This window comes from Hymenobacter convexus (assembly GCF_030580955.1).
Taxonomy (GTDB): Bacteria; Bacteroidota; Bacteroidia; order Cytophagales; family Hymenobacteraceae; genus Hymenobacter.
The window spans coordinates 1-57,671 of the sequence record NZ_JAUQON010000015.1 but is presented as its reverse complement, the minus strand read 5'-3'; the positions used below and the strand labels follow the sequence as shown (position 1 = coordinate 57,671).

Annotated in this window: 46 protein-coding genes, 1 tRNA gene and 1 rRNA gene (1 of these 48 running past the window's edge); 16 read left to right on the top strand and 32 right to left on the bottom strand. The window is 59.9% G+C overall.

From position 1 onward, the window contains the following. On the top strand, window positions 1–823 hold the final stretch of the coding sequence (locus Q4S41_RS22825) for a B12-binding domain-containing radical SAM protein (RefSeq protein WP_305033455.1). It extends 1,505 nt beyond the left edge of the window; the window shows 823 of its 2,328 coding nt (coding positions 1,506–2,328); its start codon lies off the left edge, out of view; it ends in the stop codon at window positions 821–823. A 172-nt stretch (window positions 824–995) separates the two neighbouring features. Here the strand turns inward: Q4S41_RS22825 and Q4S41_RS22820 are convergent, their stop codons facing one another. Genes Q4S41_RS22820 through Q4S41_RS22810 form a run of 3 tightly spaced genes read right to left on the bottom strand, consistent with a single transcriptional unit; the run spans window position 996 to window position 2,904 of the window. Then, window positions 996–2,039, bottom strand: coding sequence for a hypothetical protein (locus tag Q4S41_RS22820; RefSeq protein WP_305033454.1), 1,044 nt, complete (start codon window positions 2,037–2,039; stop codon window positions 996–998). A gap of 23 nt (window positions 2,040–2,062) precedes the next feature. Then, window positions 2,063–2,608 (bottom strand): GNAT family N-acetyltransferase, encoded by a 546-nt coding sequence (locus tag Q4S41_RS22815; RefSeq protein WP_305033453.1) that lies wholly within the window; start codon window positions 2,606–2,608, stop codon window positions 2,063–2,065. A 29-nt stretch (window positions 2,609–2,637) separates the two neighbouring features. Beyond that, on the bottom strand, window positions 2,638–2,904 hold the full coding sequence (locus Q4S41_RS22810) for a hypothetical protein (protein WP_305033452.1): 267 nt from the start codon (window positions 2,902–2,904) through the stop codon (window positions 2,638–2,640). Window positions 2,905–2,995: 91 nt separating this feature from the next. Here Q4S41_RS22810 and Q4S41_RS22805 point away from each other — a divergent pair. The 7 genes from Q4S41_RS22805 (at window position 2,996) to Q4S41_RS22780 (ending at window position 10,347) form a co-directional block, all read left to right on the top strand. Beyond that, a tRNA-Gly gene (locus Q4S41_RS22805) sits at window positions 2,996–3,068 on the top strand. Between the two features lie 245 nt (window positions 3,069–3,313). Beyond that, window positions 3,314–4,000, top strand: coding sequence for a hypothetical protein (locus tag Q4S41_RS22800; RefSeq protein ID WP_305033451.1), 687 nt, complete (start codon window positions 3,314–3,316; stop codon window positions 3,998–4,000). A 299-nt stretch (window positions 4,001–4,299) separates the two neighbouring features. Continuing rightward, window positions 4,300–5,199: an ABC-three component system protein gene (locus Q4S41_RS22795; protein ID WP_305033450.1), complete on the top strand. Its 900-nt coding sequence runs from the start codon at window positions 4,300–4,302 to the stop codon at window positions 5,197–5,199. Beyond that, window positions 5,196–5,435 carry an ABC-three component system middle component 6 gene (locus tag Q4S41_RS24620; protein ID WP_369811347.1) on the top strand — a complete coding sequence of 80 codons (240 nt, stop codon included), beginning with the start codon at window positions 5,196–5,198 and terminating at the stop codon, window positions 5,433–5,435. The genes Q4S41_RS22795 and Q4S41_RS24620 overlap by 4 nt, the downstream gene beginning before the upstream one ends. Beyond that, window positions 5,432–7,174: an ABC-three component system protein gene (locus Q4S41_RS22790; protein WP_305033449.1), complete on the top strand. Its 1,743-nt coding sequence runs from the start codon at window positions 5,432–5,434 to the stop codon at window positions 7,172–7,174. The genes Q4S41_RS24620 and Q4S41_RS22790 overlap by 4 nt, the downstream gene beginning before the upstream one ends. A 57-nt stretch (window positions 7,175–7,231) precedes the next feature. Then, complete coding sequence (locus Q4S41_RS22785; RefSeq protein ID WP_305033448.1) at window positions 7,232–9,760, top strand: DEAD/DEAH box helicase; 2,529 nt, start codon at window positions 7,232–7,234, stop codon at window positions 9,758–9,760. A 56-nt stretch (window positions 9,761–9,816) separates the two neighbouring features. Beyond that, window positions 9,817–10,347, top strand: coding sequence for a hypothetical protein (locus tag Q4S41_RS22780; RefSeq protein WP_305033447.1), 531 nt, complete (start codon window positions 9,817–9,819; stop codon window positions 10,345–10,347). Between the two features lie 93 nt (window positions 10,348–10,440). On the opposite strand, the gene Q4S41_RS22775 is transcribed toward Q4S41_RS22780, so the two are convergent. Beyond that, window positions 10,441–10,815 carry a hypothetical protein gene (locus Q4S41_RS22775; RefSeq protein ID WP_305033446.1) on the bottom strand — a complete coding sequence of 125 codons (375 nt, stop codon included), beginning with the start codon at window positions 10,813–10,815 and terminating at the stop codon, window positions 10,441–10,443. A gap of 76 nt (window positions 10,816–10,891) precedes the next feature. Between Q4S41_RS22775 and Q4S41_RS22770 the strand changes: the two genes are divergently transcribed. The 3 genes from Q4S41_RS22770 to Q4S41_RS22760 all read left to right on the top strand — a co-directional run bounded on the left by Q4S41_RS22770 (window position 10,892) and on the right by Q4S41_RS22760 (window position 15,408). Further along, complete coding sequence (locus Q4S41_RS22770; RefSeq protein WP_305033445.1) at window positions 10,892–11,722, top strand: hypothetical protein; 831 nt, start codon at window positions 10,892–10,894, stop codon at window positions 11,720–11,722. 537 nt (window positions 11,723–12,259) lie between these two features. Next, window positions 12,260–14,098 (top strand): SIR2 family NAD-dependent protein deacylase, encoded by a 1,839-nt coding sequence (locus Q4S41_RS22765; RefSeq protein ID WP_305033444.1) that lies wholly within the window; start codon window positions 12,260–12,262, stop codon window positions 14,096–14,098. A 74-nt stretch (window positions 14,099–14,172) separates the two neighbouring features. Next, window positions 14,173–15,408 carry an AlbA family DNA-binding domain-containing protein gene (locus Q4S41_RS22760; RefSeq protein ID WP_305033443.1) on the top strand — a complete coding sequence of 412 codons (1,236 nt, stop codon included), beginning with the start codon at window positions 14,173–14,175 and terminating at the stop codon, window positions 15,406–15,408. A 94-nt stretch (window positions 15,409–15,502) separates the two neighbouring features. On the opposite strand, the gene mobV is transcribed toward Q4S41_RS22760, so the two are convergent. From mobV to Q4S41_RS22745, 3 genes are all read right to left on the bottom strand, one after another. Beyond that, the gene (gene mobV, locus Q4S41_RS22755) at window positions 15,503–16,849 is read right to left on the bottom strand and encodes a MobV family relaxase (protein WP_305033442.1); all 1,347 of its coding nucleotides are present in this window, start codon (window positions 16,847–16,849) and stop codon (window positions 15,503–15,505) included. 958 nt (window positions 16,850–17,807) lie between these two features. Further along, complete coding sequence (locus Q4S41_RS22750; RefSeq protein WP_305033441.1) at window positions 17,808–18,209, bottom strand: type II toxin-antitoxin system RelE/ParE family toxin; 402 nt, start codon at window positions 18,207–18,209, stop codon at window positions 17,808–17,810. A gap of 26 nt (window positions 18,210–18,235) precedes the next feature. Next, the gene (locus tag Q4S41_RS22745) at window positions 18,236–18,412 is read right to left on the bottom strand and encodes a hypothetical protein (protein ID WP_305033440.1); all 177 of its coding nucleotides are present in this window, start codon (window positions 18,410–18,412) and stop codon (window positions 18,236–18,238) included. Window positions 18,413–18,548: 136 nt separating this feature from the next. Here Q4S41_RS22745 and Q4S41_RS22740 point away from each other — a divergent pair, with 136 nt between their 5' ends. Next, entirely contained in the window at window positions 18,549–19,109 is a 561-nt protein-coding gene (locus Q4S41_RS22740) for a hypothetical protein (protein ID WP_305033439.1), read from the top strand. 13 nt (window positions 19,110–19,122) lie between these two features. Next, window positions 19,123–19,611 (top strand): S24/S26 family peptidase, encoded by a 489-nt coding sequence (locus tag Q4S41_RS22735; protein WP_305033438.1) that lies wholly within the window; start codon window positions 19,123–19,125, stop codon window positions 19,609–19,611. A 155-nt stretch (window positions 19,612–19,766) separates the two neighbouring features. Here Q4S41_RS22735 and Q4S41_RS22730 read toward each other — a convergent pair whose 3' ends face one another. Beyond that, window positions 19,767–20,129 (bottom strand): hypothetical protein, encoded by a 363-nt coding sequence (locus tag Q4S41_RS22730; protein ID WP_305033437.1) that lies wholly within the window; start codon window positions 20,127–20,129, stop codon window positions 19,767–19,769. A 171-nt stretch (window positions 20,130–20,300) separates the two neighbouring features. On the opposite strand from Q4S41_RS22730, the gene Q4S41_RS22725 reads away from it, so the two are divergent. Together Q4S41_RS22725 and Q4S41_RS22720 are read left to right on the top strand one after the other, a co-directional pair. Further along, window positions 20,301–20,954, top strand: coding sequence for a hypothetical protein (locus tag Q4S41_RS22725; RefSeq protein ID WP_305033436.1), 654 nt, complete (start codon window positions 20,301–20,303; stop codon window positions 20,952–20,954). After that, window positions 20,951–21,238: a hypothetical protein gene (locus Q4S41_RS22720; RefSeq protein ID WP_305033435.1), complete on the top strand. Its 288-nt coding sequence runs from the start codon at window positions 20,951–20,953 to the stop codon at window positions 21,236–21,238. The genes Q4S41_RS22725 and Q4S41_RS22720 overlap by 4 nt, the downstream gene beginning before the upstream one ends. A gap of 328 nt (window positions 21,239–21,566) precedes the next feature. Here Q4S41_RS22720 and Q4S41_RS22715 read toward each other — a convergent pair whose 3' ends face one another. The 24 genes from Q4S41_RS22715 to Q4S41_RS22605 all read right to left on the bottom strand — a co-directional run bounded on the left by Q4S41_RS22715 (window position 21,567) and on the right by Q4S41_RS22605 (window position 57,517). Further along, window positions 21,567–28,205: a hypothetical protein gene (locus Q4S41_RS22715; RefSeq protein ID WP_305033434.1), complete on the bottom strand. Its 6,639-nt coding sequence runs from the start codon at window positions 28,203–28,205 to the stop codon at window positions 21,567–21,569. 20 nt (window positions 28,206–28,225) lie between these two features. After that, on the bottom strand, window positions 28,226–30,073 hold the full coding sequence (locus Q4S41_RS22710) for a hypothetical protein (RefSeq protein WP_305033433.1): 1,848 nt from the start codon (window positions 30,071–30,073) through the stop codon (window positions 28,226–28,228). Window positions 30,074–30,150: 77 nt separating this feature from the next. After that, complete coding sequence (locus tag Q4S41_RS22705) at window positions 30,151–30,783, bottom strand: hypothetical protein (protein ID WP_305033432.1); 633 nt, start codon at window positions 30,781–30,783, stop codon at window positions 30,151–30,153. A gap of 103 nt (window positions 30,784–30,886) precedes the next feature. Beyond that, complete coding sequence (locus Q4S41_RS22700) at window positions 30,887–31,747, bottom strand: hypothetical protein (RefSeq protein WP_305033431.1); 861 nt, start codon at window positions 31,745–31,747, stop codon at window positions 30,887–30,889. A 502-nt stretch (window positions 31,748–32,249) separates the two neighbouring features. Beyond that, the gene (locus Q4S41_RS22695; RefSeq protein WP_305033430.1) at window positions 32,250–33,293 is read right to left on the bottom strand and encodes a DUF6371 domain-containing protein; all 1,044 of its coding nucleotides are present in this window, start codon (window positions 33,291–33,293) and stop codon (window positions 32,250–32,252) included. Window positions 33,294–33,371: 78 nt separating this feature from the next. Next, entirely contained in the window at window positions 33,372–34,766 is a 1,395-nt protein-coding gene (locus tag Q4S41_RS22690; RefSeq protein WP_305033429.1) for a YfjI family protein, read from the bottom strand. A gap of 436 nt (window positions 34,767–35,202) precedes the next feature. Then, the gene (locus tag Q4S41_RS24615; RefSeq protein ID WP_369811346.1) at window positions 35,203–35,490 is read right to left on the bottom strand and encodes a helix-turn-helix domain-containing protein; all 288 of its coding nucleotides are present in this window, start codon (window positions 35,488–35,490) and stop codon (window positions 35,203–35,205) included. Window positions 35,491–35,562: 72 nt separating this feature from the next. Continuing rightward, window positions 35,563–36,564: a hypothetical protein gene (locus Q4S41_RS22685; protein ID WP_305033428.1), complete on the bottom strand. Its 1,002-nt coding sequence runs from the start codon at window positions 36,562–36,564 to the stop codon at window positions 35,563–35,565. After that, window positions 36,565–37,887, bottom strand: a complete 1,323-nt coding sequence (locus tag Q4S41_RS22680; protein ID WP_305033427.1) for a site-specific integrase — start codon at window positions 37,885–37,887, stop codon at window positions 36,565–36,567. 637 nt (window positions 37,888–38,524) lie between these two features. Beyond that, window positions 38,525–39,403, bottom strand: coding sequence for a helix-turn-helix domain-containing protein (locus Q4S41_RS22675; RefSeq protein ID WP_305033426.1), 879 nt, complete (start codon window positions 39,401–39,403; stop codon window positions 38,525–38,527). Window positions 39,404–39,490: 87 nt separating this feature from the next. Continuing rightward, window positions 39,491–41,125 (bottom strand): Na+/H+ antiporter, encoded by a 1,635-nt coding sequence (locus Q4S41_RS22670; protein ID WP_369811345.1) that lies wholly within the window; start codon window positions 41,123–41,125, stop codon window positions 39,491–39,493. A 125-nt stretch (window positions 41,126–41,250) separates the two neighbouring features. Next, window positions 41,251–41,823 carry an NAD(P)H-binding protein gene (locus tag Q4S41_RS22665; protein ID WP_305033425.1) on the bottom strand — a complete coding sequence of 191 codons (573 nt, stop codon included), beginning with the start codon at window positions 41,821–41,823 and terminating at the stop codon, window positions 41,251–41,253. Window positions 41,824–41,888: 65 nt separating this feature from the next. After that, window positions 41,889–42,878: an aldo/keto reductase gene (locus Q4S41_RS22660; protein ID WP_305033424.1), complete on the bottom strand. Its 990-nt coding sequence runs from the start codon at window positions 42,876–42,878 to the stop codon at window positions 41,889–41,891. Window positions 42,879–42,910: 32 nt separating this feature from the next. Then, entirely contained in the window at window positions 42,911–43,294 is a 384-nt protein-coding gene (locus Q4S41_RS22655; RefSeq protein WP_305033423.1) for a nuclear transport factor 2 family protein, read from the bottom strand. A 65-nt stretch (window positions 43,295–43,359) separates the two neighbouring features. After that, a complete protein-coding gene (locus Q4S41_RS22650; RefSeq protein WP_305033422.1) occupies window positions 43,360–44,349 on the bottom strand; it encodes an aldo/keto reductase in 990 nt (329 codons plus the stop codon). Window positions 44,350–44,622: 273 nt separating this feature from the next. Then, window positions 44,623–45,495, bottom strand: a complete 873-nt coding sequence (locus tag Q4S41_RS22645; protein WP_305033421.1) for an NAD(P)H-binding protein — start codon at window positions 45,493–45,495, stop codon at window positions 44,623–44,625. Window positions 45,496–45,546: 51 nt separating this feature from the next. Beyond that, window positions 45,547–45,795 carry a hypothetical protein gene (locus Q4S41_RS22640; protein WP_305033420.1) on the bottom strand — a complete coding sequence of 83 codons (249 nt, stop codon included), beginning with the start codon at window positions 45,793–45,795 and terminating at the stop codon, window positions 45,547–45,549. A 21-nt stretch (window positions 45,796–45,816) separates the two neighbouring features. Then, window positions 45,817–46,614, bottom strand: coding sequence for a ZIP family metal transporter (locus Q4S41_RS22635; RefSeq protein WP_305033419.1), 798 nt, complete (start codon window positions 46,612–46,614; stop codon window positions 45,817–45,819). 4 nt (window positions 46,615–46,618) lie between these two features. Further along, complete coding sequence (locus tag Q4S41_RS22630; protein ID WP_305033418.1) at window positions 46,619–47,287, bottom strand: DUF305 domain-containing protein; 669 nt, start codon at window positions 47,285–47,287, stop codon at window positions 46,619–46,621. Continuing rightward, on the bottom strand, window positions 47,284–49,368 hold the full coding sequence (locus Q4S41_RS22625; protein ID WP_305033417.1) for a heavy metal translocating P-type ATPase: 2,085 nt from the start codon (window positions 49,366–49,368) through the stop codon (window positions 47,284–47,286). Before Q4S41_RS22625 ends, Q4S41_RS22630 begins: the two co-directional genes overlap by 4 nt. A 12-nt stretch (window positions 49,369–49,380) precedes the next feature. Next, complete coding sequence (locus Q4S41_RS22620; RefSeq protein WP_305033416.1) at window positions 49,381–50,538, bottom strand: efflux RND transporter periplasmic adaptor subunit; 1,158 nt, start codon at window positions 50,536–50,538, stop codon at window positions 49,381–49,383. A 50-nt stretch (window positions 50,539–50,588) separates the two neighbouring features. Beyond that, window positions 50,589–55,022: a CusA/CzcA family heavy metal efflux RND transporter gene (locus tag Q4S41_RS22615; RefSeq protein ID WP_305033415.1), complete on the bottom strand. Its 4,434-nt coding sequence runs from the start codon at window positions 55,020–55,022 to the stop codon at window positions 50,589–50,591. A gap of 177 nt (window positions 55,023–55,199) precedes the next feature. After that, window positions 55,200–55,529, bottom strand: a complete 330-nt coding sequence (locus Q4S41_RS22610; RefSeq protein WP_305033414.1) for a DUF6660 family protein — start codon at window positions 55,527–55,529, stop codon at window positions 55,200–55,202. Window positions 55,530–57,214: 1,685 nt separating this feature from the next. Beyond that, window positions 57,215–57,517 carry a hypothetical protein gene (locus Q4S41_RS22605; RefSeq protein ID WP_305033413.1) on the bottom strand — a complete coding sequence of 101 codons (303 nt, stop codon included), beginning with the start codon at window positions 57,515–57,517 and terminating at the stop codon, window positions 57,215–57,217. 92 nt (window positions 57,518–57,609) lie between these two features. On the opposite strand from Q4S41_RS22605, the gene Q4S41_RS22600 reads away from it, so the two are divergent. Next, a 16S ribosomal RNA gene (locus Q4S41_RS22600) occupies window positions 57,610–57,671 on the top strand; the annotation flags it as partial.

The window sequence follows — 57,671 nt, the reverse complement described above, 5'->3', positions numbered from 1 at the left end:
CGGGCTGGAGGTGGCCTCCGATAGGTTATTGGCATTGATGGAGAAGGGCGTCACCATTGCCCAGGTGGCCCGCGTCACCGAGGGTTTCACCCAGGCCGGCATCATGGTGCACGCGTATTTGATGTACGGCTTCCCCACCCAAACCGCCCAGGAAACCATCGACAGCCTCGAAGTGGTGCGCCAGCTTTTCGCGGCCGGCGTGGTGCAGAGTGGCTATTGGCACCGCTTCTCGATGACGGCCCACTCGCCCGTGGGCAAGAACCCGGCGAAGTACCAGGTGCAGGCCACCGGCCCCGAGCCCGCCGGCTTTGCCTGGAACGACCTGTGGCACGACGACCCCCTCGGCACCGACCACGAAGCCTTCGGCCCCGGCCTGGCCAAGAGCCTCTATAACTACCTGCACGGCGTAGCCTTGGATGAGCCCCTGGCCCGTTGGTTTGATTTTAAAACCCCCAAATCGACTACCCCGCGCCACCTCGTGCAGCAGGCCCTGCAAGCCCCCGAAAAGCCCGATTTCGCTCGCCAGAACCAGCGCCTGTTCTGGCTCGGCAACGCTCCCGAGCTCCGCCTCGAACCCGGCAAAAAAGCTCCCCAGGCCGTGCTCACCTGCTACGAGCAGGCCGAGGACTTTGAGGTGAAAACCACCGAAGCCGCCGGCCGCTGGCTGCACCAGCTGCTCACCCGGCTCAGCCAGGATTACGACAGTAAAGTGCCGCTACGCGAGGCGGCGGCCACTTTTCCGGCGGGAGGGGGCACGTTCGAATACTTCCTGCAAAGCCCTGCCTGGCAGCAGCTGCGCGAAAAGGGCCTGCTGCTGATTTAGAAGGTACTGGAAGCCGATTCGGGCCAGTGCCGGTCATCCTGAGCGCAGCGAAGGACCTTTTCACCGTTGAATAAATGGCCGTAACCCGCTAGGCACGAGCGTAATAAGTTTCCTCGCTGCGCTCAGGATGACAGATGCGAGCTCAATTCAACCGGTCAGCTACCACCCTTATTTACCGCCCCCGCAGCCACTCCACCACCCCCGCCGGCAGGCCCGGTCCCAGGCGCCGACTCAGCCCGCCCGGTACCAACAAATCGGCCCCGCTGGTGCGGTAAGTGAGCACCGCCGTGCCCCGGCGGCCCCCCAGCGCATTGCGTAGCGCGGCGGCCTGCGCGGCGGCGCCCGGTCCGCCATACAGGCCCAGCACGGGCAGCTTGCGGTTTTTCAGCTCCCGGAAAGCCGCCCGGTTTTCCGGGCTCACGGGCACATTTTGGGCAATTAGGTAGGCTACCCGCGGCCCGCCGGGCGCCACGGCTTGCGCCAGCGCGCCGGCCCGCGGCCCGGCGGCCCAGGCGCCCACGTTGGCGGTGTCGGCGCCGGGCGTGTTGCGGAGCAGGCGCAGGGCGGCCTGCAGACGCGGTGTTTCGGTGGCGGGTGTGGCCGCGCCGGCCACCGGCATTATCAGCACGATGATGCCCTCCCGGGCCAGGGCATCGGCCCACAGCGGCGCGGCGCCGGCCGTGGCCGAGTCGGGGAGCAGGGCCAGGGCGGGGCCCAGGGTGCCTGCGTCGGCCGGGGCAAAAAGCCAGGCCGGGCCGTTGGCCTGCGGCATTTCTTCGACGTGGTAGGTATTGGGTGTGGCGTTGCCGCGCTTGAGCAGCACGGTGGTGGCCCTGGCCGAGTCGACCGCCAGGGTGCCCCGCCAAAAGTCGCCTTCCGACTTGAGTACCAGGCTTTGGCCGGACCGGGCCGGCCGCGTGAGGCGCAGTTGGTTATTGCTGAAAAAAACGGTATCGGCCACAAAGCTGAGGCCCGGCGCCGTGGGTGCGCTCATCTCGGCCTCGTAGTGGCCCGGGCTGGGGTGGCGAATGTCGAGCGCGATGCGTAGTTCGGGCTGGCCCGCCTGCACCAGGCTGCCTTCGTAATGGCCCACGGGTGGGGGCGCCGCCGCGGTGGCCGCGTCGGACTGCGGCTGGCAGCCCCCCGTGGCCAGGAGGGCCAGCGCGAGGGCGGCGCCGGCGGCACGGTGCTTCAACAAGCGCAACAGGGCGGGCATAGGCATTCCCAAAAGTAGCCGGTTTAGCGGCCCGCCATGCCCTTGCGTAAAATCAGGTCGGTTTGCACGTCCTGGCCCAGCCGGAACTCGTGCTGGCCCACCTCCCGGAAGCCGAAGCGCTGGTAGAAGGCCCGGGCCCGGTCGTTCTTTTCCCACACGCCCAGCACCACAGCCGTGCAGTGCAGTTGCTCGGCTAGCGCCAGAATGCCGCGCATCAAGGCGGCGCCCAGGCCGGTGCCCTTCCAGTCGTCGCGCACGTAGAGGCGCTCAATTTCGAGGCGGCCGGCGGCATCCTGGCCTTCGGGTAGGCCCAGCGCGGAGTTGTCGCGCAGCTTGGCGTAGCCCACCAGCTCGTTTTGCATATGGGCCAGCAGGAAGGTGTTTTCGCGGTCCTGCAGCTCGGCGAGCTGAATTTCAGGGCCAAAGTTTTCGGCCAGGTAGGCGGCCATGTCCGCGGCCGTGTTGGTGGCGGCGAAGGTATCCTGAAAGGTTTGGCGGCCCAGGTCGGCCAGTTGGGCGGCGGTGGCGGGGTTGGCTTTGGCCAGCGAGATGCGCAGAGGAGATGACATGGGGCAAAGGTCGGGCCGCGGCGGCCGATTTACAGTATCTCGTCGGTGTCGGGGTCGCGCTTCGACAGGTCGTCGCCGCGGCGCATCCGCAGGCCCATGCGCATCAGCAGCCCACTGGCCAGCAGCCCCACCAGATAAACCGACAGCATGGCGTAGGAATCCTGGTAACCCGAGTTCCAACTGACCACCGCCACGTATACTTTCAACAGCATGCCCAAGCCCAGCAATGCCCCGCTCATCATGAGCAAAAGGCCAACCAGGCGGCGCGTAACGGGGGGAAGGGGAGGAGTGGCCATCGTGCTCCGTCATACGCGGCCGCGAAAGGACAGGTTGGCTCCGGTTGCGAATCCGGTTCTTTGGCGTAATTTCGGGCCACCAAACCATCGCGCGAGAGTAGCTCAGTTGGTAGAGCATCAGCTTCCCAAGCTGAGGGTCGCGAGTTCGAACCTCGTTTCTCGCTCATTGTAAATCAGCCACTTAGATGTAAATCTGGGTGGCTGATTTGCTTCTGGATTATACGTTGGGTTATACAAGCATGCGCCTGCATTCTGCACTGTTGTGAGAAAATCCTTAGCTGACTTAAAAACAATAGCAGACCAGGAGGAGGCCCGATTGGTTGCCTCTGCAAACGAGGGGCGGCGGCTACGGACCTTTCGGGGGGAATGTCCAATGTACTACTCCACATTCAGGCAATATTTTACTTGGATGATTGGTAACATCCCCTTCATCCAACGTGATGACATGCTCGTTCTACACATAAATATTTTCGGCCACTCACTGAAGCTCCATTTAGTAGTGGACTTCTTGGAGGGGTTGACGGGCGAGAAGTTTGAAGCCCTTTTCGGTTTTAAGGCTGGTAGGGCACAGTACCAATATTTAGATGACCTAATAGTGGAATCGTTGCACCTGCAGGGGATACAGGACCTGCGAGGGGCAGAAGCTAAAAAACTAGGCATAGAGCCACTAAACGTAGAGCGTGCACGCGATTGGCTGAATGAGCAGATAGAAATACAGAAGTTGATTGCGCGACGCGATTTAAGCGAAGCAGTGCCTGCTGGGCTTGCTAAATCAGATGGTAGGGCTGGCCCGGCAATTAAAGAACAGGTACCCGTGCCTACCCTCAGCTTGCGACAAATTGCATTACTTTATGTCTATCAAGGAAAAGCTATGCCTACAAATGCCGATGCGATAGCCCTGAAGTATGGACACACATCAGGTAGAAAACTAAGGGAGCTCTATATTGAAATGGACCACCGCACCAATCGTTTAGGTATGGATAATAAACAAATGCGAAATATTATGATTAAAAATATATCAGCGGTCATTCCCTACTTAGCGGACGCAGCGCTACAAAAGGCCACCAGTGAGCTGCTCGAACTTGAGGAAGAGTAGAATGCAAGTGAGCCCTTTAAAGAATTATTTACAATTGACCTAAACTAAGAACTGACAAAACCGACAGAAGGCTTTCTGTCGGTTTTGTCAGTTCTTAGTTTAGGCTGTCACGCGCGGTGAACTCAATAGTCCAGGTCTTGGCATCGCCTGTCCCGTATGCCTAGCGTGGCCCCACCGACACCATGCAGCGCCACCTCGCAACAAACACCAGCGATAGGTGTGCTTCTTCAACTTCACTTTGCACGGCGTTTCTTCGCTAATTCTCCAACTCGATACTTAACCTTTTCTACTTATTAACGATGCTTGAGTATAGCCGCGAGATGTATGAAATGAGATTCAAGATTAAGGTGTATGAGGGCACTGGAAACGCTTATCAGGACTTATTCTCCTTGATTATGGAGCTATGTCACCCCAGCGATTTCATGAGTATTCGACCATGGGGTAATATAGGGGACAAAAAGAACGATGGATACCTGCGTTCTGAACGACATCTGTACCAAGTTTACGCCCCTAATGAAATGGAAGCGAAAGCGGCTATCAAGAAGATTAATGATGACTTTGAAGGTGCGCTCCCGCATTGGGAGCAGTATTTCGATAAATGGTCATTCGTTCATAACAGCTATGGAGGTGTCCCGCCGCATGTGCTCGAAACATTGCTTGCGCTTGAAGGAAACAACCCCAGTATCACAATAGGTCACTTAGGTCCTGTTGAGCTCAGAACGAAGCTATTCGATTTGCGAGAAGAGGACATCGCCTACGTGCTTGGACCGCCTATGGCTCGTCCAAATCACATAGCCTTTGAAGAAATCAGTGAGGTTCTGAGTAACCTGAACGTTGCTGTTCCTGAACCAACCAGCGCTGTTCTAGAAGTACCGCCAGGCAAGCTGGATGCAAATGGATTTGACGAGAACAGCAAAGCTTTAGTGAGACTAGGGTTCAGACTCTCGCCTCGTGTAACAGCCTTTTTTGACTCATATCAATCAGACCCTGAGCTAGGTATGAGGGTTTCTGCTTTATTACGTTATGAGTACAGCCGGCTTAAGCGTGCGGGCAACGACCCCAATGCCATCTACCGAAAGCTTTTTGCTTTTGTAAACCGGCATCAGGAGTCATCTGAGGCTGCTTCACTGGCTGTTCTGGCTTACTTCTTTGAAAGTTGCGACATCTTTGAGGCGCCACCCCAATCAGTTACCGTATGATACTGCCTGCTAAACATTTGCCAGAGGAAAGGGCTCTACTCACTGTGGGTGCACAACTGCTTAGGTTGTTAAACGAGCCCAAATCTGTCTCCAGGCTATGGAACGAGTTAAGAAAAAATACCTCTCACAACTCGGAGCCAATCACATTCGATTGGTTCGTACTGGCTCTCGACCTTCTCGCGGCCATTCGCGTGGTAAAATTCGAAAACGACCGAATAGTACGCATCAACTCATGATTTACGAAATATTCAGCTCGCTTGAGACATTCAAGGACTATGGTTTCCATAGCGGCTTAAACATCATTTTATCCGATAAACTTGAAAATTCTGGTGCTGGCCAGACTAGGAATAAAGCAGGGAAGTCGAGCCTAGTGCTGCTTATACATTTCCTCTTGGGCAAAGAGGGAGACCCAAATTCGCTCTTCAGGAAAGCAGAGCTGAAAGACCATTACTTTGGGATGGTCTTCCAGCTTCGTGGAGCCATCCTGCGTGTTCTACGTCGGGGCGCCGAATTTTCCAATATTGAGGTTGAGCTACTAGATGGCTCGTTTGAAGAATGGCCGATTAACCCACTAGAAGCAGGTTCCAATATCCATCACTCGAAGTGGATTGAGATTTTAGGCCGCGCGATGTTTCTGATTCCCGAAACTGCTGGCAAGTTCAATCCGAAATTCGCCATGCTCTTCAACTACTTTGCTCGGCGTTCATCGAGTGGAGCATTTCTGAAGCCTCAAGAACAGTCCAGTCGTCAGCTTCCATACGATGTCAGAATTGCCCTATCGTATATAATTGGGCTTGACTGGCATATTAATGCGGAAAGAGAAGAACTGCGTCAGGAAGCTGATAACACTAAAAAGCTGCAAAAAGCAGCGAAAGAGGGGCTGCTCGAAGGAATTCTAGGTGACCCGAAACAACTCCTTACGCAGGCAGCACTTGCACAAGAGGAAGTCAATCGGCTGTCTGAAGCAGTTCGTTCCTTTAAAATGCTACCCGACTACGTTGAGCGTGAGCGTGAAGCCAATGAGTTAACGCGCCAACTAAATGACCTGGCTGATGCGAACGCTCAAGACAGCCTCTATACGCATGACCTAGAACAATCACTCGTTGCTGAATCGGTTCCGCAACTAGACGATGTGAAACGACTGTATGATGAGGCTGGAATTGCCTTGCCAGGTGTAGCACTTCAGCGGTTTGACGAAGTTCGCAAGTTTCATGAGTCAATAGTGCGAAACCGCAAGCTATACCTAGAGGAAGAACTGACTCGGGCCAGAACTAGCATTGGAGCGCGTTTGAAGACCATGCGCGAAATCGATGAACGACGCGCCGAACTTATGTCGATGCTCAAGACCCATGGGGCTTTACAGCACTACTCGAGACTGCAGAGCGAACTAAATCTGGCTGAGACCCGGGCTGAACAGATAAAGAAGCAACGGCACTTGCTTAGTGAAGTGAATGAGCGAGTCGCGCAGTATAAAATCGAACAACAGCACATCTTTCTGCGCCTGCAACGCGATTTCGAAGAGAATTCTGCCGTTTTAACGGAAGCAATATTGGCCTTTGAAGAAGCTTCTCGTGCGCTGTATGAGAATGCGGGCAACTTAGCCATTTTTGCCACAGAAACAGGTCCCCAGTTCGAAGTGACTATTCAGGGGCAAAAAAGCCAAGGGGTCAGCAATGCACAGATATTTTGCTTTGATATGATGTTGATGACAATGGCCCATCGACGGAACATCTCTCCTGGCTTCCTTATCCACGACAGCCACTTATTCGACCCCATTGATGAAAGGCAAAAAGAAAAGGCGTTGGAATACGGTGCGCAACTAGCAGAGCGACTCGGCTTCCAGTACATAGTCACACTCAATACTGACCAGCTTCCAACAGATAGGGTGACTGACTTTGTCATTGAGGACTATGTTATTAGTCCCAGGCTTACAGACGACCCCGGAGGCGGATTATTCGGCTTTGAGTTTGATTGAAGAAACAACTTGAGCCAGGTTAATTGACTCAGAATAAGGCGACTCACGCTCTAAATTATGATTGACTTCCGCAAACGTCTCGACGCCAAGCAACTCGAAAAGAAGCTGCACCCGGTTGAAATCTACGAGTCGCTGGACCGCAAGAGCGACAAAGGTCCGTTGCGACCAGCTCAGTTTGCGGTGCTCAGCACGTGGTTTGAAACGTTGCGTGAGCAGCGCGACCTTATTGTGAAACTGCACACGGGGCAAGGCAAGACGCTAGTAGGCCTGTTGCTGCTGCAGTCGCGATTGAACGAAGGCAAGGGACCAGCCTTGTATCTGTGTCCCAATATTTATCTAGCCGAGCAGACCCGGGAGCAAGCTGGAGAATTTGGCTTCAAGCACTGCGACATTGGGCCGGATAACGTCATACCAGCCGACTTCTGGGACGGCAAAGCAATCCTGATTACCCACGTGCAGCGCCTCTTTAACGGCCGCTCCCTCTTCGGACTGGGCCGGCAGGCAGCCGATATAGGGGCAATTGTGCTTGACGATTCCCATGCCTGCATCGAAACCATCCGGCAAGCCTTCACCGTGCTGGTGAAACGGGACAAAGCCGAAAAGCTGTATCAGGAGTTGTTTGCCCTGTTTGAAGAAGATTTGCAGGACCAGGGCCTGGCCCGGGTGGCCGAAATCCGCAACGGCGACACCGATGTGCTGCTGGCCGTGCCGTATTGGGCCTGGCAAGACCGGCTGGAACATGTGTCCACCCTACTGGCCGGCCACAAAGACGACCCCGAGCTTAAATTCACTTGGAGCCTGCTGCGCGACGTTCTCCGGGACTGCCAGTGCTTGGTGTCGGGCGCTGCCTTCGAAATTGTGCCCTACCACCCGCCAATGGAAGTGTTCGGCTCGTTTGACCGCGCCCAACTGCGTGTGTTCATGTCGGCAACTACCAACGACGATTCTTTCTTCATTAAGGGATTGGGCTTGGCCATTGGCACGGTCACCCACCCATTACTGTACGCTAAGGAAAAATGGTCAGGCGAGAAGATGCTACTCGACCCATATCAGCTCGACGACAGGCTTAGCCGCGCCAACCTAGTAGCCGCCTTTGCCTCCCCTCGGCCGGGGCGTGCCTACGGCGTGGTGGCTCTGGTGCCAAGTTTTGCCTACGCCGAAACTTGGAAATCCCATGGGGCCGAAGTGCTCACCGCTGCCACCCTCGACCCGCAGCTCAAAGCCCTGAAAGCTGGGCAGGGTGAAAAGACAGTCGTCATCGCCAACCGCTACGACGGCATCGACCTGCCCGACAACGCCTGCCGCATCCTTTTGCTCGATTCAAAGCCGTTTGCTCAAACACTGAGCGACCGGTACCAAGAAGAGTGCCGGGCCGAAAGTGACCTAATTGCTATCAAGACGGCTCAGAAAATCGAGCAGGGGCTCGGCCGCGGGGTGCGCGGCGAGAAGGACTACTGCGTTATCGTTATCACTGGCCCCGACCTAATCAACACGCTGCGCAATCCGCGGTTCCGGCGCTTCTTCTCGGCCCAAACCCGTCAGCAAATCGAAATTGGGCTCAACATCACTAAGATGGCTGCCGAAGACGCCACTTCTGGCGACGGCTTTCAGGTTATCAACGAGGTCATCAAGCAGTGCCTGAGTCGGGACGAAGGCTGGAAGTCGTACTACGCCGACCAGATGGACGAAGCCACAACGGACCATTCAAACGAACGGGTCCTATACATTCTGGAACTAGAACGCAAAGCCGAAGAAAGTTACCGCCGAGGCGACGTGGCTAAAGCCGTCACCTTTCTGCAAACCATCCTTGACAAGCACCTACCCGGGGCTGACGCCAGCGAACGCGGCTGGTACCTCCAGGAAATTGCCCGTCTGCTGTACGCCTCCGACAAAACCGAATCCAACGCCATGCAGGTAGCCGCCCATCGGCAAAACCAGTTGTTGCTCAAGCCCCGGCACGGCATGGTGGTCACCAAGCTGGCCATTAACCAAAGTCAGGCCGAAGCTGCCCGTCGCTGGCTCGCCGCCTTTGCGTACCACAATGACTGCCGCATCCGTGTCGATGAGTTGCTCAACAACTTGACGTTTGGCACGAAGGCTGATAAGTTCGAAAAAGCGCTTTACGACCTCGGCGAGTTGCTCGGCTTCAGCAGCGCCCGCCCCGACAAACAGTGGGGTGCCGGCCCCGACAATCTCTGGGGCGTGGGCGAAAATGAGTACGTACTTATTGAGTGCAAAAACGAGGTAAAAGAGGACCGCAACGAAATCCACAAAGCCGAAACAGGCCAGATGAACAACGCATTAGCCTGGTTCGACCGGGAGTACCACACTATGCAGGTCACTCCCCTTATGGTCATACCGGTCAAGAACGTAGCCAAAGAAGCCGGTTTCAGCAAAGACGTGGGCGTGGTGCGCAAGAATAGCCTGAAAAAGCTGCGCGACAATGTGCGCAGCTACATCAACTCTTTCAAGGAATACGAGCTAAAGGACCTGACGGACCGGCAAGTGTTTGCGGCGTTAGAAACACACAAGCTGACAAAAGAAGCCGTAAAAGCGGAATACCGAGAGTCTGTGTATCAGCGATAATACGCAGTCCTAACTCGAAGGCCTATATTGCGGCAACCTTCACCCTGCAACTTCAAATGAACCCCTTGGATTGGAAACTTGCGCTCGACGAATTACCACTCCAGTTGGAAGGTTACGATACCTCAGAGAAGGTGATGGTTATACTTGGTGCCACGCACCAGGACATTGCGGTTGCCCATTACAACTTCGTGGATAAAAAGTGGTACGGGGCCGATTATTTTGGCGAATATGGCCAACACTTGGGGCGTCTGGTAACCTACTGGAAGTATGTCGGTCCGTTGCCTCCGCCCTTTCCGGAGAAGTACATCAAGGCACTGGAACCGGACTTTGTTTCCGAAGAGACGCCGATGCGGGTTCTTTTTGCCGGGGTTGATGAAGCCGACAAAACCTTGCATAAATCCCTCTACCAAGCGGTAAGGGATAACGGGATGCAAGGCGTTTGGATTCGGGCGAGCGGCACCAAGCAAAAGACATTCTACTACGTGGACTTTCTGGCCAGTGACCCACTGGAGTTGCGTGCAGTGAAGCAGAAGCTTGACCAGCTAGACGTGCCCTACACGATAGCACCTAGACAGAAAAAACCATAAAGCCAGCGCTTATGTGGCGTTAAGTTGGTACGGGCCGGCTTTCGAGTCGGCTCGCACCAACTTAACGCCACCTGTTGGCCACACCGCTGGAATTTATAGGTAACGACCGCCTTCAAAGGTGAGGTGGGAAATCAGGGCCAGCGAGAACGCCTGGAAATCATTCCTTTGCCGCAGCCTGGCCTGAATCCTGAGCACCTGCCCCGGCCCGGGCGCACCCACCGGTTCGATGGTGATGCGGCCCGGCGTAGCCGCGTCAGCCCGCAGCCCGCGGCTCGACAAAATCAGCCACATGGCCATCTGGTTGGTGGGCTCGAACCAAGCTTCCAGCGTGCCGGTGAACCGCAGCTCGTCAAACTGGGCATCGTCCAAGTGGTTGGATTCTTCGGGGCCGAAGCCCAGCGTAACGGGCCCGGAGGCTTCGCCACCCGTGATGGGGTTGGTGTAGCTGTAGGTAAGTTGAGTTTCCATAGACCAAAATTACAGGGCTATTTTACGGCCGGTTCACATTCTGCCCGCCGTTATCTTCCCCTCAACTATCCATCCTATGATTACCGCCGCCCACCAACACGAGGACACTGCCATCGTCATCAACCACCAACTGTTGCAACTGGCTAAGCTCTCCAAAGAGACGTTTCTTGAACGAGTAGCCAACGTGGAGGCCATCCGCACCCGACCGACGCCGATTAGCCTGCTGTTGGGCGAAAAAAGCCAAATGGGGCAACTCGAAGTGCTGCACGCGGCGGTGCAGACCGGCATGCTGCCCCGGGGCATGCGCGGGTTTCAAATTGGAACCGAGTGGGTCCCGTTTGTGGTGGAAATGCCCCGGCCGCTGCATGAGTGGCTCGCGTCCCACTCGCTGGCCGAAATCAAAGGCCAGCTCGTCAACTGGATGGCCGCCCTGCATGCTGCGCATTGCCTGCGGTTTCAAATGTGGCGCACGCTGCTGCCCGAGATTCGGCAGTGGGCCGGCGCCCATTACAGCCCATACCGGGTGCGCCAAGCCGACGAATTAATCGCGGTGTGGGAGCGGGAGTTCGACAATACGCAACACCTGGTCGGCCCGGTCACTCCAGGGGTGCTCATGAATCCCTTTCGGGACAATGAACGGCCTTTCCTGGACAACGCCGACGTACTGGCCAGCTACCAGTTTGAGGTCCGGGTGGGCTATTTCCGCAAGGATGACTGGCTGTTCATCGTCGAGCGCAGCCTACCAAAGCTCCTGACCCTCTACAAAGACAACATCTCTTCCGGTCGCTGGACTAGGGAATTTGTCGCTAAGCAGCTGCGGGAGATTGACAGCGATAAGATGGATAGACTTGAAGCCGACCGGGGGCTATGGCAGGCTTGGCGGCAAAAGTTCTCCGCTGGCAGCTAACGGGAGCGCTACGAAGGTCGAGACTAAATGACAATAGGTAAGACCCCAAACAGGCTGCTCCTAGTCGCAGTTCAGAGGCGGGAGCTATTCTCGTTTGGATAGAAAGTCTATTCCACCACCAGCTTTCGATAAGCTGCGCCTTGTTGGTGTATAAGCTGCAAATTATCAGAAATCTATTTGCGCACACGGCGACGGACGGGCACTTTCATCTCGTCGTACTACGCGCTTGAATAACCCGCAGCACACTGCCTACTCCGAGCGGGGCTTTTTCATACCTATCCGCTTTCTACCTTGCCTTTGTGAAACACCTACTACTTCAATTGTCCCTGCTCACGCGCTCTAACATAAAAAATGGATAAGGAAACGTTATTTAAGCTGATTCGACAGCAGCAAGTGGTGTTGTGGGCGGGCTCTGGCTTCTCGGCTTACGCCGGCTACGCAATGGGGGCTGGTTTGGTGAAAAAGCTGCATGACTCGCTATCGGCGGACCAACGGAAGCGTTTAGAAGAGGAGCTGGGAGACCAAAACCCGCTAAAAATGTCGCTCCCTGACTACGCCGAGCTTTTCGTTACGCTGCACAAGGGCAACCGCTACGAGTTAAACCGCGTGGTGCTGGAAGAGTATTCCAAGCTGCCCACGGACCGGCACGTGCACGAGCAGCTGGCCGGTATTCCGTACATCAAGCAAATCATCAGCACGAATTACGACAGAATGTTCGAGCTGACCCACGAGTTGCTCGACCTATTGGTTGATTCCAACAAGCTGCCGCAGCTCAGCCCCAACAAGCCTACGCTTTACAAAATCCACGGGCACTTGGATGATACCAGAACCCTGGTCATCACGCGTAGCGATTACCAGCGGTTTTTCAGCAAAGCGGACCCGCTGCTCTGGAAGCACCTGGAATCGCTCATGGCTTCGCGCACGTTTGTTTTTGTTGGCTATGCCGTGGAGGACCCTAACGTACTGGACGTGTTCCTGCGGGTGTACGATGCACTGGGCGAACATATGCGCCCGGCTTACGTCGTCTCCCCCAATATGGGCCGCCTCAAGCAGGAAGTACTCGAACAGCGGAACATTCATTACATCGACGCCACGGGGGAGGAGTTTGTAGCCGAATTGCTCGCTGACATAAAAAAAAACGCCATAGGTGAAGCCACGCGGCAGGAAATTGACCTTAGAAGCACGCTCCAACTCCTAACGAATCAAGGGCTTAAATACCTTTACAACGGGGATGAGAAGGGCATCAACATAACAGACATTCGGCGCATCGACGGGCAAACCACTGGCCAGCTGCGTTTCAGTGCCGCGGTGGATTCGCCCTTGATTCAAGGGCTGGCCAAGCTGAGCGAGGGTGAATCGCTTCAGGTGCTGAAATTTTCCCCCGACCAGTTGACCTCGTTTTCGATGCAGGTGGAAGGCTTTGAGTTACCGCTGGGCGCCGGGGTTACGGATTTCTGGATAGCCCGCACGCCCACCTGGCACAAGCAACTCACGGTGCGCTTTGCCTCCGGCCTGGTGCTGCTCGACGTGAACCTGCGCTTGTACACCAGCAAGCACGAGTGGAAAGTTGTGGCCGTGGACCGCTATATCCGGGCCGTATTCACGCTGCCGGAGCCGGCCGAGCAGCTGACGCGGGTGGAAGGCGCGATTGCCCACGCTTCCGAGGAGGAGCTGCTCACCGGCCGGGCAAGCCTGGACCTTATGCTCACTTATTCCAAGCGGAGGCCGGGATTCGATTCCGTTGAGTCGGCCCTCACCTTTGCCGACACCATGCTGAACCTGGGGCGTGGCGAGGCCGTGGAGTTGCTGGAAAACTGGGCGCCCGTCTTTCGCTACCCGCAGCAGAAGCCCCAGCCGACGCTGCTGGCCAGTGGCGAAAGCCTGCGCGGCTTGCTGCTCTGCTTGCAAGCGATTGAGAAATGCTTCGGCATCAGATTCCAGCATTTCAACCTCGAAGGGCAGAACATAAATGAGCTGCGCTGGCTTGGCGCGTTAATCAGCGGGGAAGAGATTGAAGAAAACAGAACCTTAAGCATAAAATCCGCTTGGGAAGGCAGCCCCGAGGAGAAGCAGCAGCTTTTTGGGGCCCAAATGGAAGACCGGGAGCTACTGCTCACGCAGCAATCCACCCCCTGGACGTTCGATATTCTAGGTTTCTCCCTCCAGTTGACGTTTCAGGAAAACCTTACCCTGCGGGACGTGACCGTAACCGAGGCCTCGCCCGGGATTTTGCAGTTCTCCAGTAGTAAGGTGAGCCGTAAGGTAGAACACATCATCGAAGCTAAGGTCCTGACGGCGCCGCCGCCGGCCGCCCCACAAGACCCCACGCCGGCGGAGCTGCTCGATGATATGCTCCCCGAAGATTTGCTGCCCTAAGAAAAATGATGCACTCCCACAGCCCCTCTCTACCAAGAAAGGGGGCAGGTGGCGCTGCGGTAACTTTGTGAGATATGGAACTGCTTGACCTTATTCAATACGAAAACGAGAAAACGGGCTTGGATTTCAAGGCTATTGTGTACAAAGCGGACAAGTTTGACGATTTGCTGAAAGATATCATGGCCATGGCCAACGCGGCGCTGGAAGAGGACCGCTACATCGTCGTGGGCGTCAAGCACTACCCTAACAGCGAGCGGGCATTTCTGGGCATTGAGGAGTTTATGGACGATGCCACGTATTACCAATTGGTGCACAGTAATATAGAGCCCGATATTCAGTTCGAGTACTTCCACGTGGAGGTAGCGGATAAAAAGGTTGGTGTCTTTCGCATTTACCAATGTGACAACCAGCCGTACCTGATGAAGAAGGACACCAAAAGCCTTCGCCGCGGGGATGGATTTATCCGCAAGGGAACGTCGCAGATGCGCCTGATGCGTAGCGACCTCGATAAAATCTTTGCCAAGCGCCAGGTGGCCCCGGACCTAGCGGCCAAGCTGGATGCTGTTTTCGAAGTGGATGGGCAACCCAGCACCCGCCTAACGCCGGTGCTCGACTCAGGGCTGCCTTCGGCCAGCGCCGCCCGCAGCATTCGGCGAGCCATTGCCGACAAAGAGCTAAGCGCCGCCGAGCGCGAAGCGAAGAAACAGGAGATGCTGGAGAAAAAGCTTCCCGGCTACATGGTGTTCAACATTATGGAATCCAACCCCGTGTTTGCCCAGATGGCCGAAATGTCGGCTTGGGCATCGGGCAGGGAACTGCCGTACGAAAAGCGCGACTTGGCCACGTTAAAAGAGGACCTGGAGTCAGTCAAAAAGACGTACCAGGCTGCGGATTTATACTACCTGTACGAAGAGCGGGCGCGGAAAATCAACCTGCGAATTTCGAATCACGGGGAGCAATACATCGAGAATTGTTCGGTGGAAATTCGCATCAAGAAATCTTGTCCATTCGTTGTCGCCGATGCTGTCTACCCTAAACCAGAGCACCATTCCCCTTTCAAGGCACTGGGACTGAACGGCCCTAGCTTGGAAAAGATAAATTACCCGAGAGTCACGGAGACGCCGGAAAGCTACGTTATCAAAGCCCATCTGGGCGATTTGCGCCACAACTTCACCACCTTGGCACTCAAAGAGCCAGCGCGCCTGACGTTGCCCATGAATTCAAGTGGCCAACTGGAGGTAACGCTGACGCTGTTCGGAAAGAACCTGCCCAAGCCTTATGTTAAAACCCTGCTGGTTGACATTGTCTGAGTCTCAGCGCTTGCGTTTGAAGCGGAAGCCCAGCGTGCGTAGCATGATGTATTCCAAGTATTCCAGCGCAGCTAGTGGAGCTTTTTGAGTAGAATTATCTCTCTATTTCTCCAGTAGATAGATTCGGGCCCGTTTGGTCCCGTCCTTGTCTTTTGTCTACTACCTCCCGGAGCTGCTCCAGAAAATCCCGGCCGTTGGGACGCAGTTCGGCGCTGCTGAAACGCATCCCGTTTTTCTCGTGAGTCAGGGTGAAGCTGGTGGGGCTGGTGATTTCCACCACGTAACTTTTTTCGAGAAACGCGGGAGCAATATCCGCCACCTGCTGGATGGGCTTGAGCAACTGTTTGGCCAACATGCGCTCGATGCCGGTCTGGTGGGTCTGGCGCTGGCTCTGCCCCCAGGCCGTCAAATTCTCCGACAACGGCTCCCCCTGCAGGTGCTTCATGACCGCCCGGAAATGATTCAGGTTTCCTTTAGCAGTGCGTGTTTTCTGCTCTGCCAGTTCTGTAGTCCGGGTGGCCAACTCCTCCTGCGCCTGGCGCAATTGCTCTTTCAGTCGGGTCACTTGGGGCGTGATGCCCTCCCGCGCCGATGCGAGCTGTTCTTGGCTGCGGCCCAACTGCTTTTCCAGCACTTGGGCCCGTTCGCGCTCCAGCGCGTTGGCTGAGGCCACGGCGGCCAGTTGACTGATTTTCTGGTTGCCAGTTGAGGTCAGGTTAAAAATGTACGTATTGAGTTCTAACTGCTGCAGGGCTTGATGCTTCTGCGGATTCTCCCAAGAAGCCATTGGTCGGAGCTGGTGCGGCACCGTCGATAATGGCTTGGCCAAGTCGGCCAGGGCTTCCTTGCACATCTGCTGGGCTCCGTAGTGTCGGCGCACGTCTTCGTGTAGCGCGGTGCTATATCGGATGCCCCGCTCCAGGCCGTGGGGTTCCATGACTTTGCCGTAGTCAGTCTGCAACTGCCGGAGGCTGGAGGGGCTGAACACGTCGCGGGAAGAGAGCCGGCCGTCGGCCGTGACGGGCACCACTACGGCGTGCACGTGGGGTGTTACCTCGTCCTGGTGCAGAGTGAAACTGACCACGTTGTTTTTCCCGAAGCGCTGGTGCAGAAAGTCCAGATTGTCCTGCACCCAGGGCGTGCCGCGCACGTCGAGCGCCCGCCCGTCGGCATCGCGTCGGAAGCCTTCGGGGCTGGCGGTGAGCAGTACCTCCACGGCCCGCACGGCGTCGCTGCGCAACCGCGGTAGATGCAGTTCGGCAATGCGCTCATTGGCCAGCGTCCAGTAATTGCGGCGCTCTAGATTCAGATATTCCTGATTGCTGTCCGCCCAGGCCGGGTCGGCGTTCGGGGTATCTTGCTGGCGGTAATTGTGCTGAGTAGCGCTGGTCGCAGTCCCCAGGTTTTTCAGTTTGTTGATGCGCAGGATGGCGTAGGGCATGACTGAGAGGATGAAACGGAAGACGAAGGGAAACCAGGTCCTTTTTTGGCCCAATGCGTAGTGGGTTTACGCATTGAATTACCCTGTTTCGAGCGAAATATAAACCGTTTTCAGGCTTTTCGTCTATCTATTACTTATCTGATAATCAGATAATATATGTACTACGAACCGACAAAACTGACAGAACTGCCTTTTGTCAGTTTTGTCGGTTCGAGCTATAGGTATTGAAGAGAAATAATTGTCTTCTGTGAGGCTATTAAGAGTAAGCATTATCCGCCGGAGTTCCGCAATAAAACAGCTCTAGCCAATGCGGTCAGGGCTATTCATTTCTCGGACTTTGAATTTTAACCCACCACCAACGTCAACGTGTGCGGTCTTGCGCCCTGCGCCTTTTCATGTACCAGCCTAAGGTATTGAGTGAATCAGCGCTCACACGGACCGTAGCGTCTAGGTGGCAAAGAACAAGCACAAAAAAGCCCAGCCTTGGATAGGCTAGGCTTTTGCACCCCTAGGAGCGTCCGCCCCAGCATCCATAGTCGCACCGGGTTAGAGGCCGGGCCGTACGGCGCGAAAGGACAAACGGGCTGGGGGCGGCTTGTTGAAGGCAGGGTATTACCAGTTGTCCCAACTCAGCTTAGTCCGGTCGATTTTGTCAATCCACTCTTTGTCCGCGACGGTAAAGTCAGGGGCCTCGTCTATCTGTTCCGTTGTTTTGAGATGCTCCAAACTCCTTGTCTCCAACGCAGGCAAATCCAGGTGCAATCGTCCACGGCAGGCAACTACGCTCTTAAGTATGCTTGCCAATCTGTCCGTATGGACGTTGTGAAACTCCGTAACCAAAACATGCTGTGTTCTGCGTTGGACTTCACGCGAACATGTTGGAATCAAAAGAACAGAGGCAAAGGCAGAGCCCGAACGCATGTGCTGGCACTCTCGAAACTTCGAAAAGCTCGATTGGTCATAAGAGCGTAGCTTCTTGAATGGCCTTGGCGTATTTGATAAGGTCTTTTGCGCGGCTGTAGTCTTCATAAATAATGGCTCTATCTACTATTTTCTTCTTAACTGCCTTTGGCAAAGCCTGCCCTTGTTTCTGGTAAACGTGGAGCATAATATACACGTTCCCACCCAAATGGTAGGTATAGATTCGGTAGTCACCTATACGCCACCGAGCCAGTCCGGGGCGGATGCTGCTATAGCTTTCATAATCTTTGCCAGGCGATTCGCCTTCTGACCACTTGGTGATTTGCTCAAGAATAAGGCGAATATCGGACTTGTGCAGCTTACTAAGCTCTAAACGGAAGTTTTGGTTTTCATGGCTGCGCTGCGCGGCGATGAAGTGGCGCTTATAAGATGCCTTCACGGAAAAAAGGATGGGTGCAGCTCTGGCTATTTATCCAGTCCCAGCCGGTCGATAATGTATTCAGAGCGGCCCAGCTTAGCAGCTTTGGCCAGCGTGCCCAGCTTGGCGTACTCTGCATCGGTGAAGGATAGGGAACGGGGACGTTTCAACCGTTCAGGGTCTTTCGTGGGGCGGCCAAGGGCGGGCTTAGGTGTTGCTTCCATAATGGGACAAAGATAGGTAAAAATGGCTTTTTCTTACATAATAAAATAAGTTAAAAATTATTAAGTAAATATTTTTCTTATTAAGAAAAAGATTGTATATTTGTTATGTCCAAGCAGGACACTTCCACCGACTAGAATGCAAAAGGCCAGCCTTGCCGGGCTGGCCTCCGCAACGACCCTTGCCGGGGCCGCTACTAGGTGGGGAATCTTACACCCCCAATACCCACAAAAGTACATGAAAACTCATGTAGCCGGGAAAGCCGTTGTTGCCGCAACTGCGCCCACTCCCCAAGCCGCCGACCAAGTAAACGGCCTGCGCAACCTCATTCTTGACCTGTTGTTCGGTTCGCCGTTCATCACCACCCAAGAATGGGCCACTGCCGTCGAGCGCACCAGCAACACGGAGAACGTTGCCACGCTGGCAAAATGGTACCGCAACGCTGTGCGCGAACTGGCAGACCGCGAAGAGAAAGCTGCTACTGCTTATGCTAGCCGCCAACAGAGAGAAGAAATCATTCGGTTGCTAAACAACCCGCTCATCACCCGCCGCCACAAGACGCGGGTGCTGCTGGGCATCAATCGCTACCAGGCTGACGAGGCCCGCGCCATCATCGCCAATCTGACCGCTTACATCGCCGCTCCCTTCGGAGGCGGCGCCGTGGGCGCCTTTTCTGGGACTGTTTCTTACGCTGCTTAATTCATCATCTGTCATGGAAAAGACTTTCCCTTCCGGCATCGAAGAAGCTGCTGCCCGGCGCGGCTATCCTTCCACCTTTCAAGGCTTCACGCCCAGGCAACGGGCCTACTGGCTGGACCCACTCGTGCCGTGGCGGCCCGGTACGGAGGCGGAGCGCGATGCTGTGCGGGACCGCCGTGGGCAAGGTAAAATCTGGCGCGACATCTGGCTGCGCTCCGATAGCATGGCCCCGCGCTTCCCGGCCGGCACCTGTGTGGCCATCGACCCGGTGCATTACCACCTGGAGATAGAAATCGGGCGCGTGTACGTGCTCTGGACGCGGGACCCAGCCGGTTCCGAAACCTGGCAGTGCGCGCGGCTGGAGAGCGTGAGCCTCGGCCTGTTGAGCCTGACGGAAGACAACTCGGGCGCGCGCCGGTACTGGCCGCTGCGCTGGGGCGACCACAAACACTGGCGGCTCTACGAGGTCACGCACTACGTTGCGCAGGACCTGGGATGGTAACGGGGTGCAAGGGCCGGCCCCCGGTCGAACGACCCCCACCCGGTCTGTAGGAAACCACTTTCGGAACCGATGGTATGGGGGGCCAATTTGAGGAGTAGGTACCCGCAGGCAAACTGATGGCAGTATTTTGAAAGCCCCCTTTCCGGCCCCTGTCGCTACACCAGCAAAGCCGCTGAACGCTTCAGTTCCTGCTGACACTGCCGTACCAATTCTTTGCCTTTATCGGTGAGGCGCAGGAGCCGGGGCCCGCGCCGGTAAAATCGCTCCCGTTTGATGCACCCACGGGCCTCCAGGTCCCGCACGTAGCCGCGAACGAGGGGCAAGCTCACCTGCAGCGATTCCTGGAGGTCGGCGGTGGAGGGAGACAAATACCCCACGCAGTCCCGCAAATGCAGCGCCAGCAGCGTGTGCAGCAGCGCAGCCGGGCACTTGGCCTTTACCGCCACTCGGCGCATGGCACCAGGGCCCACAATGGCAGAGGCCCACTGGCGGTGTAACGTGTCTGAATCTATTGCCATTAGGTACAGTTGAACCGGTAAAAACAGCTACTTACTTACTGTCTGCTTTGGGGCAACAACTGCTTAGGGTACCTGGTGCCACAACAAATATGAACACCAATTTTAAGTACCGCCCGAAACGGTATTTTAACAATCGAGCCGGAGCCCACAAACCCACTTAATACCTCATTTATGGAAACCCCCATGGACTACGCCAACGGCAAAATTGAGGCGCTGGCCGACCTTCGCGACCTGCTCAAGCCCGAGTGCGAGCGCGTCTTTACCGACTTGTTAGCCGAGGATAATTCGGAAGACGAGCGGAGAAGTCTGCTGGCGCGGCTGGATGAGTTAACGCTGTTTCGGGCTGAGCTCAATGCCCATAGCTTGGCGCTGTTCTCTGCCGAGGTGGCGTGTCAGCACGGCTTAAACGGTACCGTTCCAGCCAACTGGGAACAGACAGGCGGGGGTGAACCGTACGACGCCCACCACGCGGTCATCAGTGTACTGGAATGGGCTCCCGGCCGTGGCCAGGGGTTGAGCCCGACGCTCATGACATTCTTCGACGAGCTGCCTCGTGCGCGTAGCGCAGACTTTGCTGACGGCATGAGCGCGGCTATGGCAGCCTTCCCTATTCCATCGCTGGCACCTGAAAACGACTATGGCGCGGGCCCAAGGGAGGTTACTCACAAAGAAATTGACGGCCATGCCGATGCTATCCTGCTGAGACTTATAGAAAAAACCAGGTTCCTGCAGGACTACAATCAGGATTTTACTGATGCGCTTATGCTGGCCAAAACCGGCGGCAACTTCGATAAAATTTACAAGCTCGTTTGTCAAACAGCATGACTTTCACCCTAAACGATTTCCCCGAGTGGAAGCAATTCTTAGAGGAATTTCGGCAGCTGAAGAAAGAAGTCATTGAGCTGCGCGCGGCCCTTCCCGAGTGGGTCGACCAAGTAGAAGCCGAGCGGCTCACCGGACTTTCGAACACCACGCTTTGGCGCGAGCGCAAAAACCCGCACTCGCTTATTCAGTGGAAGCAGGACCGTGGCGTGCGCTACCTGCGCTCCTCGCTCATTGCCCACAACACCAGCCGCGCCGTAGTGCGTGGCGCAACGCCAATCGTTTGAGCCTCAAACAAACAGATGCCCGCTGTCGCCTACATTTGCGACATGGCAAAAGGCATTTTTTCGCTGTTACAGTTGGGAGCCCTGGCAGTTGCTCTATGGCCTTTTTTTGACACCTATGTTTTCACGAAAAGCGGGAGTCGGGAGATGTGGCTATTGGGCGTTATCGGTTGTTTCGCGTTGTTTTACCTTAGAAAGCGCCTTGAAATCGACAAGGCAGAATAATTGACTATTTGTACAAAACAGAAACGGCGCTTCGTTTGAAGCGCCGTTTCTGTTTGCTATGAAACCTGATAATTACCCTTTTTAAGATTTGTTAAGGCAAACTTACTCAGCGTTTACTTGCAGAGCGAGCGGGGCTGAATACTTGCTGTTTTGCATCCCTGCTCACGCGCTTCACCACCTGCTGAAGCTTCTTCTTGGCTTGGTCGGGCGCGAGTTTCTGCAACTCGGGCAACTGGTGCCGCAGGGCTTCTTTCAGCAGTTGGCCGCGGCGCTGCATAAAGCTGAAATACTCGGAGTCTGTCATCGGTCCTTCCTTGCCTTGGTGGGCGCGCAGGACCAGGGCCCCGCCGCTGTTGCGGTTGGGCACGGAAATGAACAGGTTGTTTTTGTCGAGCCAATCCCACACGGCCTGGGTGGGCTCGTCCCGGTGGGGTGGACTGGAAACGAGGCGGTCCGTGTCGACGGGCAGCGGGTCGCCCAGCACATCGAGCGCGTTGTTGAGGCCGTCGCGCGCAACGGGTAGGTCCTGCACCAGCCTCTGGCCGAAGGTGCGGGCCTGCTTGCGGGGCTGGTCGGTCAGCTGCTGTTCGTCCTTGGCCAGCTGGGTGAGCAGTGAACTCCACGGCACATAGCCTTTCACGGTGCCCACGGCCAGGCGCTGGGCCCAGCTCGTCACCTGGTCGGGGCTTTTGCTGTCGGCGGCGGCCAGAAAATCAGCTGCACCCTTCATCGCCGTCATGTCCTGGGCAAACTGGAGCGCGCGGAAGCTGTTGAGGAACACCGCGTGCAGGGCCTCGTCGCTTTGCTCCACATGCTCGCCCCGGTATTTCTCGCCGTCGTTCAGGTTGCCGATAGCCGCAAGCATGATGCCCACGGGCGTGCTGACGTAGCTGTACCACTTGCCGCCGGCTTTGATACTGTAGGGCTGCCAGCCGTTGGCGCGCAGCTGCGCATCCTTCGTGGGGTTGCCGGTGCCAGCCCCGCTGATTTCGATGGTGGGGTTGCCGTGCTCGTCCTGATTGTGGGAGAGGGAATAAGCTGCCACCGCGGCGGCGGCCCCGAACACTGATTTAATGGCCAAGTGGCCCCGCTCCTCGCTGGTTAGCTGGCGCTGCATATCGCTGGTGGCCTTGCCGCCGAACAGATGGCCGCCGCTGCCCCGGCCCACCTGCTCACGAGCTAAGCTGACGCCGGCTCGGGCGGCGCCCACGGGCGTGTAGTCGAGGGCTGCATTGGCCACGTTGGCGATGACACGGGTGAAGGGCACCACGTATTTGCCGGGCTTGAAGCCGGCGATATCAATGCCCTGGGTGATGTGCTGGATGCCCGTCGTGACCCAGCCTAATGTGCCGGCTACCTCGCCGTTGAATACTGCGCGCGTGCCGTACTCGCGAGCTTCTTCGCTCAGTTTGGCATCGCGGCTCTGCTCCGCAATTTCGAATACCCGGCGCGCGTGGTCGTTACCGGTCAGGCCCTCGGCGGTGGCCTGGGCCTGCGCCTCGGCTACCCGCTGCTGGGTGCGATACAGTTTTTCGTTCACCCGCGCCCAGACGTCAGCACTCGGCTCGCCGCTCTGGCCCTCCGCCAATGCCTCTTTGACGGCCAACTCGTGGGCGCGCATTTCTTTCAAGCCCGTGCTGAATAGCACATCTCCGGCGCGCAGCGCGCGGCCCACGTATTTCAGGTAGTTGACGGGGTTGGCGGCCCCGCCGGCGAAGCGCCGGTACTCCAGCAGCCCGGGCTCCTCGAATTTCACACCATCGCGGCTGACTTCCCGGCCCGTGGTCAGCATCGACACGGCTTCCCGCGCGCCGCGCCGCAGGCCCTGCACCAGACCGGTGCCGGTAGCCGAGGCATAGCGGCCCTTACCGGTGGCCAGCGCGTGGGCGACGTGCACAAGGGCTTCGGCCCCGGTCTGGAGCGAATTGGCGAACAGGTTTACCGCGTGGGTTTTATAGCCGCTCAGCACGTTGGCGTACCACATAGCGTTGCCAACCTCCAGCCAGTCAATGCCCTTGAGCTGGGCGGTGGCGTGAAGGAGCTCGCCTATGGCCGCGTCTTTCTGAAAACCGGTGGGCGCGGCCGTGATGGCGTCGGCCAGCGTGTGCAGCTGGGCCGCATCGGCGGGGGTGAGAGTAGGTAGGTCGGTGATGCGGCGCAGGTGGTCGAGCACGGCCGTGTCGTCGGTCGGGGCCAGGGCAAACAGTTCACGCGTCTGGTCGAGGTCGGTCTGCGTGGCGCGTTTGCCCGTGCTGCTGGCGGCCCGCTGGTTGAGCTGGTCGAGCCGGCGCTGGCGGGCCCTAGCAATGCGGCGGTCGAATTCCTGGCGGATGGCATCGGCGTACCGCTGCGCCTCGGCGGGGCTCAAGCCAACTCCGGCCACAAACTGGTCGGCCAGCGAGGTGCCCACGGCAGCCGCGTCGGTGGTGAAGTCGCGGGCAATCCGGTCGAGGGTAGTACCTAGCTCGGCAATGCCCTGGCGCACGGCGGCGCGGTGGTCGCCCAGCGCGGCCGTGGCCCGCCGGGTCAAGTCGGCATCGGTGGCCCCGGCGGCCCCGCCCTCGCGGCGGAGGCGGGCCACCAGGTCGCTCACACGAATCACGCCTTCGGTGATGTAGGTCCGGAAAATACGCACGTGCAACTCGGCGGCCCGGGCGGCGGCCGGGGTGATGGGCACGATGGAGGAATAGGCCGTGCCACTGGGAGCTTTGGCCAACTGCTTCAACTCGTCGAGGAGCCCGGCGCGCTCGGCGCGCACCGTGGCCAACTGCTCCGGTGTGGTGGGCCGGGTCTTGCCAGCGACCTGCGCCCGCGCGGCCTGCACGGCGGGGGTGGCCAGCGCGTGGGCCAGGGCTTCGGTTTTCTCCTGTTGAATCTGCCGGCGCTCGGTAACTGCCTGGCGCTCCAGCTTCTTCTCAGCCTGGGCACGCTGCGTGGCCACGTCCTGCTCGGCGGCGTGCACGATGGCGGCCGGGGCGTGCTCCGCTAGCAGGCGAAACGCAGTGCTGGCCCGCCCGGATTCGGGGCCGTGGGCGGCCTGTCGCTGGGCCAACTCTTGAGCCTGGCGGTAATAATCGGCTACGGCGGTGGGGTTGCCCTGGGCCAACGCCTGCTGTAGCTGCCCGTTCAGGGCCGTGAGGGCCGAGCCTACAGCCCCTCGCTCCGGGGTGGGGTCGTCGGCTGCTGCTGTTGCTCCTGCTGCTCGTTCAGCGCGATTATTTGGAGCATCAGATTCTGGGGCCGGTTCGGCTGCCGCTCCCGCGCCAAGTGCATGTGGTGGTTCTGGTGCCGCGGGTCGCTCATGGGCATCACCGCGTCCAGCCGGGCCTTCTTCTGCTCCGGCGTTTCCTGGGGTTGTTCTTGGTTGGTCATCGGGTACGCCGAAGGTGTTTTCTACCGCTTCGGCTCGGGATTGAGGTGGTGTTTCGCCAAACAGGGACGCGCCTTCGCCGCGCACGATGGCGGCATATTGGTTGAATAGCTTGGCAATGTACGTGGGCCGTTTCTCGGTGGCCAGCACGTCAATCAGCTTCAGCGTGAGCGGGGTGTAGCGGCTGCGCGGAGCTTCGCCGCCCCGGAACATATCGGCCTGGTCGGCCCACGTGGCGAAGTCGACGCCGCTGCTCCGGAACTCGCGCACGCCGGCGATGGCGGCCTGCACCTCGGGCACCAAGCTGGCTGCTTCGGGCGTGCCCAGCAGCGCACCCACGGCCCGGTCAAGGCCGCCCTGCGCAGCGGCGGGCAGCTCCTGGAACAGTTCCGGCAGGTTGGGGTCGCCGTCGGCAAAGAGTCCGTGCCGGTGCAAGGCCGCGATATCTTCCACGCCCTGGGGCGTCAGGGTGCCATCGGCCTTGGTCATGGTTTGCAGTTGCGTTGCATTTACCAAGCCTTGCGTGCGCAACAGGCGCAACAGCTCGGGGCCGTTGGCCCGGATGGTTTCGGCGAGCGTGGCATCTCCCTGCGGCAAGGTCAGGCGGGTGAGCACGGTGCGGCCGTCGGCATCGAGCCGGCCGGCGGCCTGGCGCGCATCGAGGCGGCGCTGCCCTCCGCTTTCCAAATCAGTGGCGCTGTAGTTGCCCAGCTCGCGGGCCCGCTGGTCGCTCACCTCGGCTACCCGCACCAGCACCGGCTCTTTCATCTCCGCCACCTGGCTATTCGGAATGCCCACTTTCTCGGCGGCGGCCACAACCTCGGCCCGGTAACTCTCGCCGTTCTGCTGGTAGTGCTGGCGGATGCCCTCGGCCCGGCCGTTGCCCTGCACCACTTCGCCGCGGCCGTTGATGATGGGCGCGCCGGCGTAGGCGTTGGGGGACTCGCCCAGCCGGCCCAAATCGGGCGCGGCCGCGATATCAGCAATGGCTTTCTGGCTGGCCGGGTCGAAGGCTGCGCTGCGGTTTTTTGGCTGGGCCTCGGGCAAGAAATGGCGCAGGTTCTGGCTGCCGCCGGTGTGGCTGGGCTGCAGGTCGGCCGCTTCCATCACCGCGTACTGCACGGGCTGGGTCACGTTGTGCGCGAAGTGGGCCACGGTTTCGGCGCCCCGCACCAACTTGGCGCCCAAGGGCTCTGGCCGGGTATAGGTCTGGCCGTCCTTTTCGAAGCGGCCGGCGGCGCGGTTTTCGGCGGGCGTGGCGTAGGTGGGTGCTGGCTGCTCGGGCGCGACAGCAGATGGTTCGCTGCGTTGCGGTGGAGATGCTTCGACGGGAGCGGGGGCCGGCGCGGCTCCTACACCTTCTGGTGCTGCTGTGGGCTGTTGCTGCAAATAAGCCGTAGGGACTTCCCGTTCGACGGGCGCGCCCTGCGCATCCACTCCCTGTACCAAAGCCGTTTGCCCATCCTCACTGACGCGCATCACCTGTACGTCGCGCATTTCCAGCTGACCGGTGGGGCGCTGCACGTTGTAGCGAGCGGCTGGCTCTAAAGCCGGAGCCGCTGGCGCGCGCTGCTGGGCCTGTGCCGCGCCCACGGCCTGATGCACGGCGGGCGGCGGGCCTTTGGGGCCGAAGTCCACTTCCTGGCCCTGCGCATCGAGGTAGCGGGCGGGATGCCCGTCCGGGCCCAGCTCGGCAAACAGTGGCCCCCCGCTGGCGCTCTCACCCAGCGTGACCACATTGGCTGGCAGCGTTCGGGCCGCCCCAATGCCCCGGCCGGTACCGCCCAGTCCGCCAATTATCATTCCTTCCCCCACTGCCCCGGTTATGCGGCCGGCTACCGCGCTGGCCGATTGTTGCGGAAACACCTGTTGCCCCATGGCCGTGTTGGTAAGTTGCTCGCCCGCGACGGTCTTGGCCTCGTTGGCCCCAAATAAGAGGCCCATCTGCCCGCTTTCTTTGGCAGCTTCTCGCAACACGGGGGCCGCTTTCTGCGCAGCGCGGGCAAACGCACCCTGCAGCTGCTCCTGGGTGATGCGTGTGGCGGCGCCGCTCAATTCCGTCAGCGTATTTCTTACCAATGCATTCCGCACCAGCGCTTGGCCGGTGGTGCTCAAGCCGGCTGCACCCAGCTTGAAGGTAAGCAGGGTGGCGGTGCCATCGGCCAGCGCGTAGGCATCATATTCTGGACTGCCCGGCTTAAGCCCGGCCTGGGCCGCCCGCTCAAAGCTGGACTCCAGCATTTGCCCATCAAAGCCCACCCCCAGCATGGTTTGCACCGCACCGGCAATCTTGCTTTCCGAAAGTAGGGCCGACAGCACCACGGGGGCCGCCAGCGCGGCGGCATTGCTGGTGGCCATGGGCCAGGTAGATGGGTTGGCCAGACGGAAGGTGCTCCGCTCGTGGAACGGAGCCACGGGCGCTTTCAGCTTCTCCATCGCATCGGCCCCGGCCTGGAAGACGTTGGGGTCGGCCGCGTCGTATGGCGCGGCGCCCAAGGCTTCGTCGAAGGAGTCAGCGGCGCGGCCCAGCGCCGAGTCGTGCAGTCGGCGGTCGGCGGCACCCAGAAAGTCGGCCCCGCCCTTCACCATGTTCAGCAGTTGGTTGCCGAAGTTGCGGGCCGCGGCCGTCCAAGGGTCCTGCTCCTCGGTTTCTCCGGGGGCCACCTTCGACAGGGGCTGGTCACGGTACCGCTGCCCTTCGCGGGCGGTGCCCTTATCCTCGGCCAACAGGTAGCTGCCCGGCTCGTCCTGGTTGCGCGGGCCCACGAGGGTCTGGTCGGCGCCCTGGAAAGCGTAGGGGTCTGCCTGGCCGATGGGTACCCGCTCGAACCCGTCTTCTACCGGCTGGGCGCTGAACGTTTGGCCAGCGGCCAGGACCGGGGGCTCAGGCACGGCCACGACGGGCACGCGCAGGTCGGGAGCCTGCTCGGTGAGCTGCGGCGCGGCACCGGGTGCCAGTGCTTCGGGCAGCAGGTTCGGCTGCAGGCCGGGGACGGACGAAATTTCTACAAACGGTGCATCACCGGCCGATACATCAGCTGCCGCACCACCGCCAAAAGGCGGCGAACCAGGCTCGGACGAGGCTTTTTTTTTACCAGGCCCACGCATGTCGGCCACGAACTCGTCCGCGCCCAGCGTAAAGTCCTTGTACCGACTCCGCAAATTCTTGTGCAGTTCGCGCAACGCGGTATCGTCGGCCATGTCCTGCTCGAAGGTTGGGTAGTCTACTTTAAAATCCTTCTCTCGGTCGCGCAGGCTCGTCCACAGCCGTTTGAGCGGCGGCTCCTGGGACAGGCCATCTGGTTCCGGTGGGGCGGTCGCGCCCGCTTCGGTGGTGAGGTCGAACTCGGTGGCGTCAGGTTCTTGAAAATCCATGGGGTGCAGAATAGAGCCGATTAGTAAAGGCCAGCGTTGGGTTTAGTGGGTTTGGTGGGGGCAGCTGGCCGGGCTTTGGCCGGCGCAGGTGCGGCAGGGGCTGGGCGACGGGTGTAAAGTCCACCGGTGGCGTGTGGGGTCGTTCTTGCTTCTGGGGAACGAGGCTTCGTTTGCTCATTGAAGTAGTCCAATTCCTTCTGCATGCGTGCTTTCCGCTGTGGATTACGCAGCATGTAGTTGGTGGCCCCGTCGATGGTACGTAGGTCGTCGCCTTTGTAGGGAATCAACATGGACGCCGGCTCCTGCTCTGCCATTCTTTGCGCGGTGGCGCGTAACACGTCGGTGGGCTTGTCGGGGTCAGCCTTGCGCAGCCGTTGGAAAATGGCGTCGGCATCGTTGCCCACCGTCAGCTTTGCGCCCTTAGCAGGTGCGGCGAGAAAATGCCATTGAATTGTTAGTTTGGGGTCCCGCTCGCGTTCGCCGCGCACCCAATCCAACAGCGGCTGCCGGTCGCCCCGTTGGTAGGCCTCGAGGAGCGCAGGATTGCTGGGCGTGATGACGTTGCCCGTCGAAGAAGTCAGCAGCGCCATGGGTTTGATGTAGCGCAGACGTTGCGAGGCGGCGTTGTTGGTAATCAGATTGCTGGCCTGGCCGTTTTTCAGCATGATATATTGCCTGTGTAGGCCCTCTGCCTCAAAATCCTGCGTGGTGCCGTCGGCCTTCATCCGCTTGAGCGGGTCCGAGGCGGCCAGGGTCGTCAGGCCGCGGGTGCCGCCGACGCCGGTGCCGCCCAACAGTTCGGGCGCATACTCACTGCCACCGGCCAGGGTAAACTTGGGCCCTATAGCGGCGCGCCCGACGTGGGGTCGCGGCGCCTGCCGGAACGTTTCCTGCTGCCGAGTGCGGCTGTAAGCGTACGGCACCAGTTGCTCGGCCAAGTCCTGCTCGATGGTGGGCAAGGCCCCGGCCTGGCGCGCTTCCACGTGCTGGCGCTCCTCATCCGTGAGCGGCTCATTGCGTTCCATTTTCTGCATTGCCGATTGCTCCAACTGCTGGCGCTGCTCACGGATATAGTCGAGCAGCCGGCCGGCAAACGGGTCATTTTTTGCCGCCCGTACCGTGCTGGCGGTGATGCGTAGTACCGGGTCCCCGGTGGTCGGGTCAAGTATAGGTTGGTGCGTGACGGGGTCGCGCTCAACGAGCTGGCTGCCCTCCCAATACGTTTTCAGGCCAGGAGCGCCCACGCGGGCGGCGCGCTCGTACGCTTCAGAGTCCTGCTGCACCGCTTCCTTGGCAAACTGCCGCCACACTTCCTGACGGTTGAAGACAGCCGGGGAATTAAGCGCTTCCGTCGCGGTGCTTGGGTCGTAGGACAGAGGGTTGCGTGACTTCCCAGGCTCCTCATACAGCGTCTGGCCCAGCGCGCCGATGGCCTTCTCACGGTCGTAGCGCTTATCGGCCATCACTTGCTGTCCAAGCGTTTGCACGTGGTTGTCGACCGTAACGCTCGCCTCCGCCGTGCGGTCATAATCATCACGCAGTTCAGCCTGTTTTGCAGCCTTCTCCTCGCGGGTGAGGGTTGGGTCTTTCGTTACCGCCAGCATGTCGGCGTACGTCTTTTTGGCCTTCTCTTTCAACATTGGCAGGAAATGCACGCCGCCCTTGCTGTTCAGTGCAAGTTTGGCGTTGAATTCCTTGTCAGCAGCTGCTTGCGTACGCGCCGCGGCTTCTTTCTCTCGCTGAGCAATTTGGTCCTTTAGTTTATCCGTATCACGGAGCCACCTAAGCGCCCCTAAACCGTCCCCATATACAACGGCTGCGCCGGTGTTCGCGCGCCCAAGCGGGACCAATCCTGAATAGTCTGCCATATTGTTTGTAGTAGTGACTGCTGAGCCCATCGCCGCGAAGCTTAGGTATGAGCAGAATTATCGTTTCTGCGATGGTGCTAACCAATCAATCCCGCCAGTCCATCTGGTACTGGCAAACCGAAAGCCATGGAGCGCGGCCGGCGCGGTTTGCTGCTACCAGGTACAGGTAGTTCGGTGTCACCTCCTCCGTATTTGCCAAGGGCATAAACACCCAACTGGCTCAGGCCATCCACTGCGCCATAAATGTTCCGTTGTCCGGCTTCCTTGAGGGCGCCTCGCTCCCGGTCAAAATTGTCTTGGTCACGCTGCTGATAGGCAGCTTGCTGTGCCAACCCCTGCCGGAGTACGCCCTGTTGCTGCTGGTGGTAGGCTTCGCCCCGAACGCCGAGTGCGGCCAGTGCCTGCTGCTGGCGAGCATCCGAAGCGCCCAGCGCCGCCAGAATATCCGATGAGGAGCCGCCGGCACGCTGGGCGGCGGCCTGCACCCCGGCCGTTTGCTGGGCAATGCGGTTCTCCTCCGCGCTCTGGCCGGGCAGGCGGTTGGAAGCGGCGGCTTGGCGCGTGAGGGCCAAGCCTTCTTTGAAAGCCTCGGGCGTGGTGTCCCGTTTTTTAACTTCCGCGTCTGATTGGAAAAGGCCCGAAATTCCTTTGTAAATAGACGGGGCAGCCGCCATACCGAGTTGGGCAAGCGCAATGAGTGGTAAGGGCATGGTATGAGGGTTATGCGCGGCGGGGCGCTGGTGAAAAAGACTATTATGAAAAGGAAATTGTGGGATGCTTTGGTTTGCTGATTCCCAACTAAATCTGAACCCTTTACTCCGGGTGTGGAAGAGCTTCTAGGAGCGCATTCAAGCCTTGGTGTAGAACACGGTAGCCCACTGTCTCATCGGGCGGCATGTGGGCATACCTTTCCGCCAGATGCTGACACCCGTTCAGCACGGACACGAAGTGGTCAGCCAGTGCCTGATTGGCCACGTCTTGATTAATTTCCTGCTCTATCTGGTCGATTACCGGGATGGGCACCATCCGGCCGTGGTCGTCTGGCCGGTACAGCGGCATTTCCCCGCCGCCCATGGCCGCAAACATTTTGCGTGGGGCAAAGTCGGTCTGCTGTTCCACCACGAGCGTGAAGAAATTGTAGTCAATCGGAGCGCTGGTTCCGATGTATTCTCCCTGGCTGGTGGGGTCGGCGAAGAACCGGGCCAACTGCCGATACAGGCTATAATCAACCAGGCGGGCAGGGTCGGTTGTCTCAGTTACTTCCCAGCCTTCCCCCGCGTCGGGGTCGCCGATGCCGCTGTGGTGCCAGTCGGCATCCTCGCCGCCGTACTCGTTGAGCAGGTGTCGACGGTTGGCCGCTGCGTAGGCGGTGAGGTCGCCGTCAAGCTCAGCGTAAAAGAAGGTCAGCAGTTCAGCGGCCTGCTCGATACACCAATACAGTTGGTTCAAGGCGTTGCTTACGACCGTGAGCTCATAGTAGCGCTGGGCCTGCCAGACGATAGAAATGTCTGATGTTTTGCCCTGCGCTTCGGTCGCAAACGCCACCCGACAAGCGTGCATGGACACACGCGGGACGCTGAACGTTTCCTGCGTGTGAAGGCCGCCCAGGTAGGCGTTGAACAGCTGGGCCAGCGGAGTTGTGGCCTCTATTTTTTTGAGAGCAGTGCCGCGCATGATTGAAGCGTTTTAGGAGATTGGTGATTTTCTAATCTCAGTTTTTCAATGTCTTATAAATCGATTGGCCGGGTTTTACAGCTTGTCATTGCAGGCCGACGACAAGAAAAATTGAGAAATCTTGCGGGCCTTTTGTCACATAGTGTATTCCGAATTGTCCTGTCAAAAAATGGAGGAGCAAATGGATTGATTATCAGAGTATTGAAATAAAAAGTTGCCAGTTTTGGCCCAGTGATAATCAAGCGGTTACAAAGAGCAAACCTTCTCTATTGGCTGGAAATGGCCTTTTGTGTACCACTTCTTGTCCTACTCTTGCGTTGCCTATTGCATTCTATTTGTGATGCCCTTCACCAAAGCGGGCATCAAATGAGACAGAAATTAGAGCAGGCTAAGGCTACATTCAAGGAGATTACACCGTATTTGGAAGCGCTGAAATTGGTGCTTCAGATAACCCTCCCATTGCTACAGATTTTCATATTGTGCAGGTAAGGCATGGCCTGGGTTATGCTTCCGCACGCTCGTCCCAATTGGGTGGGTAGCCGGGCCATTCTCTGAGCAGCACGTCGGCCAAATCGAGGCCAGCGCTGCGCTCTTCCTCGGTGGCCATTTTTTCCAGGTCTTGGGATACTCGCACATCGAACCCCTGGCGCCTCAACTCGTCGGCACGGCTGTTCCACGCAGCGTAAGCCCCGGCATCGGGAAATAGTACGATGCGACGCCCCCGCAATGGCTCCAGCCGTTCAGGAGTCAGGTAGCTCAACCCCATCGTGGCCAGCCACACGTAGCGTGAGGAGTATGGGGTAGCGATAATTGCCGTTTTGGCGCTTTCAACCAAGGCCACGGGCTGCGTGGGCGGCGCACTGGCCAGTTGAGGGAGCCCAAACAGGCACGGGCTTTTCTGGCCGTGTTGGTCGTATTCCGTGAGCCAGGATGGTAGCGGCTGGCCTCGGCGCTCAAATTGGTGGGCCAGGGCCGTGTGCGCCCAGGTAGTGTGGCGGCGCGGCTCCTTCACTGTATGCCCGCCGGCATCGTAGAGGACCACCTGTCCTCCCCGCGCACGCCCTTGCTCGTCGACCAGCCAGAAAACGCAGGCACCGGGCCAGTAGGTCGAGGTGCCCAGGCCAAACCGCTGCAGCAATTCGGCGGTGACGCCAAGGCCAAAGTGTTGACACAACAGCAAGGCCAAATTGTTGTGCTCGTAGCGAGTCAACGTGGCTTGGTACACTTCTGGCGGGATGCTCAGCACCGCGGCGGGGGCTGGCGCTGGTCGTGCTTTCCGGATAGCGACAGACGCCGCCGCTGGGCGTTCGCCACGCTCAGTGGCCGTGGCGTAGCTCAGTCCCCCGCCGGCCGGCCGGGTGTAAGGGCTCAAGGCATAGCCGCAATTAGCCTCCCGGTCGCAGCGGCCGTACTCGTCGGGCAGCTGCTCACCTGTTTCGGTATCCACGTAACGGGTGAAGCAGCGCGGCTCTTTGCAGCCCGGGCAGCTGAAGCGCGACTTCGGCCCGGCATAAGGTTGCAATTGATAACGATGGGGAGTGGGCATAAATCAACCGCGTTTCTGCGTTTTTTCGAGCCGACAAAACCGACAAAATGGGTTATGTCAGTTTTGTCGGCTCGTGCGTTAAGGTTTCAGAGGAAAAATGCGGGGGTTGGCTTCGTAGGCAGGTGCTGGTGGTCGCCCGCCTTCAGCCGCTGCTGGCCGAGGAACTTCCCGCAGCCAGTTGGCATCCATCAACTCCTCCAGCGTGCTCAGCACAGCGGGGCGCTCGCCCAGGCCTTGCCATCCTTTGCGCTGTACATCGCGCACCGTAAATGGAGATGGAAGCCGGCCCGCGCGCAGGTGTTCACCCAGTGTTGCGGCGGCACTACCGCGGGCCCCGTATGCATAGAGCCGACGGGCATGGGCAGCGAAATAGGTGCACCACTTGCCAGCGAGTTGAGCGGCGTCGGGGGTAACTGGTCCCGGTACCGAGGCGCCGCTTACCACGTTGAGCAGGTGGAACAGCAGTGATAGGGTAGGGTAAAGCTTGCGGTACTTGGCCAGGTGCTGCACCAGCGCGGGCGATTCGTCGCTGGTGTCGAGGCCGTGTTGCCAGGCCGTGAGCCAGTCCACAAATACTTCCTGCGCGGCTTCATCGAAATGAAAAGCCGGGATGCTGTCGCCAGCCAGCAGTATAGCCCCGGCGTTTACCGGCTCCAGTGCATCGAGGCGGCGCAACAACTCTACGGCGTGCGCCTGGGCCGTTGCGTTCGGAACCGAGTCCACGTAACGGAAGGGTCGCGGGTCTGGCCATGTGGCCAGCGACAGGCGTTGTATCATGCCGTCATTTTCGCCATGCAGCGTTTGGTGCAGGTAATGGCCCAGTTTGTCAGGTTGAATACCACCCAGCAACGAAATGCAGCAGTTAGGCACGAACTGGGAGCCGCGCCCTACTCTGTCGCTGCTGAAGTCGCTGGTGCCGTTCCAAGCCTCGAGGTAGAACTGCCGCTCGGTTTCACGGCCTTGTTTCTCCCAGCCTTTGAGCAAGCCGGTCAGTTCGTCACGGAAAACCAGCAGCCCACGAGGGTTGTCGCCGAGGATGGATATCAACTGCTCCACCGTACTATCGTTCACTAAATAGCGCCGCGCCGCAGGTGGCGCTGTGGCACTGAGGGCGGCCAACTCGTTTTGTAGAACTTTTAAATCTAGCTCGTTGCCCTTGTCAGCGGCTTTGGTAAGTTTCTTTTTGATGGCTTCCCGTCGAGCCTTCACCACATCGGCCTCGGCCTCGTGCAGTTGGGCATTTTGGCGGTACTCGTCGCGGGCATCCCGGTCCAACTGCTTGAGGGGAGCTAGCGCTGCCGCCAATGTTGGCGTTTTAAGTTTCGACGGGTCAGCAACGATAGCACCCCAAAGATTTGGCACCTCCAACCAGCCAGTATCGAGTTGCTTGGGACGGATGCCGCACCGATTGCCTACCACAGCTCCGAGCATAACCAGCCAGGCTACTGCCGGCCAATCGGGTGGGCACTGCATCCGGTGCGCTACATCTTGGAGGGCCGGCCGAAGGGCAGGCGGAAATAAGGCTTCGTCGAAAGCCGGGACCGGACGCAGGCGCGGGGTCAGGTCAGCTGGCTCTGGCCAGCCAGGCGCTGGGTCAGCGGGCTCCTCCGCCAAGCGGTCAGCAGCCAATAGAAGGCTGGCTTTATAGCTTCCAGTGGTGGGGGCTTCGCTCAGCATGGGCGGCTCCCTTCTGCGGCCGGACGCAGGGCATCCAAGGCGGTGCTTAATTCCTCGGCACTAACTCCGAAGCGTTGGCAAATATTAGCCTGCCCTTTCTCCGAAAATTCCAGACTGGGCAACCCCCGAAGGTATTTGCGTAGAGCACTGAACTGCGTGCGGTTACTTGCACCAGCCTTCTTAACTTTGGCCTGCTCTCCCAGCATGCTCAAAGTCTTGCAGTCGTCAGTGCTCATGCGCTGGCGACTGTTTTGTTTTGGCCCCGATTTCCGGCCGCTACCCATTCCAGTAGCTCGGCACGGTTAAAGAAAAGCCGGTTTCCACGTTTTGAGTGAGGCAATGCCCGCGCGGATACCAAGGCATATATGCGAGGCTTGCTGAGGCGCGTTACCTCTTGCGCTAGTTCGAGGCCCCCTACCTCGGGAGCCGTGGCGGCTGTGCTGCGCTGTTGCAGCAGCCTGTTCAGTAAGTCCTCTATCGTCTCCAGACGACCGCTGAGGTGTTCGAAAGGATTGGTCATTTGCTCCGTCGTTTAGTTAACGGTAGCAAAGCACTGATTGTCTGTGTGGTGTACACTGGTGTACACCGGTGTCTATTTTTTAAGCTCTAGTTGTTGTAGCTCATCTTCTGCTTGTTGGCGTTTGTCTTCTGGGAGATGGGGAATCACTGCCGATATATCGCGACACATAGGAATTATCGCTTTTCCCTCAACACCGGTGCGGTTTGACGTGCGCTGAACATAATTGAGGTCGGTTTTTAACTGCCGGCCGCTGGTGGGGGAATTATATCCAGCAACTCGAGCTGCCTCCCCTGCTGCTGTAGTAGTCTCCCACGTGACCCCTTTGTAATAATGTAGCAGGGCTACTTGTCGCAGAGTAAGCTCAGCGCCCTTTTGTAACTCATCTGGCTTATAATTAGCAGCTGATAGAGTATCTGTATCAGGCTCGTGGGCTATACCATATGGCCCCTCACTAGCTTTTTCACTTGTTGCCTCCTCAAATTGAACCAGTACCCGCCGAAAGTGCTCGATTCTAGCCACATTTTCCCCAGCCTGACTCGGGCTATCATTGTGTCGCTTCTCTGGGTTGAACTCAAATTCAAGGCGCGAAAGCCACGTGTCACCGGCCCGGCCCGCACGAAATTCAACCGCTACGGTGCGTAATTCTTCGGCCAAATCTTTAAGACGCTGAGCTAAGTACAGATTCTTGTCGAGAGCCCGCGCGTACCCACGTTCGAACTGCTTGCTCAACGCCTGGGCCCTGTGGGCGAAAAACAGCGGCAGTGATTCTTTAGGATTACGCATTTTCCGCATCACATAGAGTCGGCTTGGTAGCGAGCGGATTCGCAGGAAAAGCTCGGTGCGGTCATGAGAGTACTTGTTGAAGCGCCCCCCGACAGATAGCCAAACTGACTTCTTGAAGTAGAAGTCCACGCAACTTCTGTAGTACCACTTGATATAGTTGTCGGTGGTCAGGCCGGTCAGTTCCTGCTTAACTGCTTGGACAACGCCGTCATAGTCGGCAACGGTGCGATAATAGTTAAGCGGCTGATTCACGGTGATGTATTCGGTTGGGTAGCAGAAGGAAGAAGGCACCTATAGGAGCCGTTTAAAAGCATCGTCAACCAATTCCGACCCGAACGAATCCAGGTACACGGCCGTCACGGCTTCCGACTTGTGTCCCATGGCCTGGCTGATGACGGCGGTGTTCTCGCCGGCCAGCTTCAGCGCCGTGGCAAACGAGTGCCGGGCCACGTAAGTCGTGAGGGGAGTAGTAATACCAGCTTGTTCGGCCAGTATTTTCAAATCCTTATTCACCTGGCCCAGCACCTTGTGCAGACGGTTTTTAATCTGGGTGAGAGTGCGATGCCGCGCGGGGTTGAGAATAGGAAATATGTAGTTCCCGGGTGTCGCTCGGGTTAGTGGCGCGTAGGTAGCCAGGAGTGCAACGGCCGGCCCCATCAACTGCAAAGAGAATTTGCCGCCGGTTTTCTGCCGCACGTACTGCAGGCGGTCGGGGCTACCACTTTCATCAAAAGTCAAGTCGCTCCAGCGCAGCTGGGCCAAGTCGACGAAGTTGATGCCGCCCCCATAGAAAGAGAACAGAAATACCTCCTTGGCGAGCCGCAGCCGGTCGGTAGCAGGCTCCAGGGCTTCGAGCCGACGCACTGCCGCGCGTGGTAAAGCCCGCTTGGTAGTGCTTACATCGAATTTCCCAACGCTGAACTTGTGCTTCTCGGCGACGGTGCGCGCGAATGGATAGTGCTCGGCTTTGGCCACGCCCGCGGCAATGGCCTTGTTCAGGACGGCCCGCAGGGTTCGGAACCGCAGCGAAAGGGTGATTTCCTGGGCGCCCGTGGCGCGCAACGTTGCCTCCCACTCGGTGCAGAAGTTGCCGTTTACACGTTCAAAAGGCACATCAGCGGCGCCGTATTCGGACTGCAGGAATTTCGCCAGTTGATTGCCCAAATCACGGTAAACACCTGCATTACCAATTTTCCCCACGGCAGCCATGCCGGCGGCTAGCTCTTCGATGTAGGCCAGCAACTGCACCCGGCGCGCGGCTTTGCGTTCCTCGATGCCTTTGGAAAACACGGCCTCGGCATCGTGCTGCTCATCAGCACGGGCTAAGGTATCAGCGGCCTCAGTGTATTTGGCCTCCCAGCTAATCAGCCCTTTGATTAACTCCTCACGCTGTGGCTCCGGGTAGCTTTTGCGAACAGCCTCGCGATAGTTGCTTTTCTCCGCATTCCAGTACTTGGGCAGCAGCGAGAGGCCCGTATACCGGTATACCTGTTTGCGGTTCTTGGTCACCCGTACCACCAGCGGGTGCGACCCATCAGCCAGCGTTTTGCTAGTGTAGTACACTATCTTCACCGTGGCCTTGCCCTCTTTGTGGTCGGTGGTCTTGGTGCTCATTCTGTATAACCCGGGTTATACGGCGGGTTATACAAACATAATAGAAAAGGGGGTATTGTCAATAAACGACAATAAGCCAATGTGCCAAAACAGATTGGTTTACAAGCATGTTGAGTAATGATAGTAGGGCGCAATTAGATAATGGCCTTAGCTTCCCAAGCTGAGGGTCGCGAGTTCGAACCTCGTTTCTCGCTCATTCAGAAACAGCCACTTAGCTTATTTGCGGAGTAGCTGTTTTTTTGGGGTGTTACATAAGTGTGCTTAAGATGCACTTCAGGGTTGAAAGCCCCGGCTGGCAATAGCGCTAGCTATGAGGTAAGGCTGCCTGCAGCGTTGTGAAATGAGTTACCACACCACAGACGGAGTGTGCCTGGACCGGTGGCGACGTACAAGTAGCGGAGAATTAGAGTATAAATATCTCCCGAGCCGGGCGCCGGATGTGGCGTTTCTGCCGCTCGGTGGGTGGTATAGTTAGGGGTGCTATTGAGCAAGTTTGCGTGGCTGAAGAAGGGGGTGGATGGGGCTGCGATTGGCCGGGGGTAAAGCCTGGCCGCGCTTTGAGGCGTGGGATAGAGCCAACACGAGCAGGCCAGAAGGTCGGCTCGTGTTGGTGTAGCGCTGGATTGGAATACGCAGGCTAAACCGCTTTGCGGAAGGACAATGGGGTGCTACCGGTGTGCTTTTTGAAGAAATTATTAAAGTAAGAGGAATACTCAAAGCCGAGGCTTTGTCCAATTTCGGCCACGTCCCAATTCGTATGGTGCAGCAGGGCCTTGGCTTCGCCGATGATGCGGTCGGCAATGTGGCTGGTGGTGGGCTTGCCGGTTACCTCCTTCACGGAGCGGTTGAGGTGGTTGACGTGGATGGCGAGGCGGTCGGCGAAGTCCTGGGCGGATTTGAGGGGCAGGGCCTGCTGGGGGCTTTCGATGGGAAACAGACGTTCGAGCAACTCCAGAAACAACGAGGTAATGCGGGAAGACGCGTTTTTGTGCTGGAAAAACGTCCCGGTGGGCTGCATGCGCAGGGCTTCGTGGATGAGCAGCTGGATGTAGGTGTGAATCAGGTCGTTTTTGAAGTGATAGTCGGCGCTCTGTTCGGTTAGAATCTTGTCGAAAATGCCGGCGATGTAAACGGCCTGTTCGTCGCTGAGCCGGAAGACGGGCGTGCTGCCGATTTGAAACAGGGGCGAGTGCTGCAGACTCTCGGAACGGTCGGTGGCTTTAATGAACTCCTCGGTGAAGAGGCAGGCGTACCCCGTTTGCGAGGCCGATAGCAGTTCCGTGGAGTACGGAATGTGCGGGTTGGCGAAGAACAGGCAGGTGCCACTCAACTCGATGCTCTTGTCGGCGTAGTGCAGGATGCTGTGGCCGGTGAGCAGGGCCACCTTGTAGAAGTCGCGTCGCGCGTAGGTGGGCACCGGGTTAACGGACGTGTCAACGGGGTACGCCTTGAAGCCTTTCAGCTTGAGGTCGATGGTGTTGATTTCGGCGGCCGTGGCCACTACTTCGGTGCGCATGGGGCGGGGAGATAAAATCGAACGGCGTGCGGGAGGCACAACGCGGCGGGGGTGAAAAAGGTGGCCAGCACCGGACCTGCTGGTGGGCTACGCCGCGCCGGCGGGCTGGAGCTGTTTTTCGCGCAGCTTATATTCTTCCAGGTCCAGAATGGCCAGGTATTTTCGGATGATTTCCTCGTCGAACTCCTCCCGCTGGTTCATCTGCTGCAGCAGGGTGCGTTGCTGTTCCAACGCGTTCAGGTAGAACCGCTGGTACTGCTGGAGCGTGTCATTCGGAACCTCCCCCGCTCCGTCGAGGGACCGGGTAAGAAACTGGCGGTCCAGCTGCAGCCGCGCCCGCAGGTTGTGGAGGAAGTCGTTGGGCGGGCCGTCCGCGGGGTGCTGCTCGTCTAGGTAGCGCAGGGCTTGCTGGGCCAGCTTTTTCTGAATCAGCAGTTCCTGGCGCTCTTCGGGGATGGTGGTGAACTTGTCTTCCAGCTGCAGCTGGCGAATCAGCCAAGGCAGCGTCAGGCCCTGCAGCACCAGCGTGACGAGGATGACCACGAAGGTGATGAACAGAATCAGGTTGCGGAACGGAAAGGGCTGCCCCGCCGGGGTGAGCAGCGGAATGGCCAGCGCCGAGGCCAGCGACACCACCCCGCGCATGCCGGCCCAGCCCGTGACGAGCGGCAGCTTCCAGCCCGGGTTGGCGTCGGCCACGGTGATGAAGTGGCTGGCTACCCGCGTGAAGAGCGACGCGCCCAGCGCGCACAGCAGCCGGGCCACCACGAGGGCCAGCGAGACAAGCAGGCCGTACCCAATGGCCGTGCCCAGGCTGGTAGCGCCCAGCTGCCGGGTAATGGTGGGCAGCTGCAGCCCGATGAGCAGAAAAATGAACCCGTTGAAGACAAAGCTCAGCACCGTCCACACGTTCACGCCTTCAATACGGCTGCGGTAGGTGAGCATGGTGTTGCGCTGGCTGGAGAGCAACAGCCCGCCGCTGACCACGGCCAGCACGCCGGAATACTGGAAGTGCTCGGCCGCGTAGTACATGCAGTAGGGCGTGACCAAGGACAGGACCGTGTCGATGCTCGGGGTTGTTGGCAGCCAGCGGTGAATGGCGTAAAACACCCCGCCAACGCCTACGCCAATGAGCGTGCCCAGCCCGATGACCAGAAAAAAGCTGCCCACCGCCTCGCCGAAGGCAAAATGCCCGGTGAGCACGGCCGCCAGCGCAAACCGAAACACCATGAGCGAGGAAGCATCGTTGAGCAGGCTTTCGCCTTCAATGACGCTGAGCAGCACCTTCGGCACTTTCACCTGCCGCATGATGGCGGTGGCCGAGATGGCATCGGGCGGCGAGACGATGCCGCCCAGCAAAAAGCCCAACGCCAGCGTGAACCCCGGAATCAGGGCGTGCGACACGAGCGCCACCACGCAGGCGGTGAGGATGACGATGGGAAAGGCAAAGCTGGCAATCACCCGCCGCCACTTCCAGAACTCCTTCCACGACACCTGCCAGGCCGCTTCGTAGAGCAGCGGCGGCAGGAAAATCAGGAACACGACCTCCGGATTTATTTCGAGGTTGGTGAAAGCGCCGGTGAAGCTGAGCGCCAGGCCCCCCAGCACCAAGACGATGGGATAGGCCAGCCGCAGCTTCTGCGCCAGCATCACCAGCCCCAGGATGAACAAGACCAGAAAGACGAATTCGAACAGCAGGCTTTGCATCGCGGAGTAGGCCAAGGGGAGGCAGGAAATAGAACGTCGTGCTGAGCGCAGCCGAAGCATCTCTACCGGGGAAGTAAATAAGCACTACTGCGGTAGAGATGCTGTGCATGACGTTCAGATAGTTAGACTCATCTGCGTTGCTAGCAGGGCTTGTTGATACCCAGGCTTTTCCGAGCGTATTGCTCGGGCGACGCGATAATCCGGGTGATGAACGTGGCCAGGCTTTTCTGGGAGATGACCGAGCCGCGCTCGGGCTCGCCTTTTTGGGTGGTTTCGAAGTCCACCTCGTTGTCGGAAGTGAACCAGGCCGGGCGCAGGATGGTGTAGTCGAGTGTGGACGTTTCCAGCACGTCGGCGGCCCCGCGGTAGGGCTTGAGCACGGGCTTCAGGGGCTGGTCGTAGATGCCGATGGAGCTGATGAAGATGACCTGCCGGACGCCGGTTTCATTCATGGCCTTCACGATATTTTGGGCCATGCGCTCCAGGTCGCCCGAAAGGTTGGCGTAGACAAGGTCCTGGCCCGCGACAGCGGCTTTGAGCTGGTCGTAGTTCTGCACGTCGCCTTCCACCACTCGGGCCGCGGCCGGGGCGTTGCGCAGGCGGCGGGCGTTGCGCACGAATAGAGTCAGGTTGATTTCGGCCTCGTTGGCCAGTAGGGCGATGACCTGCGTGGCAATGGTGCCGCTGGCACCGAGGATAAGGACGTTTTTCATAAGACTGGAACAGGCGGGGACTCGGGTAGCAAAGGGGGACGGGCCCACCGGAGCCCAAACTGGCCCTAGCGGTTTATCATCTGCTGCGCGGCCGGGGAGTAGCGCTCGCCCTGAATCGTGATATGGGCGGCGGCTTCCTCGATGTGGCGCAGGTCGGCGGCGGTAAGCTCCAGGTCGACGGCCCCGAGGTTTTCTTCGAGGCGGGGCAGCTTGGTGGTGCCCGGAATCGGGGCAATCCAGGGCTTCTGGGCCAGGAGCCAGGCCAGCGCAACCTGGGCGGGCGTGGCCTGCTTGGCGTGGGCAATGCGGCCGAGCAGGTCCACCAGCGCCTGGTTGGCCTTGCGGTTTTCGGGGTTGAAGCGCGGCAACGTGTTGCGGAAGTCCGTCTTGTCGAACTCCGTATGCTCGTCAATCTTGCCCGTCAAAAAGCCGCGGCCGAGCGGGCTGAACGGCACGAAGCCAATGCCCAACTCTTCGAGCACGGGCAGAATTTCGGCTTCCGGCTCGCGCCAGAACAGCGAATACTCGCTCTGCAGGGCCGTGACCGGCTGCACCGCGTGCGCCCGGCGGATGATTTGCACGCCGGCTTCGCTCAGGCCGAAATGCTTCACCTTGCCCTCGGCAATGAGGTCTTTCACGGTGCCGGCCACATCCTCAATCGGCACGCTGGGGTCGACGCGGTGCTGGTAGAACAGGTCAATGCGGTCGGTGCGCAGGCGCTTGAGCGAGGCCTCGGCCACGGCGCGGATGTTCTCCGGGCGGCTGTTGAGCCCGCCGCCTGTGCCGGGCACCGTGGTGTTAAAGCCGAACTTGGTGGCGATGACCACTTGGTCGCGAAGAGGCTCCAGGGCCTCGCCCACCAGCCGTTCGTTGGTGAAGGGGCCGTACACCTCGGCCGTGTCGAAGAAAGTGACGCCGCGCTCCACGGCGGTGCGAATCAACTTGACCATTTCCCGGGTGTCGGCGGCCGGGCCGAAGCCGTGGCTCATGCCCATGCAGCCCAGGCCCAGGGCGGATACTTCGAGGCCACTGGTACCCAATTGTCTGGTTTTCATGCTAGTGTGGTTATGGATGTTTGCGGAGTGTGTTAAGCGGCCGTGGTGTGCAGGTTCACCAGCTTCCAGTGGTTGTTCTTCCTAGTGTAGACCTCGGTGTAGACCAGGGTCCAGGCCCCTTTCGACCCGTTCATGGTCACGCGGAACCGGGCTTTGCCCACCAGCACGGCGGTGTTCCCATACACTTTGACCGAGGCTTGCAATAGGTCGATGGCGTTGTAGACAAACCGCCCGGTGCGGAGCTCCTGAATCCACTCCTGCTTGGAAGAGAAATGGCCGTTGAGGTGGATGAAGACGAGTTCGTCGTCGAACAGGTCTTCTATCGCGTCAATTTCCCCCGCGGTTTTCCAGTGGAATTTCTCCTGGGAGAGGTTCAGAATTTCCGTTGCCGTGGCGGTTTGGGTGAGGGCGTCCATGGTGAAAGTAGCATACGTAGTGGATTGGGTTGTACTGCAGCCGTGACGGCGGAGTTGGCCTGTCCTTATTCGGACATGCTCAGCAAGCCGGCGTCGAGGCGCTCGCCCTGTACCTGAATGCCCGACAGCTGACGGTCAATCTCCTGCAAGTCCGCGGCGGTCAGCTCCAGCGTCACCGATTTGAGGTTGTCGTCGAGGTACTCGACTTTGTCCATGCCGGGAATGGGCACGATGGATGGGCCCTGGGCCAGCAGCCAGGCCAGGGCAATCTGCACGGGCGTGGCGTTTTTCTGCTGGGCCATGGCGCGCAGCATGTCCACCACGGGCATGTTGGCCTTGATGTTTTCCTGCGAGAAGCGGGGGAAGTTGGCGCGCAGGTCGGTGCCGGCGTCAAAGGTCGAGCTGGTATCGATGGTGCCGGTGAGGAAGCCGGTGCCGAGCGGGCCCCACGGCACGAACCCGATGCCCAATTCTTCACACAGCGGCAGCACCTCGGCCTCGGGCTCGCGGGTCCAGATGGAGTACTGGTTTTGCACGGCGGCCACCGGGTGCACGGCGTGGGCCCGGCGGATGGTGTCGGCGCCGGCTTCGGACAGGCCGTAGTGCCGCACCTTGCCTTCCCGAATCAGGTCCTGGAGCGTCCCAGCCACGTCTTCGATGGGGACGTTGGGGTCGACGCGGTGCTGGTAGAACAAATCGAGGTGGTCGGTGCGCAGGCGCTTGAGCGAGGCCTCGGCCACGGCGCGGATATTTTCCGGGCGGCTGTCGGTGCCGGTGATGGCGCCGCTGGCATCGAGCGCAAAACCAAACTTGGTGGCGATGATGACCTGGTCGCGGAACGGGGCCAGGGCCTGGCCCACCAGCTCCTCGTTGGTGTAGGGGCCGTAGGCTTGGGCCGTGTCGAAGAAGGTGATGCCGCGCTCGGCGGCGGCGCGGATGACGGCGATGCCGTGCTGAATGTCGGCGGCTTGGCCGAGGCCAAAGCTCAGGCCCATGCAGCCCATGCCGAGGGCGGATACTTCAAGGCCGCTGGTGCCTAATTTTCTGGTTTTCATGGTGGCGGGGGTAACCGGGATAGAGTTCAGGCACTGCCTTTAGCGCGGTGCCATTCACTCTACAAAGGTCCCCTAGACAGAACCCTCATAAAATCAGGAATCAAAGCAATAATTATAAAATTCAAACAACTGGTGGTGCTTGAGCTTCACCAGTTGCAACAGTAGAGCTTAGGCTAGGACAAAAACAAAACGAGCGGGCCACATGGTCCGCTCGTTTTGTTTGGGGTAAAAGCCAGGGTTAACATTTCTGCATGGGCCGGCGCACGGGCTGGCTCAGGCCTGCGAGGGAGACTGCAGCGCGCGGGCCAGCACCTCGCGCATGGACTGTGGCCGCCGGCCCAGCAGCGTTTCCAAGGTGGGGTCCACGGCCGCGAAGTCGCCGCGCCGCGACGCCCGAAACGAGCCGAGCAGCAGTTTCGCCACCGGCTCGGGCACGCCGTGCGCCACCTGGGCTTGCACCCACGCGTCGTCCGTGACGGTTTCGTGGCGGACCTCGCGGCCCGTCACCTCCGAGGCCAGGGCCGCCAGGTCGGCCATGGTCACGGCTTCGGCGGCGGTGAGCGGCGGGGTGAGGCCATTGAAGCGGCCGGGCTCGGTGAGGAGGCGGGCGTCGGCTTCGGCCAGGTCGGCCCGGGTAGTCCAGCTGACGGGGCCGTCTTCGGGGGTGCGCAGCAGGCCGGCTTGCAGGCCGCGGCCCACCATGTGCAGCGCGCTTTCGGCGTAGAAACCGTGGCGCAGCGAGGTGTAGGGCACGCTTTGCGCGGCCAGCATGGCTTCGCTGGCGGCGTGGTTGAGACCTGGCTCAAAGAACGAATCGGGCCGTGCGCCCATGTGGCTGGTGTAAAGAATGCGGCTGGCGCCGGCGGCGTGGGCGGCTTCGATGGCGGCCTGGTGCAGCCGCCGGGCCTCTTCCCCGAGCTTGTTGGCCGAGACAATCAGGACCTGGTCGGCCCCGGCAAAGGCCGTGCGTAAGGTGCCGGGCTGGGCAAAATCGCCCGCCCGCACCTGCACGCCCCGTGCGGCCAGCGCCGCCGCCTGGCTGGGGTCGCGCACGCTGGCGACCAGCTCCTGGGCGGGCCGGCTACGCAGCAGGTTTTCGATGATGGCGGCCCCTAACTGGCCGTTGGCTCCGGTGATGACAAGCATATGGAAATGAAGTTGGTGATGAAGTAAAGCATGGGGTATGGGCGGTGCGCGCTACGGCCGGCGGCCGGCCTGCAGGCGCTGGGCCAGCTCGTCGGAGGGCGCACCCCGCAGGCGGTCATAGTTCAGCTGAAACAGCCAGGTGGCATGCACGGCGCCGGCGTCCGCCTGCCCCTCGGCGTTGCTGCGGCAGTTGCTCAGCAGCAGCCCGCCGGCCAGCAGCAGGGCATGGGCAGTCTCTTTGGAGAAGGCAATGCGGCGGCCGGTGGGCTCCAGGGTCAGGTCGATTTTGGCGGTGGGCATGGGGAAGGGTAAAGTGGTTAGCTAGGCAATCATGCCCAGCAGGAGAAACAAGAGAAAACCCACGAAAAAGGCCAGCGTCAGCAAAGGCGTTTCGGCTTCCTCGTGAGCTTCGGTGAGCAGCTCCTCGGTGACGAGGAAGAGCAGGGCGGCCAGGCCAAAGGAAAGCACGATTTCGAGCAGGTTGCCGGTGGCCCCGCGCAGCACGGTGGTGCCGATGCCGACGCCGACGAGCAACATGAGCGAAGTGCCGGCCACAATGGCCACGGTCCGGCCCTTGCCGTGGCCGTCCTGGCGCAGCTCCACGGCAGTGGCCAGGCCGAGCGAGAGCAGCTCGATGGTGAGGGCGATGGCCAGCAAGGTGCCTTCCTTAGCGCCGGCGGCAAAGCCGATGCCGAGCAATAGCCCGTCGATGAAAATGTCGATGCCAATGGCGACGAGCAGGCCCCACGGCAGCGCGGCGCTGGCCACGGTGGGGGCAGAGCCGGTGGCCGGTGAGTCGGATTCTTTACCGGCGGTTTCCTTTTTTTCGAGGCGCTGCGTGAAATAACGCAGGCCGAGCATGGTGGCCACGCCGAGGCCGAAGCCCAGGGTCACTTCGTAGGGGGCGTGGTGCTGCACGATGTCGGGCAACAGTTCGACGGCGACCACTGAGAAAATGACACCGGCCGCGAAGTGCAGGATGGCGCTGCGCAGCTGGGGGCCGGGCGCACGCCAGACAGCCAGGGCCGCGCCGGCAATCATGACCACGGCCGGCAGCAGCGAAAAGCCGAGCATGGAGGTCCAGGGCGGGGTGACGGCGGTGGGAATGGTCAACAGCATGGCGCTATTTGGTGGTATTGGTCTTCAGCCAGCGCTGGTACTGCTTGATTTCGGCCTGCTCGTCGCCGACAATGCGGCGGGCGGCATCTCTCAGCTCGGCGTCTTTGCCGAAGGCCAGCTCGACCTGGGCCAGCGCCACGCCGGTTTGATGGTGCACCTGCATGAGAGTCGCGAAGTCGGCATCGAGCGGGCCGGGTGTGGGCGGCGGCTGGCGTAGCGGGGCCAGGGCGGCCGTAATGCGCCGAACGAACGGGTCCTTGGTATTGCCAGGGCGGTATTCCTGGCCCTTGGGCGGCTGCTTGGTGAGGGCCAGGGTAAGGACGTGGTTGTCGCGGGCGTGGCCTTTGAGCACGTGCTGGGCCAACTCACGCAAGGTAGAATCTTTGCCCCTTGAAATCTCCACGGCGGCCAGGCGCTGGGCGCCGGCGTGGTGCACGGTCATAAGACGAGCAAAGTCCTCGTCCCAACAGCCGTCGCGGTGCACGGTGTCGAGCTGCTGGGCCAGCAGTTGCAGGGTGTCGCGCAAGCTGAGCGGAGTGGCAACGGGAGCCGGCTTTGGTTGGGTGGCGTAGGCTTCCTGCTCGTGGGCGTCGGTATCGTGCCGGGGGTTGCAGCCGATGAAAGGCAGACTTATCCCAAAGAGGAGTACGGCGAATACGGAACGGTGTCTCATGGCTTGGTAGTGAAGTCCATGCGCTGGATGCGCACGGCGTTGAGGATGGCGAGCAGGGCCACGCCCACATCGGCAAACACAGCCTCCCACATGGTGGCCAGGCCACCGGCGCCGAGAGCCAGCACCACGGCTTTCACGGCGAAGGCCAGCCAGATGTTCTGCCACACCACGCCGTGGGTGGCCACGGCGATGCGGCGGGCGGTGGCAATCTTGCTGGGGTGGTCGGTTTGGATGACGACGTCGGCCGTTTCGATGGTGGCATCGGAACCAAGGCCGCCCATGGCGATGCCCACATCGGCCAGCGCCACCACGGGAGCGTCGTTTACCCCGTCGCCGACGAAGGCCAGGCGGTGGCCGGCGGCTTTCAGGCGCTCGACGTGGGCGGCTTTGTCTTCGGGCAGCAGGCCGCCGTGCGCTTCGGTAATGCCGAGCGTCTGGGCCACGCGCTGCACAATGGCGTCTTTGTCGCCGGATAGCATGACGATGGTGTTGATACCCTGGGCTTTGAGTTCCCGCACGGCTTGGGCGGCGTCTTCCTTGATTTCGTCGGCCACGGTGAGGTAGCCGGCGTACTGGCCCGCCACGGCCACCACCACGATGCTGTCGACCAGCTGGTCGATTTCGGCGGGGTAGGCGACGTTGAATTTCTGCAGCAGCTTGGTGTTGCCGGCCAGCACGTCCTGGCCATCCACGCGGCCGCGCAGGCCGTGGCCGGCTATTTCTTCGACGTTCTCCACGGAGAGGGCCGGGCCGGTGGGCTTGACATGTTGCACCAGCGCTTGGGCGATGGGGTGGGTGGACTTGGCTTCGAGGGCCGCAGCCAGGGCCGTGAACCGGGCTTCGGTCTGGCCGGGGGCCGTGACGACCTGCTGCACGGCGAACACGCCCTTGGTGAGGGTGCCGGTTTTGTCCATTACCACGGTGTCAATCTCGCGCATGACGTCGAGGAAGTTGGAGCCCTTGAAGAGCACACCCGCCTTGGAGGCCGCCCCAATGCCCCCAAAGTAGCCAAGCGGAATGCTGATAACCAGCGCGCAGGGGCAGGAAATCACGAGGAACACCAAAGCCCGGTAGAGCCAGTCGCGGAACACATAATCGTCGACGAAGAAGTACGGCAGTAGCGTGAGCAGCACCGCCATCCCCACCACGATGGGCGTGTAGATGCGGGCAAACTTGGTGATGAACTGCTGGGTCTTGGCCTTGCGGCCCACCGCGTCCTGCACCATCGCCAGAATCTTGCTCAGCTTGGTGTCCTGGAACGCGGCCGTGACGGCAATCTGGCTCAGCGTGTCCTGGTTAATCATGCCGGCCAGTACGGTTTCGCCTTTCTGCTTGGTCTGGGGCACGGATTCGCCGGTGAGGGCGGCCGTGTTGAAGGTGCCGCGCTCCGACTGCAGGGTGCCGTCGAGGGCCACTTTTTCGCCGGGCTTCACTTCAATGACGTCGCCCACCACCACTTCTTTGGGGTCGAGCACGAGGCGCTGGCCGCCGCGGAGCACGCCCACCTCGGTGGCCTGGATTTCGAGCAGGGCCTTAATGCTGCGCTTGGCCCGGTTCACGGCCGCGTCCTGGAACAGCTCGCCCAAGGTGTAGAACAGCATCACGGCCACGCCCTCGGCGTACTCGCCGAGGGCAAACGCGCCGATGGTGGCGATGCCCATGAGCAGAAACTCGTTGAAGATGTTGCCGCTGGGAATGCTCTGAATAGCCGAGCGCAGCACCTTCCAGCCCACCAGCAGGTAAGCCACCCCGTACCAGATGGGCCGCACGTAGCCGGTGAAGAAGCCGACCTTGTAGTAGTCGAGGGCGATGCCAGCCAGCATGAGCACCAGGCTGATGCCGGGGGCCAGGTAGGGGTTGGCGTCGGCGGGGCCATGGTCGTGGTCGTCATGGTCCCCGTGGTCGTGGCCGGCGTGCTCATCGGATTCGTCGTGGTCGTGGCCGGGCACGTCGTGTCCCTCTGGAGCAGTGGCGGCTTCGGGGGTGAGCTGGGTGCGGGTGAGGGCGCCCACGTTTTCGGGCTGCACCTGCTTGGCGGTGTTCAGCTCCTCGTTGAGGTTATCGGATGAAGGGTCAGGCATGGGGTGGGTTAATTATTCTTCCTCTTCGGCATTTTTGAGCTTGCCCAGCAGGGCATACGCGCCTTCGGTGACAAAGCGCAACGGCTTGCTCTGTTCGGCGGCGGGCAGGTGCACTTCGGTGTAGCCATCCTCGCTCACGCCCCGCGTCACGGGCACCATGCGGTAGGTGGCGGTGCTGGCTTTCGCGGCTGAGTCGGCGGCCACGAAAACGTAGGCCTGAGCGCCGTACTGCACCACGGCCTTTTCGGGCAGGGTGGGCACGGTAACGCGGTTGGTTTCGATGACGGCCCGCACGAACGTGCCGGGCAAGAGCTGCTCATCCTCGCGGTCCTGATGGGCGTGGATTCGGACCGTGCGCTCGGGGCTGATGGTTTTGCTGATGAGGTAGACGTGGGCGGTGCGCTCGCGGCTGAGGGAGTCGTTGCCGAGGGAGAAGCGCACGAGCTGGCCCTCCTTCACCTGCGGGATGTCGCGCTCGAACACAGTAAGCTCGACGTGCAGGTGCTCGGGATTCACGATTTCGAATAGCACGTCGGTGGGCGTCACGCTCTGGCCGATGCTCACGTTCACGGCCTTCACGAAGCCGCCTCGGGGGGCGCGTACGTTGGCCGTGCTCACGATGAGGCCGCCGAGGGGCAGGCCGGCCAGGCGCAGGCGGGCGGCCTGGGCGTTGGTTTTTACTTGCAGGGCTTCGTATTCGGCCTGGGCGCGCTGGTAGTTTTTCTGCGGGGCCACTTCCTGGCGGTAGAGCTCGGCCTGGCGCTCGTACTCGGCTTTGGCCAGTTTCAGCTGGCTGCGGGTTTCGAGGTAGTCCTGCTGGAGCTGTACGAAATCGGGGTTGCGGATGACGGCCAGCAGCTGGCCAGCGCGCACCCGCGAGCCTTGCAGCAAATCGGTCCGGTCGACGAAGCCACCGAGCGGGGCACTCATCGACACGAGGTTTTCGGGCGGTACGTCGAGCACGCCGTTGACTTTGAGGCCGCCGCTCATCGGGCGCTGGGTAAGGGCGCCGAGGCGCACGCCGCCAATTTGTTGCTCGGCGGCGGTGAGGGTGACGCGGTCGGGCGCGGCGGTTTCGGCGGCCGGGGCGCCCTTGCTTTCTGTGGCCGGGGCGTCGGTGGTTTCGTCGGTTTCTTTCTTACCGCAGCCGGCCATTAGAGCCAGCAGCAAGAAACAAATGGGTAGGTGTCGCATGCTTGAGATAATGGGGTTGGGGCGGCCTATTGGCTGCCTAAAAGGTATTCCAGCTCGATGACGGTCTGGTTGTGTTGGAGCAGGGCGTCGAGGTAGTCGAGGCGCAGGCGGCGGGCCCGCTCCAGGTTAAGCAGGTACTCGGAATAGCCGGTTTCGCCAGCCTTGTAAGCAATGGTGGACAAGCGGGTGATGACCACGGCCTGGGGCAAGGCGGTGGTTTCGAAGTAGCGCAGGCGCTCTTGCTGCTCGGCACGGCGGGCCAGCAGCTCGTCAAGCTGGCCGGCCAGCTCGGCCCGGTAACGGGCGTAGCTGGCCTGGGCTACCTGCTCCTGCAGGCGGGCGGCTTGCACCCGGGCCTTCTGCGGGCCGCGCAACAAAGGCACAGCTACACCGGCCTGCACGCCCTGGAAGCGGGCGCCGGGGCCGAAGTAGCGTTCGGTACCCGCCGCGTCGAGGCGCTGATAACCGATGATGCTTTGGTTGAAGTAGCCCACCGTGAACTCGGGCAGGCCGGCGGCCCGGGCCACGCGGGTTTCGGCGCGGCGCTCGGCCACCTGCTGGGCCAGTACCTGGGTCTGGGGGTTGCTGATTTTCAGCAATGTATCGGCCAGGGCGAGCGCAGTGGTGTCGGCCAGTGCGGCGGCCCCCATCAGGGAAAGCGGACGCAGGAGGCTGTCGGCCACAGCTACGGCGGTGGGCACTTGCAGCAGGGCCTGCAGCTGGCGCTGGGCCACCCGGAAATCGGTGCAGGCGGCCAGCAGCTGGGTGCGGATTTCGCCCTGCTGCACCAGCGCCGTGGCGGGTTCGAGGCGCGCGGCTTCGCCGGTTTTGAAGCGCAGGTTAGCTGAGCGCAAAAACTCGGTGTACACGCTGTCCTGGCCGTGCAGCACCCGCAGGCGGTGGCGGGCGTGTACGGCCTGCTCGTAGCTCAGGCGCACCTGCCGGCGGAGCTCGGCCTGCACCTGCGCCAACTGGGCCTGCTGGCCGGCGATGCGGGCATCGGCCAGGCCAGCCGCACTGCGGTACACGCCGGGCAAGGCCAGACCCTGGGTGATGGTGAACTGGTTGTCGCGGTTCTGCGAATTGTATTGGCCGTAGCTGGCCTGCACGGTGGTACGGCCGTAGTCGTATGCCGTGCGCCGGATGACCTGCTGGGCTTCGAGGGCGCGCTGGCCGGCCAGCACTGTGCCGTTGGTTTGCAGGGCCTGGGTGACGGCTTGCGGGGCGGTGAGTGGGCTTTGGGCCTGGCTGAAAAGCGGCAATAGCAGCAACACCAGTAGCGAAGCGACGGGCAGCCTTTTGGCGGTGGCCGGCTGCGGCTCGGGGTCGGGCTGCGCGTCCTTTTTTCGCTCACTCAATGCATACAGCACAGGCAGCACTAGCAGCGTAAGCAGCGTGGCCGAAATGAGCCCGCCGATAACGACGGTGGCCAGCGGGCGCTGCACTTCGGCCCCGGCCGATTGAGCCAAGGCCATCGGCAGGAAGCCCAGCGAAGCCACGGTAGCCGTCATCAGCACCGGGCGCAGGCGCACCTCGGTGCCGCGCATGATGCGCTCCGTCAGGTCAGTAATGCCTTCGGCTTTGAGCTGGTTGAAGTAGCCGATGAGGACGATGCCGTTGAGCACGGCGACCCCAAAGAGAGCAATAAAGCCCACGCCGGCCGAGATGCTGAACGGCATGCCCCGCAGCCACAGGGCCCCGATGCCACCGATGGCCGAGAGCGGAATGGCCGTAAAAATCAGGACCGACTGCTTGAAGGAACTGAAGGTGAAAAACAGCAGCACGAAAATGAGCACCAGGGCCACGGGCACAGCGATGCTCAGCCGCTCAGTGGCTTGGCGCAGGTTCTCGAACTGGCCGCCGTAGGTGGTGTAGTAGCCCGGCGCAAACCTGAGCTGGCGGTCGATTTTGCTTTGCAGCTCCTCGACCACCGTCTCCACGTCGCGGCCCCGCACGTTGAGGGCCACCGTGATGCGGCGCTTGGCGTCATCGCGCTGAATCTGGTTGGGTCCCTCGCGCAGCTCCACGTTGGCGACTTGCTCCAGAGGCACCTGGCGGCCGTTGGGGGCAGCAATGAACAGCCGGCTCACGCTATTGATGTCCTTGCGCAGGTCGGAGCGCAGGCGCAGCACCAGGTCGAAGCGGCGTTCCTGCTCGAACACCTGGCCGGCGGTTTCGCCGGCGAAGGCGGTTTGCACGGTGCAGTTCACGTCGGCCACGTTGAGGCCGAACTGGGCCAGGCGGTTGCGGTCGAGCTGCACCACGATTTGAGGGAGGCCGGTGACTTGCTCGATGTACACGTCCTCGGCTCCCTTCACCTGCCGGGCTAGGCGGCCGGCCTGTTGGGCGTAGTCGGCCAGCTGCTGCAGGTCCTCGCCGTAGATTTTAAGCACCACATCCTGCTTGGCCCCCGAAATCAGCTCATTAAAGCGCATCTGAATAGGTTGCTGAAAGCCGAAGGTGACGCCGGGCATGACGCTGAGGGCCTGGGCCATCTTGTCGGCCAATTCTTCGCGGTCGGGCGCCGAAGTCCAGTCCTGCTGGTCCTTGAGAATTATCATCAGGTCGGCGGCTTCCACGGGCATGGGGTCGGTGGGAATCTCGCTGGAGCCGATTTTGGCCACCACCTCCTTCACTTCCGGAAACTGCTTTTTGAGGATGCGGCCGGCCACCTGCGCCTGCTCGATGGTATAGCTGAGCGAGGAGCCGGTGAGCACGCGCATCTCCACCGCGAAGTCGCCTTCGCTCAGGGTCGGGATGAACTCGCCGCCGAGCGCGCGGAACAGGAAGAAGCCGCCCACCAGCAGACCAACGGCCGTGAGCAGCACCGCCGCCTGGTGGCGCAGGGCTCCCTTGAGCAGTGGGTGATAGAGGCGGGTGTAAAAGGCCATCATCCGGTCAGAGAAGGTCTTTTGGCTTTCGGTGGAGCGGCTCAACGCCAGCGCCGACATCATGGGCACGTAGGTGAGCGACAAGATAAAGGCCCCGAGAATGGCAAAGGCCACTGTCTCAGCCATTGGCCGAAACATCTTGCCCTCGATGCCGGCCAGGGCCAGCAGCGGCAGGTACACAATCAGGATGATGATTTCGCCGAAAGCGGCCGATGAGCGGATGTTGCTGGCGGCCGTGTAGGTTTCGTCGTTCATCTCCTCCGCCGTGAGCTGGCCGCCGGTGGCGTGACCGGGCGCGTGGCCGCCGTGCAGCCGGTGCACGATGGCCTCGACGATGATGACGGCCCCGTCGACAATGAGGCCGAAGTCGATGGCACCGAGGCTCATCAGGTTGCCCGATACCCCAAACAGCCGCATCATGCTCACGGCGAAGAGCATGGCCAGCGGAATAACCGAGGCCACCACCAGCCCGGCCCGCCAGTTGCCGAGGAACAGCACCAGTACGAAAATTACAATCAAGGCCCCTTCAAGCAGGTTTTTGGTGACGGTGTGGACGGCGCGGTCCACGAGGTTGGAGCGGTCGAGGAAGGGCTCAATGGTGACGCCCTCCGGCAGCGTTTTGCGGATGGTGGCCATGCGCGTTTTCACGTCTTTGATGACTTCCGAAGCGTTGGCGCCTTTGAGCATGAGCACGAGGCCGCCCGTCACCTCGCCCTCACTGTTGCGCGTCATGGCCCCGTAGCGCACAGCCGAGCCGTAGCGCACATCGGCCACGTCGCGCACCAGCACGGGCAGGCCGGTGCTGGTGCTGCGCACGACGATGTTGCCGATGTCGGCGGGCGAGGTGGCCAAGCCCTCGGTGCGGATGAAAGCGGCCGTGGGATTCTGGTCGAGGTAAGCCCCGCCGGCGTTCTGGTTGTTGGCGGCCACGGCCTGGAATACCTCATTCACCGTGACGCCCAGCGAACGCAGGCGCTCGGGGTCGAGGGCCACTTCGTACTGCTTGAGCAAACCGCCAAAGGAGCTGACGTCGGCCACGCCGGGCGTACCCAGCAACTGGCGGCGCACAATCCAGTCCTGGATGGTGCGCAGCTCGGTGGCGTTGTACTTCTTCTCGTAGCCCGGCTTGGCGCGCACCAGGTACTGGTAAATCTCGCCCAAGCCGGTGCTCAGGGGCGCCAGTTCGGGGCGGCCGGTACCGGCGGGAATCTGGCTTTCGGCTTCCCGCAGCCGCTCCGATACCTGGGTGCGCGCCCAGTAAATGTCGGTTTTGTCCTCGAACACGACCGTGACCACCGAGAGGCCGAAGCGCGAAAACGAGCGGACTTCGACCCGGCCGGGAATGGTGGCCATGGCCTGCTCCACGGGAAAGGAAACGATGCGCTCAATCTCCTGGGCGGCTAGGGAGGGGGCCACGGTGTACACTACCACCTGGTTGCTGGTGATGTCGGGCAGTGCGTCGATGGGCAGGCGGCTCAGCGAGTAGCTGCCCCACGCGACGAGGGCCAGGGTGAGTAGCCCGATAATGAGCTTGTTGTGAATGGAAAAATGAATCAGCCGGTCGAACATCCGCTGGTTGGGGGTTAGGTCTAACGCTTCCGTGAAACCCTGCAGTGCGGCGGCTTCGGCCCTTGAGCGGAAGCGGCGGCGACATGACCCGGCCCGTGCGAAACGCACGATGAGGGCGGCCGGAACGCACGCGGCGCCCGGCTGCCCGGCGGGGTCAGCAGGAAAAAGGGGGAAGGATTAGGCCCTGGGGGGCTGCCACACGTCTGCCGTGGAACGGGTGGGCGCGGCTACCAGCAGCCGGGCATGGTACAGGCCGGAAACCCACTGCTCAGGAGCAGCTATGGCCAGCTGGACCGGCTTGCTGGGAGCCAGCACGGCGCCCGCGCAGCAATGGCACTGGCAGAGCGGGGAACACGAGTCGTCCACGCCGTTCTGGCCGCAGTCGGAGTGTGGGGTGGCGCTGATGCTGGCTTGGGCCTGCGCTACGCATACCTCAGCCTCATCGGCACAGGGCATGCACGAGAGGCAGGTGAGGTACAAGGAAAGCAGCAGGGCAAACAGACGCATCGGGGGCAAAGGTAGCGCGGGTGCGCCTGGGTAGCGACAGATGAACAGAACGGGAGAAGGCTGGGTTCGCAAAATGTATTGCAGGCACAAGCTCATACCAACAACACACCTGATTTTGAGCTTGGATATTGGCCGATGCTGGCAGCCGACCACGAGTTGCTAGGCACGAGATGAGGGCCTGTAAGTGAAAAGTCGCTAATGCCAAGGGGCTCACACAACCGCCTGCGAGCTTGATGGCCCGGTTCTTTTGGTGTTGTCAGCCCTAATAATATAAAGTGGCAAGAGGGTGGAGTGTGCGCAAGTGTTCGACGAACTTGCTGGAAGCTGGTTTATTACAGCAGCCAGCAGCCATATTTATTATAGAGATAGGCCGGAAAAGGGCAACAATCGGGTCCGGCCAGAATTAAAGTATACCCTTGGCATTGATTCAGTAATCAAGCTCTACCTCTATAGGTTACGGTCGATACGTCGGCTGTGTGCTTTTAAGGTAATCTGACCAAGCCGGACAGAGGACGCTATATGATGGAGGTGAATTTCGAGGTGGTAGCGAGCCGTTGGGGCCGACCAAGCGGCCGAGGGCGGCGCGCACGCCCAGGTCCGATTCAGTGGTGCGCGGCCCAATTGAGCAGGGCTATAGGGCCGAAGGTCATGCGCTTTGAGCACGTGGCAGATGCGCCAGCGGCGTGCCGCAGCCGACGCGTGCCATCGCGCTGGTTGTGATACGCAAAAACCATGCGTACGGCGATTGGCCAGTACGACACCTCTTTCGGCGGCTGCTGGTCGCGCTGCCAAGCGGAATATGCGACCTGCGCCACGCGCAGCACTTTTTTATAGAGTTGGCACATGAGCACCTGACTTGGGCGGCGCACTGGAAAAAGTAGCGGCGGTGCTCACTAAGCTGGCTGCCCGAAGATGGCCAGGGCTTTTTCGAAATATTCAACTCCTGCTTCACCCGCTTCCCTCTTCAGGTGGGCGCACAGGGCGCGTACCTCTGGGTCGCGAGTCACTTCCTCGCTTCCTAATCTTGGCCACGAGCGCGCCTGCTGCCAGCGGTAGAGAAGCCTCGGGTCAAAGCTCTGCTGTCGCGCTGCGGCTCGCGCCAGCCAGACGTAGCGCTTCGGTTTTGAACGCCTCAGCGTATTTACGCCGTCTGTCGAGCACTGCCCCGTTCTTTTTTGCGGTCATGAGAGATAGAAGTATGCATCCTTGTTCTACCCGTTATTCATAAACCACTTCACGTTAGTGAAACTGAAAACTGCTTACCACACATTTATTCACCATAACACCCTCGCAGCCAGTTGAGCCGGTACTTTTAAACACGGGTGATACATTCCACTCACACAAAAGCTCCGGCATTATGCCCCGCCCACACCGCCTCAACCTCACCGAATTCTTCACCCCCGAGCCAATTCGCTAAAATTTCTAAAAAACCCGCTATTCTATAAGTCTCTGATTCCAAACAGTCCGCTGCATTAAAACCGTCTGCGCTACGGTTGCTTCCAGCGAAAGTTGCTCGCCACCCCTTGCCACCTCAAAAATTCCTCCTACTTTTGCACTCCCAATCGCCAACAGGGCATCGGGTTCTGCCTTAGCAACCGCTTCGCAGAAGAAATTGACAGGTCAGGAACTTCACGCTCGGCGTACTTGTATTGCCACCCGTGCCGCTTCATAAAAGCCCGCGAAAATTAAATTTCGACAGCGCTTGTGAAAGCCGAAAGAAGCGCCTTACCTTTGCACCCCGCTTCAACAGGAGGCGAAAACGAATTGAAAAGCGAAACGAAGAAAAGATAAAAATTTCGCCGCTCGCTTGCCAGTTCAAAACTTCTTCTTACCTTTGCACTCCCAATCGCAAGAAGGGGAAACGAAAAGAAAGAAACACCGGCTGCTAACAGCCACACTATCACCTCAAATGGAAGTGATACACGTTCTTTGAATGTTTGGAAAAGACAAATAGTAAGGGCTGCTTTCAGCAATGAGAGCAGCAGCAATTACAAGCGTAACACGAATACATAGAACTCGTCAATACGAGTCGGATTCGCACTCGACATCAGCCCATCTTCGGATGGGTGTAGAACATTTTACAATGGAGAGTTTGATCTTGGCTCAGGATGAACGCTAGCGGCAGGCCTAATACATGCAAGT

Bases quoted from the DNA above. Each gene is read 5' to 3' on its own strand.
- Q4S41_RS22625 (WP_305033417.1), bottom strand. From the start codon at position 49,368: ATGCCTGACCCTTCATCCGATAACCTCAACGAGGAGCTGAACACCGCC.
- Q4S41_RS22675 (WP_305033426.1), bottom strand. From the start codon at position 39,403: ATGCGCACCGAAGTAGTGGCCACGGCCGCCGAAATCAACACCATCGAC.
- Q4S41_RS22795 (WP_305033450.1), top strand. From the start codon at position 4,300: ATGCTTGAGTATAGCCGCGAGATGTATGAAATGAGATTCAAGATTAAG.
- Q4S41_RS22720 (WP_305033435.1), top strand. From the start codon at position 20,951: ATGACTTTCACCCTAAACGATTTCCCCGAGTGGAAGCAATTCTTAGAG.
- Q4S41_RS22715 (WP_305033434.1), bottom strand. From the start codon at position 28,205: ATGGATTTTCAAGAACCTGACGCCACCGAGTTCGACCTCACCACCGAA.
- Q4S41_RS22790 (WP_305033449.1), top strand. From the start codon at position 5,432: ATGATTTACGAAATATTCAGCTCGCTTGAGACATTCAAGGACTATGGT.
- mobV (WP_305033442.1), bottom strand. From the start codon at position 16,849: ATGCCCTACGCCATCCTGCGCATCAACAAACTGAAAAACCTGGGGACT.
- Q4S41_RS22680 (WP_305033427.1), bottom strand. From the start codon at position 37,887: ATGAGCACCAAGACCACCGACCACAAAGAGGGCAAGGCCACGGTGAAG.
- Q4S41_RS22740 (WP_305033439.1), top strand. From the start codon at position 18,549: ATGCAAAAGGCCAGCCTTGCCGGGCTGGCCTCCGCAACGACCCTTGCC.
- Q4S41_RS24615 (WP_369811346.1), bottom strand. From the start codon at position 35,490: ATGACCAATCCTTTCGAACACCTCAGCGGTCGTCTGGAGACGATAGAG.
- Q4S41_RS22735 (WP_305033438.1), top strand. From the start codon at position 19,123: ATGGAAAAGACTTTCCCTTCCGGCATCGAAGAAGCTGCTGCCCGGCGC.
- Q4S41_RS22610 (WP_305033414.1), bottom strand. From the start codon at position 55,529: ATGCGTCTGTTTGCCCTGCTGCTTTCCTTGTACCTCACCTGCCTCTCG.
- Q4S41_RS22775 (WP_305033446.1), bottom strand. From the start codon at position 10,815: ATGGAAACTCAACTTACCTACAGCTACACCAACCCCATCACGGGTGGC.
- Q4S41_RS22730 (WP_305033437.1), bottom strand. From the start codon at position 20,129: ATGGCAATAGATTCAGACACGTTACACCGCCAGTGGGCCTCTGCCATT.
- Q4S41_RS22725 (WP_305033436.1), top strand. From the start codon at position 20,301: ATGGAAACCCCCATGGACTACGCCAACGGCAAAATTGAGGCGCTGGCC.
- Q4S41_RS22820 (WP_305033454.1), bottom strand. From the start codon at position 2,039: ATGCCCGCCCTGTTGCGCTTGTTGAAGCACCGTGCCGCCGGCGCCGCC.
- Q4S41_RS22705 (WP_305033432.1), bottom strand. From the start codon at position 30,783: ATGCCCTTACCACTCATTGCGCTTGCCCAACTCGGTATGGCGGCTGCC.
- Q4S41_RS22770 (WP_305033445.1), top strand. From the start codon at position 10,892: ATGATTACCGCCGCCCACCAACACGAGGACACTGCCATCGTCATCAAC.
- Q4S41_RS22615 (WP_305033415.1), bottom strand. From the start codon at position 55,022: ATGTTCGACCGGCTGATTCATTTTTCCATTCACAACAAGCTCATTATC.
- Q4S41_RS22665 (WP_305033425.1), bottom strand. From the start codon at position 41,823: ATGAAAAACGTCCTTATCCTCGGTGCCAGCGGCACCATTGCCACGCAG.
- Q4S41_RS24620 (WP_369811347.1), top strand. From the start codon at position 5,196: ATGATACTGCCTGCTAAACATTTGCCAGAGGAAAGGGCTCTACTCACT.
- Q4S41_RS22810 (WP_305033452.1), bottom strand. From the start codon at position 2,904: ATGGCCACTCCTCCCCTTCCCCCCGTTACGCGCCGCCTGGTTGGCCTT.
- Q4S41_RS22650 (WP_305033422.1), bottom strand. From the start codon at position 44,349: ATGAAAACCAGAAAATTAGGCACCAGCGGCCTTGAAGTATCCGCCCTC.
- Q4S41_RS22655 (WP_305033423.1), bottom strand. From the start codon at position 43,294: ATGGACGCCCTCACCCAAACCGCCACGGCAACGGAAATTCTGAACCTC.
- Q4S41_RS22635 (WP_305033419.1), bottom strand. From the start codon at position 46,614: ATGCTGTTGACCATTCCCACCGCCGTCACCCCGCCCTGGACCTCCATG.
- Q4S41_RS22630 (WP_305033418.1), bottom strand. From the start codon at position 47,287: ATGAGACACCGTTCCGTATTCGCCGTACTCCTCTTTGGGATAAGTCTG.
- Q4S41_RS22800 (WP_305033451.1), top strand. From the start codon at position 3,314: ATGATTGGTAACATCCCCTTCATCCAACGTGATGACATGCTCGTTCTA.
- Q4S41_RS22780 (WP_305033447.1), top strand. From the start codon at position 9,817: ATGAACCCCTTGGATTGGAAACTTGCGCTCGACGAATTACCACTCCAG.
- Q4S41_RS22645 (WP_305033421.1), bottom strand. From the start codon at position 45,495: ATGCTTGTCATCACCGGAGCCAACGGCCAGTTAGGGGCCGCCATCATC.
- Q4S41_RS22710 (WP_305033433.1), bottom strand. From the start codon at position 30,073: ATGGCAGACTATTCAGGATTGGTCCCGCTTGGGCGCGCGAACACCGGC.
- Q4S41_RS22700 (WP_305033431.1), bottom strand. From the start codon at position 31,747: ATGCGCGGCACTGCTCTCAAAAAAATAGAGGCCACAACTCCGCTGGCC.
- Q4S41_RS22765 (WP_305033444.1), top strand. From the start codon at position 12,260: ATGTCGCTCCCTGACTACGCCGAGCTTTTCGTTACGCTGCACAAGGGC.
- Q4S41_RS22690 (WP_305033429.1), bottom strand. From the start codon at position 34,766: ATGCAGTGCCCACCCGATTGGCCGGCAGTAGCCTGGCTGGTTATGCTC.
- Q4S41_RS22785 (WP_305033448.1), top strand. From the start codon at position 7,232: ATGATTGACTTCCGCAAACGTCTCGACGCCAAGCAACTCGAAAAGAAG.
- Q4S41_RS22745 (WP_305033440.1), bottom strand. From the start codon at position 18,412: ATGGAAGCAACACCTAAGCCCGCCCTTGGCCGCCCCACGAAAGACCCT.
- Q4S41_RS22695 (WP_305033430.1), bottom strand. From the start codon at position 33,293: ATGCCCACTCCCCATCGTTATCAATTGCAACCTTATGCCGGGCCGAAG.
- Q4S41_RS22815 (WP_305033453.1), bottom strand. From the start codon at position 2,608: ATGTCATCTCCTCTGCGCATCTCGCTGGCCAAAGCCAACCCCGCCACC.
- Q4S41_RS22660 (WP_305033424.1), bottom strand. From the start codon at position 42,878: ATGAAAACCAGACAATTGGGTACCAGTGGCCTCGAAGTATCCGCCCTG.
- Q4S41_RS22760 (WP_305033443.1), top strand. From the start codon at position 14,173: ATGGAACTGCTTGACCTTATTCAATACGAAAACGAGAAAACGGGCTTG.
- Q4S41_RS22640 (WP_305033420.1), bottom strand. From the start codon at position 45,795: ATGCCCACCGCCAAAATCGACCTGACCCTGGAGCCCACCGGCCGCCGC.